The following is a 56548-nucleotide window of genomic DNA, read 5'->3' on the forward strand; positions in this document are numbered from 1 at the left end:
TGTAGGGGGCGTATCCACATACTGAATTCTGTGGCAGGTAGTTCATCCTGCAAACGGGCAAGACATTGCTGCCAAAGCGAAAGTGACACGGCGGACTCCACTCGAACAAGTATCAAAAAAGAAAAGGATCAGGATATTTTTTAAATCATGATTTTTGGCACACGTCCCGCCTGCCTGTATAAGGGGAAGGGGGAAATTTCTCTCACCACCCTGTCAGTGGCGTAAAGTCACGTGCGAACCGCTTTTTGCGGTTTTGGTCGACAGCGCCCCAGACGGGATCGCGATCGGAATGGCGGATCATAACGCAATCCGACACAGAGATCCTCCCCTTCCTGACAGTTTAGATCCTTTTTATCCACAGGCAGCGATCGGCAAGTGGGTAAGCTTAGCCGATCCTTTTAAAATTAGGCGATGTAATCATCACTCTGGTGAAAAAATAGGAGTCCGCTGAGCTAAATATCGTCAGACTGAGAGAAAGATCTCAGCCCTGTGGATAAGGATCACACGAGGATCCTTGCGATTTACGGCAGAGTCCGTATAATCCTCAGCCCTACGTGTGAAGCCTGTGCTCCTGATGGTCATAACCAGATGGATATTGCGGTGTGACCACGGGCAATTCTGGTAAACACTTGAACCATTTCTGGCAATGTAAATTGACTCAGGACTGTACAGTTATTACAATCCCGCTTCTTTATATGTTGCGACAAAGGCACCGGTCGTTTTTTCGCCGAAATGTCTTCGCGTTTACTGATCAGTAATAATTTAAGTTTAGGTAGAAATCGCCATGAAACGCACTTTCCAACCGTCCGTATTGAAGCGCAACCGTAGCCACGGCTTCCGTGCTCGTATGGCCACCAAAAATGGTCGTCAGGTTCTGGCTCGCCGTCGTGCGAAAGGCCGTACCCGTCTGTCAGCTTCTAAGTAATAAAAGCTAACCTATTTAGTGGTTAAGCTCGCTTTTCCCAGGGAGTTACGTTTGTTAACTCCCCGTCATTTCACTTTCGTCTTCCAGCAGCCACAACGGGCTGGCACGCCGCAAATCACTATACTCGGCCGCCTGAACGAGCTGGGGCATCCCCGCATCGGTCTCACCGTCGCAAAAAAACACGTCAAACGCGCACATGAACGCAATCGGATTAAACGCCTAACCCGCGAAAGTTTCCGGTTGAATCAACATACGCTGCCGTCGATGGATTTTGTGGTGGTCGCCAAGAAGGGTGTCGCCGATTTAGATAATCGCGCGCTGACGGAAGCGTTGGAGAAATTATGGCGTCGACATTGCCGACAGGCTCCCGCATCCTGATAAGTCTGATACGTGGTTATCAGTTATTCATCAGTCCGTTGCTCGGGCCACATTGCCGCTTTCGACCAACCTGCTCTCAATACAGTATTGAAGCAATTGGTCGTTTTGGCATGTTAAAAGGCAGTTGGTTGACTTTGAAACGCGTATTAAAATGCCATCCTTTGAACCCAGGTGGTGATGACCCCGTACCGCCGAAAACCGACAATAACAGAGAACTCTAACGATGGATTCGCAACGCAATCTTTTCCTCATCGCTCTGCTGTTCGTGTCTTTCATGATCTGGCAGGCATGGCAAACGGACCACGCTCCGCAACCGGCCAACCAGACCACGCAACAGACTGCGAACACTGCAAACGGTGATGCTGCTAACCAGGCTGTTCCTGGTAGCGGTCAGGGCAAATTAATTACAGTTAACAGTGATGTGCTGTCATTAACAATCAACACCCGTGGCGGCGACATTGAGCAGGCTCTGCTGACTGCTTACCCTACTTCTTTGGGCTCTGACCAGCCTTTCCAGTTACTGGAAACCACACCTAATTTCCTCTATCAGGCACAAAGCGGTCTGACAGGTAAAAACGGTCCAGATAATCCGGCTAACGGCGAACGTCCTCTGTTCCAGACCAGCTCGGATACCTTCACGATGTCTGAAGGCCAGTCTGAACTGCGCATTCCGATGACTTACACGGCGGCAAACGGTGTGATTTACACCAAAACCTTCGTGATCAAACGTGGCTCTTATGCGGTGAGCGTTGAATACAACATCAACAACACCACAGCAGCTCCGCTTGAACTGACCCTGTTCGGTCAACTGAAACAAACCACCGAATTGCCTAAGCACCGTGATACCGGTAGCAATAACTTTGCTCTGCACACGTTCCGCGGCGCGGCATACTCCTCAAGCGATGACAAATATCAGAAATACGCGTTCGATAAGAGCGAAGTGCTGAATGTCACCACTCAGGGCGGTTGGGTTGCGATGCTGCAGCAGTACTTTGCGACTGCGTGGATCCCGTCAGCGAAAGACACCAACAACTTCTTTACCAGTACCAATAACGGCATTTCTTCGATTGGTTTCAAAGGCACGCCGTTTACCGTTGCACCAGGTGCACAACAACAAGTGGCTTCCACCCTGTGGGTCGGCCCTGAGATTCAGGACAAGATGGCAGCCATCGCGCCTCACCTTGACCTGACTGTTGACTACGGTTGGTTATGGTTCATCTCTCAGCCACTGTTCAAACTGTTGAAATTCATTCAAGGGTTTGTCGGTAACTGGGGCTTCTCGATCATCGTTATCACCTTTATTGTCCGCGGTATCATGTACCCACTGACCCGCGCTCAGTACACGTCGATGGCGAAAATGCGTATGTTGCAGCCGAAACTGGCCGCCATGCGTGAACGTATCGGTGATGACAAACAGCGCATGAGTCAGGAAATGATGGCGCTGTATAAGTCTGAGAAAGTGAACCCGCTGGGTGGTTGTCTGCCGCTGGTTATTCAGATGCCAATCTTCCTGGCACTGTATTACATGCTGTCTGGTTCCATTGAATTGCGCCACGCGCCATTCATCCTGTGGATCCATGACCTGTCAGCGCAAGACCCGTACTACATTCTGCCGGTCATCATGGGTCTTACGATGTTCTTCATTCAGAAGATGTCGCCGACGACCGTCACTGACCCGATGCAGCAGAAGATCATGACCTTCATGCCGGTCATCTTCACCGTGTTCTTCCTGTGGTTCCCGTCTGGTCTGGTGGTGTACTACATTGTCAGTAATACAGTAACCATCCTCCAGCAGCAGCTGATTTATCGCGGGCTGGAAAAACGTGGCCTGCATAGCCGCGACAAGAAAAAGTCATAAGTGAATGTCGGGGCGGCTTTCGTCCTGACAGCTAAACTTGATGATTAAAGACAAAGGCGGTCATTTTGACCGCCTTTTGCATATCCGTAAAAAGACCCGAAGAGATCAAACGTTATGAGCACCTCAGATACCATCATTGCCCAGGCAACGCCCCCAGGACGCGGTGGTGTAGGCATTTTGCGCATTTCCGGCCGTGCGGCGCGTGATGTGGCACAGGCTGTCTTAGGTAAACTGCCCAAGCCACGTTATGCCGATTATCTGCCGTTTCAGGATGCAGACGGCAGCACACTGGATCAGGGTATCGCGCTGTGGTTCCCCGGCCCGAACTCCTTTACCGGTGAAGACGTGCTTGAACTGCAAGGCCACGGCGGCCCGGTGATCCTGGATCTGCTGCTAAAACGCATCATCGCGCTGGAAAACGTACGTATTGCGCGTCCGGGCGAATTCTCTGAGCGTGCTTTCCTCAACGATAAGCTCGATCTGGCGCAGGCCGAGGCGATTGCCGATCTTATCGACGCCAGTTCTGAGCAGGCCGCGCGTTCGGCGGTTAACTCATTACAGGGCGCATTCTCGAACCGAATTCATCATCTGGTGGAAGCACTCACTCACCTGCGGATCTTTGTCGAAGCAGCTATCGACTTCCCTGATGAAGAAATCGACTTCCTGTCTGACGGTAAAATCGAGGCAAAACTCAATACGGTGATGGGTGATCTCGATGCCGTACGTGCTGAAGCGCGTCAGGGCAGTCTGCTGCGTGAAGGGATGAAAGTGGTGATTGCCGGCCGTCCGAACGCCGGTAAATCCAGCCTGCTGAATGCTCTCGCCGGCCGCGAAGCCGCGATTGTCACCGACATTGCCGGTACCACGCGTGACGTCTTGCGCGAACATATCCACCTCGACGGGATGCCGTTGCACATCATCGACACAGCCGGTCTACGAGAAGCCAGTGACGAAGTGGAGCGCATTGGTATCGAACGTGCGTGGAATGAGATTGAACAGGCCGACTTAGTGCTGTTTATGGTCGATGGCACGACAACAGCGGCAACGGAACCTGCAGAGATCTGGCCGGAGTTTATGGCCCGTCTGCCAGCGACGTTACCCATTGTCGTTGTGCGAAATAAAGCGGATATCACCGGCGAAGCGCTGGGACAAACCCAAGTGAATGGTCACTCACTTATCCGCCTTTCCGCACGTACCGGTGATGGCGTGGATTTGCTGCGTGATCATCTCAAACAGGTGATGGGCTTTAATCACAATATGGAAGGGGGATTCCTCGCCCGCCGCCGTCATCTGCACGCGCTGGAAGACGCCGCGCAGCATCTGGTTCAGGGTAAAGACCAGCTGCTCGGTGCATGGGCCGGTGAATTACTGGCAGAAGAACTGCGTCTGGCACAGCTGTCACTGAGTGAAATCACCGGCGAATTTACGTCAGATGATTTGCTGGGCCGTATTTTCTCAAGCTTCTGTATCGGCAAATAATTCAGGTTCGATCCGTGATGAATGAGAGTAAGCGAGCAATCACTTACTCTCATTTTTTAGCTACTTATCTGTTACTTACGGATTTTTAGGCTCGGCAGGTTTCGTGAGTTTACGTAGTTCTTTCACCTGCGAGACACTGACCGCAGACGCCTGATTCCCCCATCCATTGCGGATAAAGTTCACCACATCCGCGACCTGCTGATCATCAAGCCGCCATGCAAAGCCTGGCATCGCCAGACCCGTCGGCGCGGCCTGTGTTTTCGGCGCGTGAGAGCCGTTTAACACAATATTGATCACCGAAGAGGGGTCATCACTCAGCACTGCCGGGTTCTGCGCCAGTTGCGGGAAGGCATTTTTCTCTCCCTGTCCGCTGGAGAGATGGCAGCCCGAGCAGTTTTCCAGATAGACCTGTGCACCGGTCTTCGAGACATCCCCTTTCTGCAGAGCCTCAGTGGTACTGTTGTTATTGACCTGCACACCGCCTTTGCCATTCGCTGGCAGGGACTTCAGGTACACCGCAATAGCATGACGATCGCTATCGTTCAGATACTGGGTGCTGTCCTGAATCACATCCACCATCGACCCGAAGGCCGCTGAGCGCTCCGTGTGCCCGCGCCCGAGGAACTGACTGATCTCCTCTTCGTTCCACTGTCCCAGGCCGGTGGTAGCATCACCGCGCAGGTTAGGTGCATGCCAGCCTTCGAGCGTACCTCCGGTAAGATAATCGCTGTCATTCTGGTCGAGCGCCTTCTCCTGATAGCCAATGCCACGCGGGGTGTGGCAACTGCCACAATGGCCTAAGCCCTGAACCAGATAGGCACCCCGGTTCCAGTCAGCGGTCTGCTGCGGATCAGATCGATAGGGCTTTTTCTCCAGGAAGACGCTGTTCCATACTGCTAACGGCCAGCGCATATTCAGCGGGAACGAAATATCACTGTCCCGGTTCTTCTGATCAACCGCCGGAACCTGATGGATGAAATAGAGATACAGGTCATGTACATCGGCGTCGGACATTTTGCTAAATGACGGATAAGGCATCGCCGGATAAAGATGATGGCCATCTTTGGCAATCCCCTCACGCAGGGCTTTGCTGAAATCCTCCTCAGTGTAATTACCGATACCGGTGTTTTTATCCGGTGTGATATTACTCGAGTAGATGGCCCCTACCGGTGTGCTCATTTTCAGGCCACCTGCGAAACTTTTGCCTCCGGGCGTAGTGTGGCAGGCCACACAGTCACCGGCACGGGAAAGGTATTCACCCTGTTTAATCTGCGCACTGATGTCGTTGTTTTCTGCCGCCATAACCTGAGCAGTCAGCGTCATACCGGTCATTCCCAGGCCCAGCCATAATCCGCAGCGCCATAATGAACTCTTGTTTTCTTTGATCATGATATCGTCCTGATTATGCCTGAACCAAAGGTCCCGGATGGGCTAAGTACTGAGTACGAATGGCATTGGCGGCAAAATAGGCCAGCGCCCCCACCACGCCCGTCGGGTTGTAGGCCAGATTCTGCGGAAACGCAGAAGCACCCAGCACAAACAGATTGGGCACATCCCAGCTCTGCAGATATTTGTTCACAACGCTGTTTTTCGGTGAGTCACCCATGATCGCGCCGCCGGTGATATGCGTAGACTGGTAAGGTTTCACGTCAAAATGGTCGCCGGGTTTTAGCTGACTGACCGACATACTTTTTGGATTCATCACTTTGGCGATTTTCTTCATTTCCTGAGTGACGAAATCGGTCATTTTGTATTCGTTATCCTGCCAGTCAAAGGTCATGCGCAGTAAGGGATAGCCATAGCTGTCTTTATAAGTAGGATCGAGATCGAGGTAACACTGCTTATAGGGCATAACCGATCCTTCGGAACCAATGGACATCGAATGCAGATAATTATCTTTAATGCCCTGCTTCCAGCCACTGCCCCAGGTCGGGGTGCCTTTAGGTAACGACATTTGCTGGATCGGACGACCACCGGTGCGGACTGCCGAGATGTATGCACCACCGATGAAACCGAGTTTGGCGTGATCAAAGTTTTCAGCATTGAAGTCATCGATCACCGTGCCGGCGGCTCCGGCGCCGATAAACGGATTGAACGTTTTACTCTCATCATAGAAAAGCGAGATACCACTGTTCATCTGGTAGGCAAAGTTTTTACCCACCACGCCTTCGCCGGTCTTCGGATCATAAGGTGTACCGATTTTCGACATCAGCAGCAGGCGGACGTTATGCAGCTGGAAAGCGCTTAAGATCACCAGATCCGCCGTCTGTTCGACTTTCTCACCATAAGCATCAATGTAAGTCACGCCGGTGGCTTTTTTGCCGGTGGAATCCGTGTTGATACTCACCACTTGTGCGCGCGTTCTGAGTGAGAAGTTCTTCTTCTGATAGAGCGCAGGCAAAATCGTGCTTTGCGGGGAAGCTTTAGAGTAGTTGTAACAACCAAAACGTTCGCAGAAACCGCAGAAGTTACAGGCACCTAACTGCACGCCATAAAAGTTAGTGTAAGATTCTGAAGCGTTAGCCGCCGGGATAGGGAACGGATGGAAGCCGAGTGACTTCGCGGCGTCACCAAACAGTGAGCCCGAATAGAGCTGCGTCAGCGCGGGCGTCGGATATCCCTGCTGGCGCGGTGCTTCAAACGGATTGCCGCCTTCGATGATCTTGCCCTGAATATTCCCCGCCGTACCGGAAGTCCCGCACAACCGCTCGAATTTATCGAAGAAGGGTTCCAGCTCATCATAGGTCACCCCATGATCCTGCACGGTCATATCGGCAGGGATAAATTTCTCGCCGTAGCGATCCACCACGGTTGAACGCATGGTCAGATCCGCAGGCAGCGCACGCCACTGCATACCATTCCAGTGAACCCCGGCACCACCGACGCCGTTCCCTGGCAGGAATGCACCGAACTGGCGATAAGGCACGGCGAAATCTGCCGAGGTATGGCGTACGGTAACCGTCTCTTTCGCTGTTTCCTGGAATAACTTCAGGCGGATACCGTAAGTCAGCTCATCAGCAATACGCGGGTAAGCAAAGTCAGGGTAAGTATCACGCTGCTCGCCACGTTCCAGCGCCAGAACTTCCAGACCTGCCTCCGCCAGTTCCATCGCCATAATGGCGCCCGTCCAGCCCAGTCCTACCACCACCACATCAACATGCTTATTCTTTTGAGTACTCATTACGCATTCCTCTTGCTGGAAATACTGACCGGGCCAAGCGGATACGCCTGGTTATGTTTCCCTGCCCAGTCTTTGTAGTCGGCGCGGGCGCCAGGGAAACCAATCAGCTTCCACGATGCAAGACTCTGGTTGCCACTGTGGATCGGGTCTGACAGATAGCCCTCTTTGGTATTCAGCAGCAGCAGGCTGAAAAATGCATTGCCGGTCAGCTCATCGAATTTGAGATGGTTAGCTTCGAGGGAGGTCAAAAGGTCGTTTTGCTGAGGTACGGTTAAATCGGCGAATTTCTTCTGAAACTGCTGCTGGCAGTGAGCATCCACGGCTTTGATCCCCAGCCGATAGGTGTCACGCGGCGTCAGTTTAGACTGATAACCCAGGGTGGGATCAGCTTCGACGAAGGGGGGATGCATGTACCACAGGCCGCCGTGGCCGTAGGGCAGCTCCATCTGTTTGTCGATATATTCCGGCACGCCCTGACTGACCGCGCCCGGCCCGTTGGCATCGGTTGGGATCAGACGTTCGCAAGCGGCCAGCAGAAAACGCCACTCTTCATTATTGAAAAAAATCGGCACGTAGTGCTGGGAAACACCCTCGGCCGCTTTACTGTTTTTTGGGGAAAGCGCCAGCGCGCCGGTTGAGGCTGTCGCCACCAAAGGGACTAAGGCGAGTGTCTTTTTGAGAAATCCACGTCTCGAGGACGGGATATTATTTTTTTCCGACATAGGTGATCCTCACACTAATCATTAACAATCAATAAACAATTTCGCTTAAAATAATAGGGTTTTGTATATAGATTGTTAACCAGGGTTAGGTTGCAAATGATTACAAAATGCCCGGTCTTTATTTGCCGAAAAAATATTCTACTGCCATACAAGAATAACCACAGGCCAAGGAGGGTTTAAAAAGCAAGCGGCAGAATAAAAGGAAAGGGAGAGGCGAAAAAAGAGGGAATCAGACTTGCGGATAAATTGTGCTATTTTTTCAAAAGGCAGCAAAAAAACCCTATTTATTAAGAAAATGCCCGAAGTGTTGTGCTTCGGGCATTAGGTTTCAGTACGCTATAACCACTTCTCAGAGCTTAAAGCCAGCGACCACAGTTTCCAGCTGCACGGTCTGATCCTGCATCGCCTGCGCGGCGGCAGAAACCTGTTCGACCAGCGCGGCGTTCTGCTGCGTGGCGTTATCGAGCTGCGTAATGGCGACGTTAACCTGCTCGATGCCCAGACTTTGCTCCTGACTGGAAGACATAATTTCGTTCATCAGCGTCGCCACGTTATTCACGCCGCCCATGACTTCATCCATGGTCGTCCCCGCCGTCGCCACCAGATTGCTGCCGGTGGAAATATCCGCCACCGAATCTTCAATCAGCTTTTTGATTTCACGCGCAGAGGTCGCCGAACGTTGCGCCAGACTGCGCACCTCGGAAGCTACCACCGCAAAGCCGCGCCCCTGTTCACCGGCACGTGCTGCTTCAACCGCCGCATTCAGCGCCAGAATGTTGGTCTGGAAGGCGATGCCATCGATCACACTGATGATATCGACGATTTTGTGTGAGGAACGGGTGATCGACCCCATCGTCTCGACCACCTGTTTCACCACTTCGGAGCCTCTTTCCGCTACTGCCGATGCATCACGCGCCAGCTGATTAGCGCCCTCCGCATTGGCGGCGTTCTGTTTCACGGTGCTGGTCAGCTGTTCCATTGAGGCTGCCGTTTCAACAATCGAGCTGGCCTGTTCTTCAGTTCGCGCGGATAAGTCGAGATTACCGCTGGCAATCTGGCGCGACGCCGAGGTGATCGCCAGACTGCTGTCACCGACCTGACGCAGAATCGATTGCAGGAAAGACAGGAAGCTGTTGAAACTCTGGTTGATCTGATTGAACTCCGGGCTGCGGCTTTCCGGTAAACGCTGGGTTAAATCTGCACCACCCGCAGAAAGCTGAGCGATATTTTTGTTCAGCGCGCCGAGCTGGCGCATAAACACTTTAATCGCCGCAATCAGCACAATCAGCAGCAGTAAGACCATCGGGATTTGCACCAGGCCAAGGCTTGCCAGAATACTGTGGCTGCGCGCCAGCAGCTGACGAGTTGGCATGTCGGTGGCGATATACCACGGCCCCTGAATGTTACTCATGAACATCGTATGCGAGGTGCCGTCGCTGTCGTAATCAGCGACCAGGCTTGACTGGTCGTTGATCTGATCCAGACTTTTGCGGATTTGCATCGCCAGCGGTGAGCCTTCGCCCAGAGACGCCAGCTTCGGCAATTTTTCATCCGTGGAATGGCTGGTACCCACGATGGTGCCGTCTTTCTCGACGATATAAATCGTCGCGTGAACCTTTTTCTCCATTTCCGTCACCAGCTGGTTAAAGAAACCTAGCGTCACGTCGATGGTGGCCACACCCCACTGTTTGTCGCCTTTATAAATCGGCATGGCGCAGTTGGTGCGCGGTTGGGTGCTGGCGTCATCGAAATAGGCAGGAGCCCAGACGCACTGACCTTTTTCACCTTTGGAAGCTGCGAGATACCAGGACTGATCGAAATAGTTTGGCGAGTCTGCGCTGTTCCAGAAAGTATTCACCGTCAGCTGATTATTACTATTACGGGCAAAGAAGGTGCTGAATTTGATTTTTGCCGGGTCGCGCTGGTTTGGCAGCGGCCAGATGCCACCACCAAACACGGCGGCGTCCCCGTACTGATCGACCAGCGCAGGCAGCAACCGGTCGATACTGTCACTGTCCATTTGTGCGACAGTCTGGGTGATTGTGCGTACCTGAGACTCAACTTTGTTCAGACGATCGTTAATAGCGACCGCCACATCATCTACCTGATTAGCCACCAGATTACTTTCTGTTTGTTTCAGCTGAGGAGCAATAAAGACCTGGATCACGATGAGCGTAACGATGACCAGCACAATAAAAAACAAGCTGATCAATGCGATAAAGCGGGATTGCGTTGTTTTTAACATTTTAGGGTACTCACAGGCAAAGCAGCGAGATCGCTGCTTAACTAGTAACGGCATTATCTGACGTTTCTTTATGTTGCTATAGTAGATATATCTGGTGTCAGGATCGTATGGGTGAAAATCCAGAACATCATTCCAGCGCGTTCTCCTCTCAATAAGCGTTTAAATACGTGATTAATTTCACTTTTCGGTGATGGAAAACTGTCTGAAAAGAGAAGGAAGTGTGCGCCAATGCGGGTTTTAAGCGGTTTTTAATGATTTCTCTTAATGTTATTCTTTACGAGAACAGAGAAAATACGGTCGAACCATTAATCATGGAGTGAACAATGGCGTGCCATTTTGCAAGATGGGCAATGACGGATGCAGAACCGGATACACACCGGTTGCCCAGAGAGATCGTATTATCCGCAAGACACCTTTCCGAAAAACAGCGCAGGCGTTTCCTGAATGGCCGCGTTCTGCTGGCAGAAATGATTTTCTACCTGTACGGAATTGCTGAACTTCCTCACATCATCACACTGGCCAGCGGTCGCCCGAGTTTTGAATCCTCCGATCTCCCTGATTTCAGCCTGGCGTATGCCGGGAGCACCGTCGGCGTGTTAATCAGCAGCGAAGGAAAAGTCGGTCTCGACCTCGAAATTATTCATGCCCGCAGTGCGCTGGTGAATCCGCAACAGCAGTTACAACTTTCCGCAGTGGAAAAAACCTGGATTGCCATGCAATCGGATCCGGTGGAATCCTCGCTGCAACTGTGGTGTATCCGCCAGAGCATGCTGAAGATGTCCGGCCTTAACGATCAGAGCCCGCTGACGCTCAGCCTGAATCCGGCTTCTGGCCGTTTGCGATCTACCGTGACTCCGGAGGCGCAGGTGATGAGTGACATTGAAGGGTCGATTACCTGGTCCTGCGCGCAATCGCCCTCGATCATCCGGTTGCAGTGCTGGCGCTATGAACCCGAAAACGGCTTTACCCGCACGCAAACCCTCTCCACAGACCAGCAATCCGAATCACCGCACTTTATGAAATTCATCAGCCTGCCGCCCGCTAAATAAAACTTCACGTTTGTTTTCCTCCGCCGTGTCGATTTTCGTTTATGGTTACAGGCAGCCCTTTCGGAAAATCATCCATAACAGGAGTTAGCCATGTCAGTTACACCACTGAAGTTTGTCACACTGTTAGGTAGTCTTCGTAAAGCGTCTTACAACGCCATGGTGGCGCGTACCTTGCCGAATGTCGCCCCTGAAGGCATCACGATTGAAGCGTTGCCGTCCATGGGTACTGTCCCGCTCTATGATGCGGATATTCAGCAAGAAGAGGGCTTTCCGGCGGATATAGAAGCCATTGCGGAACAAATTCGTCAGGCTGATGGCGTCATTATCGTCACGCCGGAATATAACTATTCCGTGCCGGGTGGCCTGAAAAATGCCATCGACTGGATTTCCCGCCTGCCAAACCAACCGCTGGCCGGTAAGCCTGTGCTCATCCAGACCAGTTCAATGGGACCGGTCGGTGGCGCACGGTGCCAGTATCACCTGCGCCAGATTCTGGTTTTCCTCGATGCTATGGTCATGAACAAACCTGAATTCATGGGTGGCGTCATTCAGAGCAAAGTAGATGAGCAGACGGGCGAAGTGGTGGATCAGGGCACGCTGGACTTCCTGCGCGGCCAACTGACCGCGTTTGCCGACTATACCCGTCGCGTCAGCAAATAATTCCGGTCATCAGAAATGCAAACAGCCCGCAAATACGGGCTGTCTTTTTATCGGCGTTAAGCAGACGTCAGCGTATTAATGCCCGTCTACAAACGCGATTTTCAGCACGAACAGCAGCGCGACTACCACCACGCACGGGCTGATTTCTCTCCAGCGGCCGGTGCCCAGTTTCATCACCACGTAAGAGATGAAGCCCAGCGCGATACCTTCAGTGATCGAGAAGCTGAACGGCATCATCACCGCGGTCACGAACGCCGGAACTGCTTCGGTCAGATCATCCCATGAAACGCGTGCCAAACTGGAAGTCATCAGTACGCCGACATAAATCAGCGCACCGGCTGCTGCGTATTCCGGCACCATGCCCGCCAGCGGGGAAATGAAGATAACCAGCAGGAACAGTAAACCGGTAACGACTGCTGTCAGACCGGTACGGCCACCAACGGAAACGCCGGAGGTGCTTTCAATATAAGCGCCGACGGAAGAGGTTCCGATAAATGCGCCCGCGACAGATGAAATACTGTCTACGTACAGCGCCTGTTTCATCTGCGGGAATTTACCTTTTTCATCCGCCAGACCCGCTTTGTCGGTCACGCCGATCAACGTACCGGAGGAGTCAAACAGGTTTACCAGCATGAAGGAGAAAATGACTCCCGCCAGACTAATATTCAGCGCGCCTTTCAGATCCACCTGACCGACAACCGTGGTGATGCTCGGCGGCATCGACCAGAAGCCGGTGTAATGCACGTCACCAATCATCATGCCAATCCCGGTGGTGACAACAATCGACACCAGCACTGAGGCATGGAAGTTACGCGACGCCAGAACGGCGATAATGAAGAAACCGAGCACGCCCAGCAGCACGTTGTGCGAGGTCAGATTGCCGATGGTCACGATAGTGTCCGGGTTCGGCACGATGATGCCGGCGTTTTTCAGCCCCATCATGCCAATAAACAGCCCGATACCGGCGGTGATCCCCACGCGCAGGCTGACCGGAATGTTGGCAATCATCCAGTAACGGATGCGGAAAATGGTCAGCAGCAGCAAACCGACTGCGCCCCAGAAAATCGCGCCCATCCCGACCTGCCAGGAAACGCCCATCGCGCCCACGACGACAAAAGCAAAGAACGCATTCAGACCCATCGCCGGTGCCAGAGCGACCGGAAGGTTGGCGATAACGCCCATCAGGATGCTGCCGAACGCGGCAATCAGACAGGTGGTCACAAAGACGGCCTGTTTATCCATGCCCGCGACACCCAGAATTTGCGGGTTCACGAAAACGATGTAGACCATGGTCAGGAAGGTGGTTAAACCGGCGATAGTTTCGGTGCGTACGGTGGTGCCGTGCTGAGTCAGTTTAAACAGACGTTCAGCCAGACCTTTACCCGCAGTCGCATTGCTCTGTGGTGTGCTCATTGGTGAGTTCCAAAATGGGGGGAAAACAATCGGGGGGTATCCTAAGGATTTTAGCTCAAAAGCGCCAGCACTGGATGTATGGGATTAAATCTATCGTTCGGGTACAGTGCCATAATGCACGTCAATAGATGAAACACTCACAGGGAGAAAGTATGTCACAAGTTAAATGTGTCTTTTTTGATTGCGACGGTACGCTGGTGGACAGTGAATTGTTGTGCTGCGAAGCCTATGTCGAGATGTTTGCGCATTTTGGTGTGACGGTTTCTTTCGACGAAATGTACAAGAAATATAAAGGCGTGAAGCTTTATGAAATCGTCGCGATCGTCAATAAAGAGCACGGTATCGACGTGCCGAAAGAAGAAATGGAAGTGGTATTCCGCCAGCACGTCGCGCGTCTTTTCGACAGTAAACTTGAGCCGATTGACGGTGCACGCGAGCTGCTGGAGCAAATCACCGTGCCGATGTGCGTCGTCTCCAACGGCCCGGTCACCAAAATGCAGCACTCTCTCGGCCTGACCGGTTTACTGTCTTTCATGGGTGACAAATTATTCAGCGGCTATGATTTACAGCGCTGGAAGCCCGATCCGGCTGTCCTGTATAAAGCCGCCGATGTCATGAACGTGCCGGTAGAAAATTGCATTCTGGTGGAAGATTCGGTCGCTGGCGCGCAGGCCGGGATCACCGCCGGGATCCCTGTATTTTATTACTGCGCAGACCCGCATAACCCGCCGCTCGATCATCCGCTGGTCACGACGTTCCACGACATGCGTGAGCTGCCGGAGATCTGGCGCCAGATGGGGTATCAGATTACTCGCTGAGAGATTTTTCGTAAGCCTGCATCCGCTTCTCGAGTTCGCTTAAGGATCGCAGGCCATCCGCCAGCGGCAGGGTTTTATCATTGAAGATTTCCAGCGACCACGGGCCGGTAAAGCCTTTTCGGTTCAGCGTACTGACGAAATCCACCAGCGGTAAATCACCCTGCCCCGGATAACAGCGGTAACTGCGGCTCCATTGCTGCACGTTCATGTCTTTGTACGGCGCATCAGCCAGTTGCAGGAAGCTGATTTTATCCAGCGGCACTTCGTCCAGCCGGTCAAGATTGTCGCCCGTGGCGAGAATATGGAAACTGTCGAGCACAATGCCCAGCGCCGGATGATTGACTTCGCGTACGCGATCCCACGCGTGCCGGTAACGGTTGATGTGTTTACCCCACGCCAGCGCTTCAAAGCCGATGCGGACATCATACGGCTCCGCCATTTCGGCCAGCGCCGCGAGATCTGCAATCTGCACATCACGTTCAGACGAGCTTTCGGGGTCAGTGTTGCTGCATACCAGTAAATGATTGCAGCCCAGTTCACGCATCAGGTCAAACTGACGGCGCGCGCTGGCCAGTTTTTCGATGCGTTTTTCTGCCGGAACGCCTTCGAAATCACGGAAAGGTTGCAGCAGGAAAATACGCAGGCCAAGGGAATCGGCAAGGTTACGGATAGCCGCTGGTTTGATCGGGCTTTTAAGCAAATCGTCTTCGAATATTTCCACGCCATCAAATCCCGCAGCAGCAATCGCCGTGAGTTTTTCAGGCAAGGTTCCCGGGACTGAAACTGTCGCAATCGAACGTAAACGGGGGGTTGCAGGCAAAATAGCGTCCTTTTAGTCAGGCTTCGATACTTACAGTAGTGGACCCTCACGCCACGTTCGTCAAGTGCAGCGAAGTAGTATGAACGCACAGATTGTAACTGAGCGAAGCAATGGTTAATCTCTGTGGCGAGAATGGGGTTAATGATGAGGATAAGACGCTGAGCAGCCAAAGTTCCCCGGCGCCGGGACGTAAAAATGATCCGATAGGACTGAAGCAGCGCATTTTCGACAGCGCTCTGGCTGAATTCGCAGAATCCGGTCTGATGGGCGCGCGCATGGAAAATATCGCTTCCAACGCTAACACCACGAAACGTATGGTGGTCTATCACTACAAGACCAAAGAAGCCTTGTACATGCTGGTGCTGGAGCACGTTTACCGTGGCATCCGTCAGCACGAGCTGGATCTGGATCTCTCGTCATTTCCGCCCGCTGAGGCTATCGTCAAACTGGTCGAAGCCAGCTTTGATTTCCACGTTTCACATCCGGAATTCATTCGTATTGTTTCAACGGAAAACATGCTGCGTGGCCGGTTTATTCGTCAGTCCACCAGCATCCGTGAAATCAACAAAACAGCATTAACGCTGCTGGAAGATATTCTCGCGCGCGGCAAGCAAAGCCATCTTTTCAAAGAAGATGCCCAGGCCCGCGACGTTCACCGTCTGATCAGCAGCCTGTGCGTGCATCAGGTCGCTAACCAGTACACGTTCGGTGCGTTGTTTGAAAATCCCGATGAAGTGGATTTGCAGACCGCCCATTATCGCCAGCTGGCGGTGATGGTTGCCCTGCGTTATGTGATGAAGTAATTGCGCTGATCGGACGCTGATATACAGCGGACAGCAAAAAGGCCTCGTAAGAGGCCTTTTTTGTGGGGCAAAATCGATGAACCGTTATTCTTTCGGTGCGTCTTTGCCGTCTGTCAGTAACTTGTCCAGCGCATCGCCGCCGACGTGACGGAAATCCTGACCTTTCACGAAGTAGAAGATGAATTCGCAGATGTTCTGGCAGCGGTCACCGATACGTTCGATAGAACGGGCACAGAACAATGCCGTCAGCACGCTTGGAATAGTACGCGGATCTTCCATCATGTAAGTCATCAGCTGGCGCACAATGCCTTCATATTCCTGATCCACTTTCTTGTCTTCACGGTAAATTCGCACCGCTTCATCAAGATCCATACGCGCAAAGGCATCCAGCACGTCATGCAGCATTTCTACCGTATGGCGGCCCAGAGATTCCAGGCTGACCAGCAACGGCTGATGCAGGTGCGAGAACTTCTCCAGCGCCGTACGACAGATTTTATCTGCCACGTCACCGATACGTTCGAGTTCGGAAATGGTTTTGATGATCGCCATTACCAGACGCAAGTCGCTGGCGGTTGGCTGGCGCTTGGCAATAATGCGCACGCAGGCTTCGTCGATCGCCACTTCCATCAGGTTAACTTTGTCATCACCTTTGATGACGCGCTGCGCAAGCTCAGCGTCCTGATTGTGCATCGCCGTAATAGCGTCGGTCAGTTGCTGCTCTACCAGCCCGCCCATTGCCAGAACCTGAGTACGGATGTGTTCAAGCTCAGCGTTGAACTGGCCGGAAATGTGTTTGTTTAAGTTCAGGTTGTCCATTGTTCTTACCTCAACCGTAGCGGCCAGTAATGTAATCTTCAGTCTGTTTGCGTGCTGGTGACGTGAACAGCGAGTCGGTATCGCTGTATTCGATCAGTTCGCCCAGATACATAAACGCAGTGCGATCTGAACAACGCGCAGCCTGCTGCATGTTGTGGGTCACGATCACCACGGTGTAATCAGATTTTAGCTCGGTGATCAGTTCTTCGATACGGCCGGTAGAAATCGGATCCAGCGCAGAACAAGGTTCGTCGAGCAGCAGAACGTCAGGGCGGATCGCAATACCGCGCGCGATACACAGACGCTGTTGCTGACCACCGGACAGGCTGTAACCGCTCTGGTGCAGCTTGTCTTTGGATTCATTCCACAGTGCGGCTTTGGTCAGCGCCCACTGCACACGCTCGTCCATATCGGTACGGGACAGCTTTTCAAACAGACGTACACCAAACGCGATGTTGTCGTAAATCGACATCGGGAACGGCGTCGGTTTCTGGAAGACCATGCCGACTTTGGCGCGCAGCAGCGCGATATCCTGCTTATCAACCAGAATATTTTCGCCGTCGAGCAGGATTTCACCCTCTGCGTGCTGTTCCGGATACAACTGATACATTTTGTTGAAAGTACGCAGCAGCGTGGATTTACCACAGCCTGACGGACCGATGAATGCCGTGACTTCGTTCTTAGCGATATCCAGGGAAATATTTTTCAGCGCGTGGAATTTGCCGTAATAAAAGTTCAGATCGCGAACCTGAATCTTGCTGTTGGATGCGTCAGTCATTCTCAGACATCTCTCTTATTCGCGCGCCGCGTGGCGACGCCGGGTAAACAGTGAGGACAGCCGTTATCGTCTGCCCTCAGTAATGAATTACGTTATTGCTTTTTCGGCGCAAAAATCACACGCGCCAGAATGTTCAGCAGCAGTACGCACAAGGTAATCAGCAGCACGCCCGCCCAGGCCAGTTGTTGCCACTCGCCAAACGGACTCATCGCAAACTTAAAGATGGTCACCGGCAGGTTGGCAATCGGCTGCATCATGTCGGTGCTCCAGAACTGGTTGGAGAGTGACGTGAACAGCAGCGGCGCGGTTTCACCGGCAATACGGGCAATCGCCAGCAAGATCCCGGTGATGATGCCGGAAACAGAAGCTTTCAGGGTGATGGCCGAAATCATTTTCCACTTCGGCGTACCCAGCGCATAAGCCGCTTCACGCAGGCTGTCCGGTACCAGTTTCAGCATGTTTTCCGTGGTACGGATAACAATCGGAATTTGTAACAACGCCAGCGCCAGTACGCCTGCCCATCCGGAGAAGTGCCCCATTTTTGCCACCATGATGGTGTACACAAACAGGCCCACAACGATGGACGGTGCAGAAAGCAAAATGTCGTTAATGAAGCGAATGAATTCCGCGAGCCAGGATTTGCGACCATATTCGGCCAGATAAATCCCCGCCATCACGCCCAGTGGCGTACCGATGACCGTTGCCCATAAAATCAGTAATCCGCTGCCCGCAATGGCGTTCGCCAGACCGCCGCCCGCGGTATTCGGTGGCGGAGTGTTTTGCGTGAACAGCGCCAGCGACATCCCGTCCACACCTTTGACGATGGTGGTAAACAGGATCCACACCAGCCAGAACAGGCCAAACGCCATGGTCATCATCGAGACCATCAGCGCCAGACGGTTTTTCTGACGGCGCCATGCCTGACGTTTACGGCGAGATTCCAGTAATGCGGCGTTACTTTGCATGTCGAGTGTCGTCATCTTAACGGCCCTCTTTCTTAGCCAGACGCAGGATCATCACTTTCGACAGCGCCAGAACAATAAAGGTGATAACAAACAGAATCAGGCCCAGTTCCATCAATGCGGAAGTGTGCAGACCGGCTTCCGCTTCTGCGAATTCGTTCGCCAGCGCGGAGGTAATACTGTTGCCCGGCGCATAAAGTGATGCGCTGTCGAGCTGGTAGGTGTTACCGATAATAAAGGTCACCGCCATGGTTTCGCCCAGCGCGCGGCCAAGGCCTAACATCACGCCGCCAATCACACCGTTTTTGGTGAACGGCAGCACGATGCGCCAGATAACTTCCCACGTGGTGCAGCCGATACCGTAAGCGGATTCTTTCATCATGACCGGCGTTTGCTCGAACACGTCACGCATGACGGAAGCAATGTACGGGATGATCATGATGGCGAGAATGACGCCCGCGGCCAGAATGCCGATACCAAAACCCGGACCGGCGAACAGTGCGCCAACAATCGGGATACCGGAAAGCACGTCACCCACTGGCGTCTGGAAGTACTGCGCAAACAGCGGGGCGAAAACGAACAGGCCCCACATGCCATAAACAATGCTGGGGATCGCCGCCAGCAGTTCGATAGCTATACCGAGCGGACGTTTCATCCAGTTCGGCGCCAGCTCAGTGAGGAATAATGCGATACCAAAGCTGACAGGAACCGCAATCAGCAAGGCAATAATCGAAGTCACGACCGTGCCGTAAATAGGCACCAGTGCGCCGAATTGTTCGTTCGGGGCATCCCATGTTTTATTCCACAGGAAGGATAATCCGAACTTTTCAATGCTCGGCAGGGAAGCAATAAACAGCGAGACGATAATCCCGCCCAGCATTAATAGCACAATCAGCGCAGCCAGTTTGACCAGAGCGCCGAAGATGATGTCACCGTTTTTGCTAGGTGCCTTGATAGCCGGCTTGTATTCAGCCATACCACTCTCTTTTAATTCAGATTTAATTCCCTCCCCGGCCGGAGAGGGAATGAAGCAGAGTTACTATACCCAAAATAATTGGAGTTGCACCAAGGCAGCAAGCAAGTGAATCCCGATGAGCTTACTCACGTCAGTGATTCAGTAGAACGAGCGCAGCTAACACCGGTGCAGCTTCAGGTATGACGGGTATTTATTGCTAGTAAAGTGCTTTGCCGCTGCTGTCTTTAACGTTGGTTTTCCAGGCTGCGCGGATTTGTTCTACAACAGAATCTGGCAGGGCTGCGTAATCCAAATCAGTGGTCAGTTTGTTGCCGTTTTTATAAGCCCAGTCGAAGAACTTCAGCACTTCAGTGCCTTTCGCTGCGTCTTGCTGATCTTTGTAAACCAGAATGAAGGTGGTGGAGCTGATTGGCCACGCGTTGTCACCTTTCTGATTGGTCAGGTCCTGAGCGAAGGTTTTGCTCCAGTCAGCGCCTTTAGCCGCTGCACTGAAGGATTCTTCCGTCGGGCTGATCGCTTTGCCGTCAGCATCAACCAGCTTGGTGTAAGCCAGGTTGTTTTGCTTGGCGTAAGCATATTCTACGTAACCGATTGAGCCTGGCAGACGCTGTACGAAGGCTGCAACGCCGTCGTTACCTTTGCCGCCGAGACCGGTTGGCCAGTTAACGGTAGAACCTGCACCGATTTTGTCTTTCCACTCGCTGTTCACTTTCGCCAGGTAGCTGGTGAAGACATAAGAGGTACCGGAACCGTCAGCACGGCGCACAACCGCGATGTTGGTATCTGGCAGTTTCACGCCCGGGTTCAGCTTGGTGATCGCCGCGTCGTTCCACTTTTTGATTTTGCCGAGGTAAATATCACCCAGCGTGGCGCCATCCAGTGTCAGCTGACCGGATTTGATACCCGGGATGTTAACCGCCAGTACCACGCCACCGATCACAGTAGGGAACTGGAACAGGCCGTTTTTAGCCAGATTTTCGTCTTTCATCGGGGCATCAGAGGCGCCGAAATCTACGGTCTTGGCGATGATTTGTTTCACGCCGCCGGAAGAACCAATGCCCTGGTAGTTAACCTGAGTCCCGGTTGCTTTCTGGTATGCATCAGCCCACTTAGCGTAGACAGGGGCTGGGAAGGTACCGCCAGCGCCAGTCAGGTTAGTGGCAGCGAAAGCAGACATTGCTGTGAGGGAGAAAGTCGCTGCTACAAGACCGGCGACGGTGTTACGCATCAATTTCATGTTCCACTCCTGGTGGTTTTAAACTTCCCGACTGATGTCGACGTTAATTAAAGTGTTTGGCACAGGAGGAAAATAGGACAGTTTAGTGACAGTAAAATGTACGTTATGTGACAGTTTTATGACACTGGTCACAATTCAAACCATACGGGCAAAATGCGGGGACTCATTCATTGGCCCACACTCTTTTTAGGGATTCTACAGCCAGTAAAATATCTGGCACTTTAACGCTGGCAAAGCCCAGCACAAGGCCATAACGGCCTGAATTCGCATCAGAACTGCCGGGAAGCCATGAAGCACTCAGCGGGGTTATTTCAATTCCGGCCATACTGGCAAGTGCAATCAGCCGCTGTTCTTTTTCATAAGACCCTAAACGAATTGTGACATGCAGGCCGGAAGAAACCCTGGTCATATGACCGATATGTTGCAGATGCTGACCCCAGGCTTCTAATAATGCATCACGACGGGCCAGCGCGGCACGGCGCATACGCCGGCTATGTTGCTGAAAATGCCCTTCGCTGAGAAACAGCGTCATGGCCATCTGATCATTCATCGGCGGCTGACGACTTGCCATGGTGCGCACCAGCAGAAATTGTTCCACCAGCTGTTTAGGTGCCACGAGATATCCCAGTCGTAAACCCGGGTACATCACCTTGGAAAACGAACCTATGTACAACACACGATTGCTCTGGTCGATTGCGGCAAGCGGAGTGAGCGGAGTTCCGCTGTAACGGTATTCACCGTCGTAGTCATCTTCGATAATCCAGGACTTTCTCTCCTGCGCCCATTGTAATAATTCCAGCCGGCGCGCCATCGAAAGCGTTACGCCGGTCGGATACTGGCAGGAAGGGCTCACGTAGGCCAGTCGGGCGTGGGGGAAATGGCGGAGCTGCGAGGTTTGCAATCCTTCCTCATCCACATCGATGCCATTTACTTTTGCGCCAAGACAGGAGAACGCCCCTGCCGCCGCCCAATAGCAGGGGTTTTCTAAGATAACCTCATCTTCCGCTCGCAATAAGAGTGCAGAACAAATCATGATCGCCTGTTGTGCGCCGAGGGTAATCACGATTTGGGAAGGTTCACATTTTAGCCCGCGGGCATGTCGCAAATAATGTGCAATCAGTTCCCGCAACTGGGGTTCACCGGCAGGATGCCCGTATCCCATGTGCTCCACCGGCTCACGCCGCCAGAAGCGAGTTTGCAAGCGAGACCAGGTTTCAAAAGGGAACAGATCGATTGCCGGCATACCTATGCGAAAGGCTTTGGGTGCACCCTCGTGGATTCGATGCTGATTGAAGAGTGAAGCTGCTGGCAAGCGATAGCCAGTATGCATTTGCGGTTCAATGTTAAGCAGCCCGGGCAGCGGAGTCATATTGGAGGGTGAATGCAACCGGGCGACATAAGTGCCATCTCCTACCCGTGTTTCAATAAACCCTTCCGCAAAAAGGCGCTCGTAAACGTTCATTACGGTATTGCGTGAAATATCCAGCATCTCAGCCAGTTCCCTGCTGGCCGGAAGTTTCATCCCGCTGCTAAGAGGGTTTCCTATAATCAATTCACGTAAGGCGTCATACAACTGGGCGGAGAGTTTACGCCCCGGTATAAGCGTAAGTCCGGTAAGTTCAAAAGGCAGCGGAGTGGACATATTGGCACCTTTATATAGGGGTGTTTTGGCTCTTTTATACATCCAATGCCAGGAATAGGATACGTCCAATTTAGCGATATCCGATGGGCTCGCCTTTTGCGATGCCCGGCTTACTCAATTTCTGCGAGGATTATTTATGTCTACTTCAAATACTGTGATTTATTCTGCCAGGAAAATCATCACCATGTGCCCTTCTCAGCCAGAAGCCAGCCATGTGGCAGTCAGGGACGGACGCATCCTCGGTACAGGTACCTTAGAAGAACTTCAGGGGTGGGGAGAATATGAGCTCGACGACCGGTTCGCCGACAAAGTCATCATCCCTGGCCTGATTGAAGCGCACTCTCACGCCACCGGCGGCGGTATGTGGCAGTTCCCGTATGTCGGTTTTTATGACCGCCCGGACTATACCGGTAAAGTATGGAAAGGCTGCCGCTCATTCGAAGAAGTGGTTGAAGCATTGCAGAAAGTCGAAAAAACCATGACAGATCCGCATGCGCCACTGATTGCCTGGGGCGTCGACCCGATTTATTTCGGCAGTGAAAAACTGGGTCGTGAACATCTGGATCGCGTGTCGACTACCCGTCCGGTAGCGGTGATTCATATGAGCATCCACCTGATGGGCGCGAATACGGCCGCGCTTAACGATTGCGGCATCTTTGCTGACAGCCAGATTGAAGGCATCGTTAAGAATGAAGATGGTTCGCTGCATGGTGAACTGGTGGAATTCGCCGCGATGGGACCGGTATTGCAAAAATACGGCTTCTGGGATGCGTTAACGACCGAGCAGGCAATCCGCAATTTTGGTCAGGAAGCTTTCCGCGCAGGATGTACCTCCGCTGCCGATATGGGGCTGACCGATTTTGATAATCCGGAGCTGGCTGCCAACTATATCCGCATGACCCGCGCCGAAGAGTTCCCGATTCGCCTGCTGGTAGCCTATGGCCCTCCGTTTGTGAAAAAGCCTTTTATTGAAGCCGTAGAATTTGCCGCAGATGTGATGAAGCACGGTCACGACAAAATGATGTTTGGCCCAATGAAAATCTTCCTGGACGGTTCGATTCAGGGCGGTTCCGGCAGAATGCTGGCGCCGGGTTATTTCAAAACAGGCCATAACGGTGCCTGGAATGCTACACCGGCAGAAATTGATATGCAGGTGTATGAAATCATGAAGCGCGGTTATCAGGTCCATTGCCACTGCAACGGCGATGAAGCTTCAGAGGCCTTTATTCAGGCGGTAGAGAAAACGCTCAACCGTATTCCGGCAGTGAATCATCGTGCCGGTATGCAGCATGCACAGATGTTGCGCGAAGATCAGTTCAAGCGCATTAAAACGCTCGGGATGTGCGTTAACTTCTTCAGTAATCACATTTACTACTGGGGAGACCAGCATTACAGCAAAACCATGGGACCGGAACGCGCCAACCGTATGAATGCCTGTGGCAGCGCCGTTCGTCACGAAATTCCTTTCGCTTTCCACAGCGATTGCGGCATAACGCCAATTAACCCGCTGTTTACCGGGTGGTGTGCGGTGAACCGCGTGACAGCTTCAGGGCGTGTACTGGGTGAGCGTGAAAAGATCAGCGTAGCAGAAGCTCTGCACGCCATGACCGTCGGCGCGGCGTACACCATGAAACTCGATCATCTGATTGGCAGCATTGAGTGCGGCAAACTGGCCGATTTTACCATCCTGGAAGAAAACCCGCTGAACGTCGAACCGATGCACCTGAAAGACATTAAGGTCTGGGGCACTGTACTGGGCGGTAAAGTACAACCTATTTCACGATAGTCTGAGTCTCCGTCCCTGATCGGCCGATCAGGGATACCCCCTTTAGACAAGAAACCTGTCCGCTGGCAACAGCCGGACGGCTTCCTGCTGCTCATTTTGAACAAAATTTTTTTGCAAACTTTCACGAGGTAATTTTTATGGCTACACATGCCACTGAGCCACGGGCTATTCCCTCCTCCACCTCGTCGGTGTCGGGATGGGCCAAATGGCTTCCTTTACTGGTGCTTTGTCTGGCACAGCTGTCCACTTCAGGTGATAACGCCACGCTGAGTATCGCCACCGGCGCGCTGGTCAAAGATCTGCACGCATCGATGGATTTAATCAGCATCGCCAATGCTATGTATTCACTGGCGGCGGGCTCCCTGATGGTGGCGGCCGGGATGGTCGGGTTGATCATTGGCTGGAAGAAGACGTTCCGCATCGGTTGTGCGTTACTTTTTTGCGCCGAACTGACCGCTTTCTTCTCACCGAACATGCAAATTTTCACCTACGGCGCTCGTCTGCTTTCCGGCATCGGCGGCAGTTTTATGATCCCTTCGGTACTGGGCTTAATTGCCAGTAACTTCAAAGGCCGCGATCAGGCAGTAGCGTTCGGTGCCATTGGCGCAGCCAGCGGGGTATCTTTCGCCGCCGGTCCGCTGATCTGCGGAACACTGGTCGATCAGTTTGGCTGGCGTTATGCCTTCGCGGCGATTGCCTGCCTTTGCATAGTGATTTTCGTCGGTTCTTTCATCATCCCGACACCGGCAAAACCAGAACGTAAGGTGAAATTCGATCTGCCTGGCGTGGTACTGACCGTGATCGGACTGTTCAGCGTCATTCTTGGCTTCCTGAAAGTATCCAGCTGGGGTTTACTCACACCGTTCGCTGCGCCATTTACCGTGTTTGGTTTAAGCCCGGCGCCGTTCCTGGTGCTGTTTGGCATAGTCGTTCTGGCACTGATGCTGAAATGGGAACGTCATCGTGAAGCCTCTGTCGGCAGTGCTCTGATCCCGATGTCATTCCTCTCAACACCACAGGTACGCAACGGCCTGTATCTGACAGCCTTTATCTTCCTGGCCTATGGCTCCGGCATTTTTGTGACCGTCAGTTTTGTGCAGGTTGTCGCTGGCCTGAACGGCATTCAGACCGGGCTGATGATTTTACCCTTCGCATTAGGCGTGGTGATTTTTTCTCTGGGCCTGCCCGTTGTCTGGAAAAACGCGAATCCAAAACGCATGTGTCAGTCAGCATTGCTGATCGGCACTCTCGGTTCCGTACTCTGTATTTTCGGATTCGGGCCTTCCAGCTTCTCCGCCATTGTCCCGGTTGGCATGTGTCTGATTGGCGTGAGTATGGGGATCGTTTCAGCCTATTCAAGCTATATTGTAACCAGTGGCTTACCGCCACGGGATGCTCAACAATCAGGTGGCGTACAGGCTACTTCACGTAACGTCGGCCAGGCTATCGGCGTCGCCGTGTGCGGCATGGTCATGCTGACCGCAGTTACCATGGGTGTACAAGGGGCGGCGCGTGGTAATGCGGCACTCAGCATGGACACCCAAACCAAGGTGTCACAAATTACCGTGATCCCTTACCTGAGTGACCAAGGTTTCTCGTCGCTGATGCTTGAAAAAGGGATCACTCAGAAAGATGTCCCTGTTCTGACACAGGTCTATCAGACCTCACGACTTAATGCGACGCGTGCCGGTATGATTGCCACCGCGCTGATGACGGTTCTGTTCTTGTTCGGTACCCGCAATTTGCCGACAAAAACCAAGGGTTCTCAGCCAGACGAGTTCACTGCAAACCGCAAAAAGAGAAACTAACAGGACGTCGCGGACAATAACCCCGTTACGGCAAACCTGAGTATGTTTACGCACAACCTGATATCAGGTTGTGCGTTTTTGCATAATTGAAATCAACAAGGAAACACTATGGCAGAAAGCAAAATCCCTAACCGGCAGGCTATTGGTTTGCCATTACTGATTCTCTGCCTCGCTCAATTTCTGGCGTCCGCAGATAATGTGACATTGAGTATCGCCACCAGCGCGTTGATCCGCGATTTTGGGGCGTCCATGTCACAAATAAGTACCGCAAATACTTTGTATCCACTGGTGGCAGGCACTTTTATGATTGCCGGAGGAATGCTGGGTTTGATTATCGGCTGGCGAAGAACCTTCCGCGCGGGATGTCTCATCTATTTTATCGCTGAAGTGACGGCTGTTTTTTCTCCCTCAATGACCGTATTCACTTATCTGGCAAGAATACTGGCCGGGATGGGCGGAAGCCTGATGATCCCTGCAGTATTTGGCATTATTACCAGTAGTTTTCAGGGCCGGCAGCAGGCCATTGCCTTTGGCGCTTTGGGCGCAGCGAGCGGTTTTTCTTTTGCAATGGGACCGGTAATTTGCGGATTGTTGCTCGATTACCTCGGCTGGCGCTGGGCATTCGGTACAATGGGCGCGCTGGCGATAATCATACTGTTTTGTTCAGTTTTTATTCCTATGCCCGGGAAACCCGATTGTCGGGTCCGTTTTGACCTGCCCGGTTTTGTTCTATCAACTCTGGGGCTGTTCTTTGTGGTATTTGGCATCCTGCAAATATCTACATGGGGATTACTTACCCCCTTCAATCCCCCGTTTACACTTTTCGGCCAGAGCCCGGCGCTTGCGCTGGTGGGGACTGGATTAATTATCCTTGGGCTGATGCTGCGCTGGGAAAAACACCGGGAAATAACCTCAGGCAGTGCCCTGATCCCACAATCGTTTTTACGAACCGTGCAGGTGCGTGCAGGTTTATATCTGACGATGTACATTTTCTTCGCATACAGTTCAGGGATTTTTGTGGTGGTCAGTTTTGTTCAGGTCGTGGGGGGACTGAATGCCGTTCACACGGGTCTGCTTATTATCCCTTTCGCCGCATGCCTGGCGGCTTCGTCGATAGGATTACCGTTAATTTTCCAGCAACGAAATCCCCGGCGCCAGTGCCGGATAGGATTACTGTTGGGCATAGCAGGTTCGGCGCTGGCAGCAACCGGCATTTCAGATATGCATTTTAATATTACGATTGTCACGCTGGGCTTGTGCCTTATTGGTGCCAGCATGGGTACGGTTGCCGCAAATGCCCCGTTTCTCATTACTCATGCTTTACCGGAGCGGGACGCACAACAATCGGGCGGGATCCAGGCGGCAGCCAGAGATATCGGACAGGCTTTGGGGATCGCACTGGTCAGTATGGTCATGCTGACGGCAATCACTTTTAGCATGAAAAAATTTACGGCAGAAATCTCGACTGTGAGTCCGCAAACCTATCTGACCGTGAAAAACCTGAGAGTCATCCCTTATCTTAACGACCGCGCATTTGAATTGATGATTGTAAAATCGGGCGCCAGCCCGCAAGACCTTCCCCAGCTTATGCCGGTTTACCAACATGTACGCGCGCGCGTGACGCGTGCAGGACTATTTTCCATGACCATCATGACCGCTATTTTTTTGCTCGGTACCGGAGGAATACCTGCTTCTTTACTCCAGGCGAAAAAAAAAGCCTGAATAGACAGGCTTTTCGCAGACGCATGGAAGGACGACATTAACGCCCTTTCTTCTTACGTCCTGGCTGCGCAAAGCGCTTACGCGACGCGGCGTTACCTTCCGGTTTATCGGAGTTTTTCGTTTTGGTGACAGCCGGTTTAGCCGCCGGTTTTTTAGCCTGAGCCGGTTTTGACTGCGTTTTTTTCGTCGGTTTATCTTCCGAGGACGAGTTTTCAATCAGCTTAAATAACTCGATCAGCTCATCATCGGTCAGGTCGCGCCATTCGCCCAGCGGCAATCCTTTCAGATTGATGTTCATGATGCGCACACGTTCAAGCTTAGTGACTTCAAAACCAAAGTGCTTAGTCATACGGCGGATCTGACGGTTAAGCCCCTGCACCAGCGTAATGCGAAACACCATCGGCGCTTCTTTTTTCACTTTGCACTTTTTGGTCACGGTACCGAGCATCGGCACACCTGCGCCCATACCGGCAATAAACTCGTCAGTGATCGGCTTGTTGACGGTCACGATGTATTCTTTTTCGTGGTCGTTACCGGCGCGCAGGATTTTATTGACCAGATCACCGTGGTTGGTCAGTAAAATCAGGCCCTGTGAATCTTTGTCCAGGCGGCCAATCGGGAAGACGCGTTTGCTGTGGTTAACGAAATCGCGGATGTTGTCCCGCTCACCTTCTTCCATCGTGGTGATGATGCCGACAGGCTTGTTCAGCGCGATAAGCACCAGATCTTCTTCATCACGCGGCTCGATAATCTGACCATTCACTTTCACCACATCGCCGGAAAATACCTGAGCCCCTACCGCGGCACGCCTGCCGTTAATAAAAACATTTCCCTGTTCGATGTAACGATCGGCATCGCGGCGCGAGCAGATCCCGCTCTCGCTAATGTATTTGTTAAGACGAATGGAGGAGTCGGTCAGCATTGAGCAAAGCACCTTCAGAAAAACGCGAACTATACCTTATCCGGCGCGGGTTACGAAGTCTGAGAGAAGAAAATCGTGACCGGTTACCGGGAAAGAGAAAAACCGGAAACAGTAAAAAAGCGCCCCGGAAGGCGCTTATACAATGTCTACAATCTGTCGCAGAACCGGGCGGACTTATTCCACGGTCACAGATTTCGCCAGGTTACGTGGCTGGTCGACGTCAGTCCCTTTAATCAGGGCAACGTAGTAGGACAGCAACTGTAACGGCACGGTGTAGAAAATCGGTGCGACAATTTCTTCAACGTGTGGCAGCTGGATAATCTTCATCCCTTCGCTGTCGGTGAAACCGGCATCCTGATCGGCGAAGACATACAGCAGACCGCCACGGGCGCGCACTTCTTCGATATTCGATTTCAGTTTTTCCAGCAATTCGTTATTAGGTGCAACGACAATCACCGGCATATCCGCGTCAATCAGCGCCAGCGGGCCATGTTTCAGCTCGCCCGCCGCATAAGCTTCTGCGTGAATATACGAAATTTCTTTGAGCTTCAGCGCACCTTCCATCGCGATCGGATACTGATCACCGCGACCGAGGAACAGCGCGTGATGCTTATCAGAGAAGCCTTCAGCCAGAGATTCGATGGTTTTATCCAGCGACAGCATTTGTTCGATACGTGCAGGCAATGCCTGAAGCGCGTGAACGATATCGTGCTCGACTTGCGGACTCATCCCTTTCAGGCGGCCCATGCGTGCCACCAGCATCAGCAGAACGGTCAGTTGCGTCGTGAACGCTTTGGTGGAGGCCACGCCAATTTCTGTGCCCGCCTTGGTCATCAGCGCCAGATCGGACTCACGAACCAGAGAAGAACCCGCCACGTTACACACCGCCAGGGAACCGAGATAACCCAGCTCCTTGGACAGACGCAGCGCTGCCAGCGTATCGGCGGTTTCACCCGACTGAGACAACGTGATGATCAGGCTGTTCGGACGAACTGCGGATTTGCGATAGCGGAATTCAGAGGCGATTTCGACGTCGCATGGCATACCGGCCAGCGATTCGAACCAGTAACGCGCCACCATGCCGGAGTTATAAGAAGTCCCGCAGGCGATAATCTGCACGTGCTGAACACGCGATAAGATTTCGTCAGCTTTTTCGCCCAGCTCGCTCAGATTCACTTCGCCGTGACTGAAGCGCCCTTCAAGGGTGTTTTTAATGGCCAGCGGTTGTTCGTAAATCTCTTTTTGCATGTAGTGACGGTAAGCGCCTTTATCACCGGCGTCGTACTGCACTTTAGATTCGATTTCGGTACGTTCTACAGCATGACCATTTTTGTCATAAACACTGACAGAACGGCGCTTAACCTCAGCAACATCCCCTTCTTCCAGGAACAGGAAGCGGCGGGTCACGGGTAACAGCGCCAGCTGGTCGGAAGCGATAAAGTTTTCACCCACGCCACGACCAATCACCAGCGGACTGCCGGAACGGGCGGCGACAAGAATGGACGGGTCACGCCGGTCCATCACGACGGTGCCGTATGCGCCGCGCAGTTGCGGAATTACGCGCTGAACGACTTCCAGCAGCGTGCCGCCCTGAAGTTGTTCCCAATGCACCAGATGCGCGATGACTTCGGTATCCGTTTCAGAATCAAAACGGTAGCCGCGTTCAGTCAGTAATTCACGCAAAGGTTCGTGGTTTTCGATAATACCGTTATGCACCACCGCAATGTAATCAGACACATGCGGGTGAGCATTGGCTTCAGAAGGCTCGCCGTGGGTTGCCCAGCGCGTGTGGGCAATACCGGTGCCACCGTGTAAAGGATGTTCATCCAGTGCATCGGCCAGCATCTGGACTTTGCCCAGACGACGCAGACGTCCCATTTTTCCGTCGGCATCAATCACAGCCAGACCGGCTGAGTCATAACCGCGGTATTCGAGACGGCGTAAACCTTCCAACAAAATTTCAGCAATATCGCGTTGCGCTACAGCGCCTACAATTCCACACATCAGTTTTATTCCTATAGAAGGTCTTTCGGGACCTTTTTTGATGCCTGACCTGATTTATCCACAAGCCCCGTTTTCCGGTGTACTTGCGGTTCCCCGAGCCTTGTAGAGAGTTGGGGATTATTATGTTTTGGTCTGCATTTCGACGAAAAAACGCAGACCAAAACACAACGAGATAAACACACATCAGGCGCAGAAAACTGCGCCTGAATGCTTAAATCTCAGAATAGCTTATTTTTTATTCACCGGTTTCTGCCAGTCAGGTTTATGCACCTGCGGCACACGGCTCAACAGAAGGCCATTGTCCGGCACATCGCGCGTAACGGTGGTACCCGCTGCGATAGTCACGTTGTTACCCACGGTGACGGGCGCGACTAGCTGCGTGTCAGAACCGACGAAGACATCATTCCCGATGACCGTTTTGTATTTGTTCACGCCGTCGTAGTTACAGGTGATAGTGCCCGCGCCGATATTCACGTTGTCGCCAATCTCGGCATCGCCAAGATAAGAGAGGTGACCGGCTTTAGAACCTTTACCCAGACGCGCTTTTTTAATTTCGACGAAATTACCGACATGCGCGCCTTCAGCCAGTTCAGCGCCAGGGCGCAGGCGGGCGAACGGTCCGACGGTACAACCGCTTTCCAGAACGGCATCTTCGAAGACACTGTACGGGCTGACTTCACAGTCATCGCCAATCACACAGTTCTTCAGCACGCAGCCTGAACCGATTTTGACGCGATCGCCCAGTTTTACCAGGCCTTCGATAATCACGTTCGTGTCGATCACCACATCAATGCCGTGTGCCAGTTCGCCGCGCAGATCAAACCGCGCCGGATCCATCAGCATTACGCCTTCCAGCAACAGACGCTCAGCCTGTTCGCTCTGATATACGCGCTCGAGACGGGAAAGTTGCAGACGATTATTCACGCCGTCCACTTCGCTGTTTCGTGCCGGATGAACGGTGGCGATCAGATGCCCTTCCGCGTGCGCCATCGCAATAATATCGGTGATGTAGTATTCACCCTGCGCATTATTGTTATTCAGCTGACCGAGCCAGCGTTTGAACGACGCCCCGTTTGCCACCAAGATACCTGTGTTAATTTCCTGAATTTTCAGCTGTTCTTCACTGGCATCTTTTTGCTCAATGATGCCGGTGACAATGCCGTTCTCACGAACGATACGTCCATAACCGGTCGGGTCATCCAGCACAACGGTCAGTAAACCAATGCCACCTTCAGGTTTGGCTTTGAGTAACTTGTTCAGAGTGTCGACAGAAATCAGCGGAACGTCGCCGTACAGCATCAGCACATCTTCATCATCGGCAAAGAACGGCGCTGCCTGCTGCATCGCATGGCCGGTGCCCAGTTGCTCAGCCTGCAATACCCAGTTCAGATCACTGCCTGCCAGATTTTTCTTCAGTAAATCGCCGCCGTGGCCATAGACCAGATGCACGTTCCGTGCACCCACTTGCGTGGCCGCATCAATGACGTGCTGAACCATTGGCTTGCCAGCCAATGGATGAAGAACTTTCGGAAGGTTGGAGTACATGCGTGTCCCCTTGCCCGCGGCAAGGATCACCACACTCAGTGCGCTGTTCGACATAGGTAACCTGACAAATCCAATTTGAGTGACAAAAGTAACCCGTTCATTGCACGGATTACTACATATTTCGCTTCAAAAACCGCCCGCAGACCGCAGCCTGCAAGGGTTGTACGCTACATAGACTACACCAAAAAAACTGAGGGTAAAGTGTCGATTAATCACGCAAGTATTCCACTAAAAGCGAGAATTTGCGTTGGGAAAAATACTGAAAGTGCACTTTATTAAAAGCAAAAAAAAAGCGACCCGAAGGTCGCTTTTCTAACTGATGTCGTTACATCGCTTTTCTGGTCAGTTCGATAACGCGAAGTTTCGCGATCGCCTTAGCCAGTTCCGCTGACGCCTGAGCGTAATCAACGTCGCCGTGAGAACCACTAATGTGTTCTTCCGCTTTGCGCTTAGCTTCAAGCGCGCGCGCTTCGTCGAGGTCTTGCCCACGGATTGCAGTATCAGCCAACACGGTCGTTGCATTCGGCTGCACCTCAAGGATGCCACCGGAAAGATAGATATACTCTTCTTCACCGTGTTCTTTAACAATGCGCACCATGCCAGGCTTGATGGCGGTGAGCAGCGGAGCATGCCCCGGAAAAATACCCAGTTCGCCTTCGCTACCCGTCACCTGGATTTTTTGTACCATGCCGGCAAACATACGTTTTTCAGCACTTACAACATCCAGATGGTAAGCTTTTTCAGCCATGTCATCCTCTCTCACAACAAGCTAGCGTTACAGTTTCTTGGCTTTTTCCACTGCTTCATCAATGGTGCCAACCATGTAGAACGCTTGTTCCGGCAGGTGATCGTAGTCGCCGTCCATAATACCTTTGAAACCACGAATGGTGTCTTTCAGCGATACGAACTTGCCCGGAGAACCGGTGAAGACTTCGGCCACGAAGAATGGCTGGGAAAGGAAACGTTCGATCTTACGCGCACGGGATACAGCCAGTTTGTCATCTTCTGACAACTCATCCATACCCAAAATCGCGATGATGTCTTTCAGTTCCTTGTAACGTTGCAGAATAGACTGCACGCCACGAGCCACATCATAGTGTTCCTGACCAACAACCAGTGGATCCAGCTGACGGCTGGTAGAATCCAGTGGGTCAACCGCCGGGTAGATACCCAGTGACGCGATCTGACGGCTCAGTACCACGGTCGCATCTAAGTGAGCGAAGGTGGTGGCTGGGGATGGGTCAGTCAAGTCATCCGCAGGAACGTAAACGGCCTGTACGGAAGTGATTGAACCACTTTTGGTCGAGGTGATACGTTCTTGCAGAGCGCCCATCTCTTCCGCCAGTGTTGGCTGATAACCTACCGCAGAAGGCATACGGCCCAGAAGTGCGGACACTTCGGTACCGGCCAGGGTATAACGGTAAATGTTATCAACGAACAACAGTACGTCACGACCTTCATCACGGAATTTCTCCGCCATGGTCAGGCCGGTCAGTGCAACGCGCAGACGGTTACCTGGTGGCTCATTCATCTGACCATAGACCAGGGAAACTTTGTCGATAACGTTCGATTCGGTCATTTCGTGGTAGAAGTCGTTACCCTCACGAGTACGTTCACCCACGCCTGCAAACACAGAATAACCGGAGTGCTCGATCGCGATGTTACGGATCAGCTCCATCATGTTTACAGTTTTACCTACACCCGCACCACCGAACAGACCGACTTTACCGCCCTTAGCGAACGGACACATCAGGTCCATAACTTTGATACCGGTTTCCAGCAGTTCCTGGGAGTTTGCCAGCTCTTCATAAGAAGGCGCAGCACGGTGAATCGCACGACGTTCTTCTTCGCCGATTGCACCTTTCATGTCGATTGGTTCACCCAATACGTTCATGATACGACCCAGAGTTGCCACACCCACCGGGACTTCAATTGGGTGTTCCAGGTTGTTCACTTTCAGACCGCGACGCAGGCCGTCTGAGGTACCCATTGCGATACAACGAACAACGCCGCCGCCTAACTGTTGCTGTACTTCCAGCACCAGTTTGGAGGTACCGTTTTCTACCTCAAGAGCATTGTACACGTTCGGTACTGCATCCTGAGGGAACTCGACGTCCACCACGGCGCCGATTACCTGGATAATCTTTCCAGTAGCCATCTTGAATCCTCTACGTAATTCGTAAACCTAGCTTAAACCGCGGAGGCTCCCCCGACGATCTCGGTGAGTTCCTGAGTGATGCTGGCCTGACGAGCTTTGTTGTATACCAACTGCAGCTCTTTGATCAGGCTGCCGCCGTTATCGGTTGCGGCTTTCATCGCTACCATTCGCGCGGCCTGTTCGCTGGCCAGGTTTTCTACGACGCCCTGATAAACCTGGGATTCCACGTAGCGACGCAGGAGGGTGTCCAGCAGTGCTTTAGGGTCCGGCTCATACAGGTAATCCCAGGATTTCTTCGCCAGTTCGCCGTCTTCTGCCGGTGGCAGTGGCAACAGCTGAACGATGCGGGGTTCCTGAGACATGGTATTGATAAATTTATTGCTGACAACGCATAACTTGTCTAAGCGACCTTCGTCGAAAGCCTGCAACATCACTTTCACCGGTCCGATCAGTTCTGACAGAGAAGGGTTATCCCCCATGCCAGTCACCTGAGCAACAACGTTGCCCCCCACGGAGCCGAAGAAAGAGGCTGCTTTGGAACCGATCAGTGCGAGATCAACTTCAACACCTTTTTCGGACCAGCCTTTCATCTCTGACAGCAGCTTTTTGAACAGGTTAATGTTCAGACCACCACAAAGACCACGGTCGGTAGACACCACCAGATACCCGACGCGCTTAATTTCACGCTCATCCAGGTACGGGTGCTTGTATTCCAGATTACCAAGTGCGAGGTGACCAATCACTTCACGAATGGTTTCTGCATAAGGACGGCTGGCCGCCATGCGATCCTGCGTTTTACGCATTTTGGAGGCGGCGACCATTTCCATCGCTTTAGTGATCTTTTGCGTGTTTTGCACGCTGCTGATCTTACTACGTATCTCTTTTCCGCCGGCCATCTCTGCTTCTCCTCAAGACCAAACGGCCTGCCGGCTTTTAATACCAGCAGGACCGTCTAGTGTTACCAGGACTGGGTTGCTTTGAAGGTATCGAGGATATTTTTGAATTTACCCTCGATCTCATCGTTATACGCACCAGTTTGGTTGATTTGCTGCAGAAGCTCGCCGTGCTCACGGTCGGCGTAAGCCAACAGTGCCGCTTCGAAGCTACCGACTTTAGACAATTCAACGTCTTCCAGATAACCACGTTCTGCTGCAAAGATAATCAGAGACTGCGCAACGATTGACATCGGAGCGTATTGTTTCTGCTTCAGCAGTTCGGTCACTTTCTGACCATGGTTCAGCTGTTTACGCGTTGCTTCGTCCAGATCTGATGCGAACTGCGAGAACGCAGCCAGCTCACGATACTGTGCCAGAGCGGTACGAATACCACCGGACAGTTTCTTCATGATCTTAGTCTGAGCAGCACCACCAACACGGGATACCGAAATACCCGGGTTAACCGCAGGACGAATACCGGCGTTGAACAGGTTGGATTCCAGGAAGATCTGACCATCAGTAATCGAGATTACGTTGGTCGGAACGAACGCGGAAACGTCACCCGCTTGCGTTTCGATAATTGGAAGCGCAGTCAGGGAACCGGTTTTGCCTTTCACTTCACCCTTAGTGAATGCTTCAACATACTCAGCGTTAACACGCGCAGCACGTTCCAACAGACGGGAGTGGAGATAGAAAACGTCGCCTGGGTAAGCTTCACGACCTGGTGGACGACGAAGCAGCAGGGAAATCTGACGGTAAGCAACAGCCTGTTTAGACAGGTCATCATAAACGATCAGTGCGTCTTCGCCGCGGTCACGGAAGTATTCACCCATTGCGCAACCGGAGTACGGTGCCAGGTATTGCAGTGCAGCAGATTCTGATGCAGTTGCAACAACAACGATGGTGTTTGCCAGTGCGCCGTGCTCTTCCAGTTTACGAACCACGTTAGAAATGGTGGACGCTTTCTGGCCGATAGCCACATAGATACATTTGATGCCGGAATCGCGCTGGTTGATGATCGCATCGATCGCCAGAGCTGTTTTACCGGTTTGACGGTCGCCGATGACCAGTTCACGCTGACCACGACCGATTGGGATCATGGCATCAACGGACTTATAACCTGTTTGCACAGGTTCATCTACGGACTGACGTTCGATAACGCCAGGTGCGATCGCTTCAACAGCTGAGAAGCCGTCGTGCTCTACCGGACCTTTACCGTCAATTGGTGCACCCAGGGTGTTAACAACGCGACCTAACAGGCCACGGCCAACTGGAACTTCCAGGATACGACCCGTACATTTTACTTTCATACCTTCGGCGAGGTCAGCGTAAGGGCCCATTACAACGGCACCTACAGAGTCGCGCTCCAGGTTCAGGGCGATAGCGTAGCGGTTACCCGGCAACGCAATCATTTCGCCTTGCATGACATCGGCTAAGCCGTGCACGCGGATGATCCCGTCACTGACGGAAACGATAGTACCTTCATTGTGAGCTTCGCTCACCACATTGAACTGAGCAATGCGCTGCTTGATCAGTTCGCTGATTTCGGTGGAATTCAGTTGCATGCTCCAGTCCCCTTAAGACTGCAAGACGTCTGCCAGGCGTTCCAGACGACTGCGAACGCTGCCATCAATCACCATATCACCTGCACGGATTATGACACCGGCAAGAACAGACTTGTCAATTTTGCAATTCAGCTTAACTTTGCGAGACAGACGTTTTTCCATCGCAGCAGCAATTTTTGCCTGCTGTTCTTCCGAAAGCGGATTTGCTGAGGTCACTTCTACTTCAGCAACAGCCTCCAGAGAGGCGCGCAGTTCGATGAACTGCTCCAGCACTTGCGGAAGAACGCGTAAACGTCCATTTTCAGCCATTACCTTAATCAGGTTTTGGCCTGCGTCGTCGAGTTCGTCACCACATACGGCAATAAACGTTTTAGACAAAGCTTCAGGCGCGCTAGCACCGGAAAGCAGTTCTTCAATTTGTTCATTGCGCGTGACTTCAGCCGTGAACGCTAACATGGACTGCCAGCGGTCTAAGCTTTGGTGCTCAACGGCAAAGTCAAAAGCTGCTTTGGCGTAGGGGCGAGCTACAGTTACAAATTCAGACATCAGCCCCTCCCTCCTTACAGTTCAGCGACCAGTTTATCAACGATGTCGCTGTTAGCAGCTTCATCCACGGAACGTTCGATGATCTTCTCGGCGCCAGCAATAGCCAAAATCCCGACTTGCTTACGCAACTCTTCACGGGCACGTTGGCGTTCGGCGTCGATCTCTGCCTTAGCTTGCGTCACGATCTTGTTACGTTCCTGCTCGGCTTCAGCTTTTGCTTCGTCGACGATTTGGGCTTTACGCTTATTCGCCTGATCGATGATTACCTGAGCTTCAGCTTTGGCTTTCTTCAGTTGGTCGGTCGCATCGGCTTGCGCTAAGTCCAGCTCTTTCTTGGCGCGTTCAGCAGAAGATAAACCTTCAGAAATTTCTTTCTGACGTTTTTCGATGGCAGCCATAATTGGCGGCCATACGTACTTCATGCAGAACACGACAAACAGGACGAACGCGATAGCCTGGCCGAGGATTGTTGCGTTAAGATTCACAGCACAATGCCTCTTTCAAAGTGAATTATTTGATGTAGTTCGATTAACGCTGAGCGAACTCAGTGTTAGGCGACAGCAAACATCACATACAGACCCAGACCAACCGCAATCATTGGGATTGCATCGACCAGACCCATAACGATAAAGAACTGTGTACGCAACAGAGGGATCAGGTCAGGCTGACGTGCAGCACCTTCCAAGAATTTACCACCCAAGATGCCGATACCGATCGCAGCACCGATTGCCGCCAGGCCCATCATCACAGCGGCAGCCATGTACAGCAGATCCATACTCAGGTTTTCCATGACAGTCTCCAGTTTGTTTCAGTTAAAACGCAGTAGTGTTGAAAGAAAATCAGTGTTTTTCAGATGCCATCGAGAGATAGACAATCGTCAGAACCATGAAAATAAAGGCTTGTAGCGTAATAATCAGGATGTGGAAAATGGCCCAAGGCACATTCAGGATCCACTGTGACCACCACGGCAACAGGCCAGCAATAAGGATGAAGATCAACTCACCCGCATACATATTGCCAAACAGTCGCAGACCCAGTGAAACTGGTTTGGACAGCAGGCTGACACCTTCAAGAATCAGGTTTACCGGAATGAAAACCGGATGATTGAATGGCTGCATTGTCAGTTCTTTAATGAAACCGCCAAAGCCTTTCATCTTAATGCTATAGAAAAGAATCAGAATGAATACGCCAAGTGCCATGGACAACGTGATGTTCACGTCAGCCGTAGGAACCACACGCAACGCTGGCAGACCAAGCCATTTCTCACCGATAGTCGGCAGCAAATCGATTGGCAGCAAATCCATCAGGTTCATCATAAACACCCAGACGAAGACGGTCAGCGCGAGAGGTGCAATCACTTTGCTTTTGCCGTGATACATGTCACGCACGCTGCTGTCGACGAAACCAACGACCAGTTCAACTGCGGTTTGCAGTTTACCCGGGACACCGCTGGTAGCGTTTTTGGCTACGCGATGGAAAATAACCAGAAAGAGTACTCCGAGGAACACGGAGAAAAACATCGAATCGATGTTAATCGACCAGAATCCCGTCCCGATCTGAAGCTGAGTCAGATGGTGACCGATATACTCTTGTGGAGTAGAGATTTCTCCTGATGCAGACATGATGCCTCTTACCCTTTAGTAGTTAAGTTCGGTAACTGTTAATGACGGCCGGTGCCACAATCTGTGTCATCAACACCGATAAATAGGCCAACCCCAACGGAGTAAATGCCGCCTTAAACAGGCCAAGTGCGATAACCATTAAGATCACGGTAACCAGCACCTTCAGCGCTTCTCCGATAGCAAAGGACCAGGCAACCCGTCCAGAGACCGTTGTTTGCGCCTGGTGGCGCCATGCAAACAGCATAAACAGTACATTTGGCACCCAGGCAGCCAAACCACCCATAAGAGCCGATGTGGTCCATTCCAGGCTTTTAAAACCAAATACTGCACTGAGCAGAACAAAGGTCAATAACTGCAGTATCAACAGCTTTCTGGCAACCTTCACACTATTTGTACTGTGTAAAATACCGGATACAGACATGACGTTTGTTCTCTCCGTATCAAGTACCTAGCTGGAGGTAGACTGAATGCCGTATATCACTGCCTTTACTGTTTTGAGTCAAGCAGCAAAAACCGAGCAAATTATACGGTGCACAGGGACGAATTCAATGGATAAGTAGCGAAAAGGTGAACAATTATTTAAATTTTTCCCTTCACGACTATTTTGACAACCAAACTATAGCTGAATTTGCCCTTTTTGGTTTGATACGGTTATTTCATCACCCGATAAAGAAGCGTGCACTGGATCACATAATTAACTCAGACCACTTTATATACCCTGCACAGTTTCAATGTCTTTAGCTAATCAGGCCTTTCAAAACCTTTATAAATCAATTTGTTAATAAAACACCGTTCGTTAAACAAACTTATTTAAAAATAACTACGATTTATTGACACAACAACCCAACAAATAACAACATTTTCATTACAAATTGAATATCAGAGGATTGATGACCGTTCAGTTTCAAAAGTGACTATTACAGTCCTGATTAAAAAAAACATCCCTGAAATGCTATCAGTCTGTAAAAAAGTGGTGATCAAGACTTCTTCACCCCTATATAATTAGCCTGCTCATTTTAACTGTGTTAACACAGGCATTTTTTAAATATTATTTGATAAAACGCAACTTTAGTTTGAGCGAAGAATGACGAGATGACGTTCACCGTCAAGTTCTGGTACCTGCAGTTTTATGACGGATTCCAGAGTAATACCTTCCGGTAAGACAGCCAGCTCATCATCAGGACTGACCCCTTTCAGAGCATAAAAACGCCCCTGCCCTTTTTGCGGCAGATGATGGCACCAGGAAAGCATGTCCTGCAGCGAGGCAAAAGCACGGCTGATCACCCCATCAAACGGCGGCTCTGGCTCAAACTCTTCCACACGGCTTTGTACCGGGTCAATATTCTTCAGTCCCAGCTCATGCTGAACCTGACGCAGGAAGCGTACGCGCTTACCGAGGCTGTCCAGCAATGTGAAGTGTGAGTCCGGGCGGACAATGGCGAGAGGAACACCTGGCAAACCGGGACCTGTACCGACGTCAATGAATCGGCTGCCTTGCAGGTGTTCATTCACAACAATGCTGTCCATGATATGACGAACCAGCATCTGCATCGGGTCACGAACTGACGTCAGGTTGTAGGCTTTGTTCCACTTATGCAGCAGTTCAACATAGCCAATCAGTTGCTGTTTTTGCTGATCGGGTAACGCTATTCCTGCCGCAGCAAGCAGCGAGTCCAGTTTCTTTTGCACAGTGAATCCTCAGACAGAGTCGATATTCCGGGAACAGCCCGGTTGAGAAATGATAAAACACTCAGAAAGATGGAAAAAGTAAGAACTGACCGCCGATTTGATTCAAAGGGCGGTCATAAGAGATGTGATTTATGCGCTGCGGCGCAGTAAGCCTTGTTTTTTAAGCCAGATCAGTAAGATCGAGATAGCAGCCGGTGTAATACCCGAGATCCTCGTTGCCTGACCAATCGAGGTCGGCTTGTGATCATTAAGTTTGGCAATCACTTCATTTGAAAGACCATTCACCTGGCGGTAATCAAGATCAAGCGGCAGCAGGGTATTTTCGTTACGCTGCTGTTTCTCGATCTCTTCCTGCTGACGGGCAATATAGCCTTCATATTTGATCTGAATTTCAACCTGTTCTGCCGCCTGCATATCCGGAACAGAAGGTGCGAACGGGGAAAGGCTTGTGATCAACCCATAGGTCATTTCAGGACGACGCAGTAACTCTTCCGCACTGGCTTCCTTAGAAAGTGGAGCAGACAGATGCGCGTTAATTTCTTCAACCTGTGCATGGTGCGGGTTCACCCAGATACCACGCAGGCGCTGACGTTCCTGCTCGATCATTTCCAGTTTTTCATTGAAGCGCGCCCAGCGTGCATCATCAACCAGACCCAACTCGCGACCCTTTTCTGTCAGGCGTAAATCGGCATTGTCTTCGCGCAGCATCAGACGGTACTCGGCACGGGAAGTAAACATGCGGTACGGTTCTTTAGTGCCCAGGGTACACAGGTCATCAACCAGTACACCGAGATACGCCTGGTCACGGCGCGGTGCCCAGCCTTCCAGCTCGGTAGCACAACGGGCAGCGTTCATACCGGCCAGTAAGCCCTGCGCTGCAGCTTCTTCGTAACCGGTGGTGCCGTTGATCTGTCCTGCAAAGAACAGGCCGGCGATAAATTTGCTTTCCAGCGTGGGTTTCAAGTCACGCGGATCGAAGAAATCGTATTCAATCGCATAACCCGGACGAACGATGACGGCATTTTCCATCCCCTGCATAGACCGGACGATCTGCATCTGCACATCGAATGGCAGGCTGGTGGAAATTCCGTTTGGATAAACTTCATTGCTGGTCAGGCCTTCCGGTTCAAGGAAGATCTGATGAGAATTGCGATCGGCAAAACGCATGACCTTATCTTCGATCGACGGGCAGTAACGCGGGCCGATCCCTTCGATGATCCCGGCATACATCGGGCTGCGATCCAGGTTATTGCGGATCACGTCATGGGTTTTTTCGTTGGTATAGGTCATGTAACACGGGATCTGGCGCGGATGTTGCGACACGTTGCCCATGAATGAGAATACCGGAGCCGGATTATCTCCGTGTTGTTGTGCCAGCACGCTGAAATCAATGGTGCGGGCATCGATACGCGGAGGTGTACCGGTTTTAAGACGGTTAACGCGTAAAGGCAATTCACGCAGGCGCTGAGACAAGGAGATCGCAGGAGGATCCCCTGCACGGCCGCCACTGTAGTTCTCCAGACCGATGTGGATCTTCCCATCCAGGAAGGTACCGACGGTCAGTACTACGGATTTAGCGCGGAATTTCAGACCCATTTTGGTCACAGCACCCACGACACGATCGTTTTCGACGATCAGGTCTTCAACAGGTTGCTGGAAGAGAGTCAGGTTTGGCTGGTTCTCCAGTGCAGTACGTACTGCCTGACGATACAGAACGCGGTCAGCCTGGGCTCGTGTTGCCCTGACAGCGGGGCCTTTACTCGCGTTTAGTATCCTAAACTGAATGCCCGCATGATCGATAGCCGTAGCCATCAGTCCGCCCAGTGCGTCCACTTCTTTTACCAGATGTCCTTTCCCGATCCCGCCAATTGCCGGGTTACACGACATCTGTCCCAGCGTGTCGATATTGTGGGTTAATAATAAGGTCTGACGTCCCATACGGGCAGAAGCCATGGCGGCTTCAGTACCTGCATGACCACCACCTATGATGATGACGTCAAATTGATCCGGATAAAACATGCGACTGCACCTCAGCGTTCAAGCGAACTTTCTTTGTATGGCGTTGGGAGGAGGGATTCTACTCAAGTTTTGAGCTTCCACAAGTCCCCGGGGATCTTCACTAATTAAAAGAAGATCTTTTTTATTTAAAGATCTCTTATTAATACTTCTATTAAGATCGCGATCCTCTGTGCATAAGTCTTTTTTGTTTATGAAGATCAGTATGCTAAGAAGGATCGAATGCTGTGAATGATCGGTGATCCTGGACAGTATAAGCTGGGATCAGAATTGAGAGTTATGCACAGCATGAAAAGCGTACAGGAGTTGTTAGAGGGATAACTACGGGTTTTACCCTGCTTTTAAGCATAGTTATCCACATCTGAATGCCTGAAATTTACACTTATTTGATCAAATTAATCCAGTTGATCACCCAAACCTCAGCCGGATCCTCAGGGATTTCGTGTTGAGTCACGTCGATCTCAAGACGATCACCGATCCGTTTTGCCCCTAATGACGTCAGTTTTTGATCCAGAGAACTGATCGCGCCACAGAAGGTGTCATATTCACTGCTGCCCAGACCTAATGCACCAAAGCGCACTTTTGACAGATCAGGCTGCCCGTCTTCCAGCTGCTCCATAAAAGGTTGCAGGTTATCAGGCAACTCGCCAGCACCGTGTGTCGAGCACACAACCAGCCAGATCCCTTCCTGCGGAACTTCATATAGCTCCGGGCCATGGAACGTCTGGGTTGTAAAACCGGCTTCTTCCAGTTTCTCAGCCACGTGTTCTGCTACATATTCGGCACTGCCAAGCGTACTGCCACTGATCAGGGTAATGTCAGGCATGATGCTCTCACCCGGGAAAAGGAGGCTATTGTACGCTGTGAATGAGCTGGGATCTACCTGTGGATAATAGGGGTATAGAAATCAGTACTCAGGGCTGGATGGTGCGTGTGATGGGGTTCTGCAGGGAGATCAGGGTCTCGGTTGACTGGATCTCATCAATTGTCTGGATCTTGTTGATAAGTACGTGCTGAAGGGAATCAATCGAGCGGCACATGATCTTAATGAAAATACTGTAATGCCCGGTGGTGTAATAGGCTTCGACCACTTCTTCTATACTCTCGAGCTTTTTCAAAGCCGAAGGATAATCCTTGGCGCTTTTTAAAATGATGCCGATAAAGCAGCACACGTCATAGCCCAGCTGCTTGGGATTAACGGTGATGTGCGCGCCGGTAATGATGCCGGCCTGCTTCATTTTCTCGACGCGGACGTGGATGGTTCCCGGGCTGACCGTGAATACTTTTGCCAGTTCTGCATAAGGGGTACGGGCGTTATCCATCAACGCATTCAGGATCCCGCGATCCAGCTCATCGAGCGGATAGATTTCAGTCATGGTTATCTTTCTCTGTAGGCTTAATTTCGCTGCCAGCGACGTTGTACGCGGCTTTTAACACCGGTATCAAAGCGCCAGATATGATCGAAGATGCGCAGAATTCCTGGCTTGCCGTAATGTGACATTGCCAGAGCATGAAAGCGATGCTGCTTTTCTTTTTGCAGCGCTCTGACTTTTCTTTGCACCTCATCAGGCAGACGCTGGGCGATAAAATCGGAAATGACGACGGCATCGGCATCGTGCCATTGTGGCGAAGCCAGTTTATCCAGAGTGGCATTCAGGCAGGCTGCCAGATCGGTTCCGCCGCGAAAATGCTGGCCCAGAAAACGCAATGCCTGATCCAGGCCGCCGTTGGACGTCAGTTCATAATGGATCACTTCGCTGGCAAACAGCATGATGTAACAGCGTCGGTTATCCGCCAGGGCGATTTTCAGCAATGCCAGGCAGAACGCTTTGGCGCATTGCTCGTTAAAGCCGCCCATAGAACCCGAGGTGTCGACGCAGACCACAAAAGGCCCGCGCGGTTGCGGTTCCTGCTGCTGATAGACTACCGGGCGTTTGACCACTTTCTCGCGCCAGACATCGCCTTGCAGGCGATAGGTCATCAGACGCTTTTCCAGCAGGCGTCGGTAAAATTCGTATTCGAGTTCGGGCAGCCCCAGCATCACCAGCTCAGTCGGCATCAGACGCAAAATATCATCGCTCTGATGAATACCGTTCACTTCTTCCGGTACCGTTGCTGGCTCACGCACCATCAGCCGGTGCGTTTCCATTTTCGCATCTTCATGCGGGCTGGTTTTGACGGTCTGGCTGCGCCCCAGTTGCTCGGCCAGATGCATCAGTTCAGGCTGCTGCTGGAGAAATGCCCCGAAACGCGCCAGCGACTGAATATCGCCCCGCATGCGCTTTCCTTTACTCATATCCCATAAACGACCGGCTGCCGTATCGTTCTCTGCTAATAAAGGAGAGAACTCGCTGCTGAGCTCCAGGCGTTGCAACAATTCTTCCTGCAACTGCTCCTGTTCCTGCTCGAGCAATTGCTGATGAACGTTCACCGTCTGGAAGGTCAGATTCAGGCGCCAGCGTTGCAGGAACAGGGTCTGAAAGCTGCTGCCTGTATTGGCTGTGCGGGAGGCTTCGTGGTTTTCCTGTAACGTGCGGGCTTCAGTGAGAAAGGGAGAATTCAGCCGCCCGAGTTCGGCCAGAAGTGACGGCAGTTCAGTCTGGAATGTCACGGCATTCGTCTGCTGGGCATGCTGATAAAGATAGAACTCTTTCGCCAGCTCTTCCGGCACAGGGGTTTCGTGGATCCTCTGGCGAAAGCGCATCTTCCATTCGGGGAGATCTTGGGTCAGCGCCCGCTTGAGACGCGGGAACTTCTTGAAGAAAACCGCCATTGCGGGTGCAGCCAGCAGGCCGATGATCGATTCTTCAATCAGTTCAGCCTCGCTGATGGCCAGCAGTAGATCCAGAGATTCCAGGCTGAACATGATCAGTGACCACTGAACGTCTGTTGTTGAAGGCGCAACTGTTCGGAGACCTGCAACAGACTGGCTTCTATTTTTGCCATCCATGCTGGCGGTACAAACAGACAGTTTTGCTGCTGGCCGAATTCATGCCTTTGCTGAGCCAGTTTTGCGCTGAGATCGCTGAGCGTATTTTTCATCTCATCGGGAACGGCGATATGTTCATTGCCCGGCAGGGTCAGCGGCGTGTTCTGGCGACTGACGTCCAGCACCAGCAATTGCTGTTTATCGTCGATTTCTAGATCAATGGTTTGGGCAAAGCCTATGCCATTCATTTTGGCTTTCAGGACGCCGCCTTTATTGAGCCACTCTTCCAGAACAATACGTTCAAATAAAAGATGTGTGACTTTAATGTCATGCAGATGCAAAGGCGTTTGCAGCAATAATGTCAGGCTGGAGGTGGTCATGGTATCGGGCAAAGAATATTGCGGTTTGCGGCTGAATATTCCGGCTTTCTTGCCGAGCTTGACGGACTGACGGGAACTTTGTTGCTGCTGATGTTGCATCCACTGCTGATTCAGTTGCTGGATTTTCATCAGCAAGGTTTGCTGCTGGAAAGCCTGCTCAGTGATCAGCTGTTCGATTTGTGTTTGCAGCAGGTTATAGGTGTTCAGGTCATGCCATAAACAGTCTTTGAGCAGGACAAGATCCACCGGTGTGATCGCATTCCGGCCACTGAAGAAGGCGCAGGCCTGTAACAGGCGCAGGGCCTTTTTCCAGCGACGGTCAGAGACATAAGGCGCGGTATCGAGGGCATCAAGACGCTGGCGCAACTGGAAAATCAGTTCAAAGCAGCTGTCTGAAAGCGTAACTTTGTCGATTTCGGGCTGCCATTGTTGATACTCTTCATCGCTGATACTCAGGGACTCTGCTACCGGATTGCTGCTTTCATTATTACGGCTGGTAAGCAGCGAGCGGAAATTTTGCTTATCCTGTACTTTATCCAGCCACAGACGGATCAGCATACGGTCATACAAAGCTTCCAGACCGCCGTCGGCTTCGGGTAATTCGTTGGAAGCACTGACCAGCAGACGCATCGGAATAGGGTCTTCGCGTTCGCCATTACGGAAACGACGTTCGTTGATGGCCGTCAGGAGCGTATTCAGGATGGCTGGCCCGGCTTTCCAGATTTCATCAAGGAAAACAATTTCGGCTTCCGGCAGATAACCTTCGGTCAGACGCAGATAGCGGCCTTCATCTTTCAGGGCCTGAATCGACAGCGGACCAAAGACTTCTTCCGGTGTGGAAAAGCGCGTCATAAGATATTCGAAGGCGCGGGCGTGGCGAAAGGCAAATTTCAGACGGCGGGCAATCAGACTCTTTGCAATACCCGGCGGGCCTAGCAGGAAAACGCTTTCACCGCACAGGGCGGCCAGCAGGCAAAGTCGTATGGCATCCTGCCGCTCGTACAGGCCATGTTCAAGTGCATTAGCAAGACGGGCGATCCGTTCTGCCAGAAGGGGAGATTGCGCCATACTGTCTCTTCCGGTTTCCATTTAGATGTTGAATAGTGTACTGGGTTCTTATGAGAAGCGACGATTATTTTTATCGTTATAGCTTGTTGATTACTAAAAATTTTCTATTATCAAAAATGTGACCTCGTTCATCAGAACGTCGGTTTAGCCTCACATTTAAGGGTAGGCAATCTGATTTATTCGTGCATACTGTGCGCCTTTTAGTGGGCATCATAAGACTGAGCGCACGCATCGCTTACAGATGTTCGAGCAAAAAAGAAAAGAAACGAAATATGAGCACTGAACATAAACGGTCACTCCCAGCAGTAACCCTGGCCGCCATTGGTGTGGTCTATGGCGACATTGGTACCAGTCCTCTCTATACCTTAAGAGAGTGTTTTTCCGGTCATTATGGTTTCAACGTTGAACCCAGCGTCGTTTTTGGTTTTCTTTCTCTGATTTTCTGGATGTTAATCCTCATTGTTTCGCTCAAGTACCTCACTTACGTGATGCGGGCGGACAACGCAGGCGAGGGCGGTATTCTGACGCTGATGTCTCTGGCTGGAAGAAACACCTCGGCACGTACCACCGCCGTTCTGGTCATTCTTGGCCTCATCGGGGGCAGCTTCTTCTATGGTGAAGTGGTGATCACCCCGGCTATTTCTGTTCTTTCCGCGATGGAAGGTCTGGAGATCGCAGCACCTTCACTTGATCCCTATATAGTTCCTCTTTCTATTACTGTCCTGACGCTGCTTTTCATTATTCAAAAGCACGGTACTGGCATCGTGGGCAAATTGTTTGCGCCAGTGATGTTGCTGTGGTTCCTGACGCTGGCGGTGCTTGGCGTCAACAGCATCATGCAGAACCCTGAAGTGCTTCGCGCCATGAACCCGATGTGGGCGGTTAACTTCTTTATTGAGCATAAGTCGTTTTCTTTCCTGGCGCTCGGTGCGGTAGTTCTGTCGATTACCGGCGTGGAAGCGCTGTATGCGGATATGGGCCACTTCGGGAAATTCCCGATCCGTCTGGCCTGGTTCACCGTGGTGCTGCCTTCTCTGGTGCTGAACTATTTCGGTCAGGGCGCATTGCTGCTGAAAAACCCCGAGTCGATTAAGAACCCGTTCTTCCTGCTGGCGCCTGACTGGGCATTAATTCCTTTACTGGTGCTGGCAACGCTGGCGACCATTATCGCGTCTCAGGCTGTTATCTCCGGCGTGTTCTCCCTGACCCGTCAGGCTGTGCGTCTGGGCTATCTGCCGCCAATGCGCATTATTCACACCTCAGAAATGGAAGCGGGCCAGATCTATATCCCTGCCATTAACTGGCTGCTGTATTTTGCGGTGGTTATTGTTATCGCCAGCTTCGAGCATTCCAGCAATCTGGCGGCGGCTTACGGTATCGCCGTGACCGGCACAATGGTGCTGACCAGCATTCTTTCCTGCACGGTGGCACTTAAAAACTGGCACTGGAAACCGTTCCTGGTCGGACTTTTGCTGATCGGTCTGCTGTTTATCGATATCCCGCTTTTCGCGGCGAATGCCACGAAACTGTTCTCCGGTGGCTGGTTGCCGCTGACGCTGGGTCTGTGCATGTTTATCGTCATGACTACCTGGAAAAGCGAGCGCTTCCGCCTTATGCGCCGCATGAACGAGCACGGCAATTCTCTTGAAGCAATGATCGCCTCCCTGGAGAAATCCCCGCCGGTTCGTGTTCCGGGTACAGCGGTCTATATGTCGCGCGCTATTAACGTCATTCCCTTTGCGTTACTGCATAACCTCAAGCACAACAAAGTGTTGCATGAGCGCGTGGTTTTGCTGACGTTACGTACTGAAGATGCGCCTTATGTGCATAACGTCCGGCGCGTCACCATCGAACAGCTTTCGCCGACGTTCTGGCGTGTGGTGGCGAGTTACGGATTTAAAGAGACACCAAATGTGGAAGAAGTCTTCCACCGTTGTGGTCTGGAAGGATTGCCATGCCGGATGATGGAAACGTCGTTCTTTATGTCGCATGAATCGCTGATCCTGACCAAGCGACCGTGGTATCTCTACTTCCGCGGTAAACTCTTTATGGCGCTCAGTCGTAACGCCTTGCGCGCACCGGATCAGTTTGAAATTCCGCCGAATCGCGTGATCGAACTCGGTACGCAGGTAGAGATTTAACGTTTGTTTCTGCCAGCCACAGGGCACCTTCGGGTGCCCTGTTTTATTTCATCCTCCCCTCATTAAATCGCTAAACCCAAATTTTCCGGCTGTTTGCTAATCATTCAGCGAAACGTTTCGACGCTGATCACAATTCCATCACAACTCCGTTGCCATGTCCGGTTAACTTTATAAACTCATCAGTGAGCGAAACGTTTCGCTGTAGGAGTTCACAATGAAGAAGTCACCGCTGTTAAATGCCGAAATCTCAAATGTTATTGCCCGGTTAGGTCACACCGATCAGCTGGTTATTGGCGATGCCGGACTTCCGGTGCCAGCAGCTTGCCAACGCATCGATCTGGCGCTAACCCAGGGAGTCCCCACCTTTTTACAAGTCTTAGAGGTAGTGACACATGAGATGCAGGTTGAGCGGGCTATCCTCGCCGAGGAAATCCTCACCAAAAATCCTCAACTCCATGAAGCGTTACTCGTCCAATTGACACAACTCGAACAACACCAGGGAAACACCATTGCTTTGGATTACGTCAGTCATGAGGCATTCAAAGCGCAAAGCGAAAAAAGTCGGGCTGTGATCCGCAGCGGGGAATGTTCGCCATACGCGAACGTTATTCTGTGTGCCGGCGTAACCTTCTGAGGCCTTTATGCAACCTTTGCTGCAACTGACAGGCATTGATAAAGCCTTTCCCGGCGTAAAAGCACTTTCCGGCGCGGCGCTCAGCGTCTATCCGGGACGTGTGATGGCGCTGGTGGGAGAAAACGGCGCGGGTAAGTCCACCATGATGAAAGTGTTGACCGGCATCTATCAAAAAGATGCCGGTTCAGTCCATTTTCTGGGTAAGGAAGCGGCGTTCAATGGTCCTAAGGCTTCTCAGGAAGCCGGTATTGGCATCATCCATCAGGAACTGAACCTGATCCCCCAACTGACCATCGCTGAAAACATCTTCCTGGGCCGTGAGTTTGTGAACGGTTTTGGCCGCATCAACTGGAAAAAGATGTATGCCGAAGCCGATAAACTGCTGGCACGCCTCAATCTGCGTTACAAAAGTGATCGTCTGGTCGGTGAGTTATCGATTGGCGACCAGCAGATGGTCGAAATTGCCAAGGTGCTGAGCTTTGAGTCCAAGGTCATCATCATGGATGAACCGACGGATGCCCTGACTGACACCGAAACCGCTTCTTTATTTAGCGTGATCCGCGAGCTGAAAGCCGCAGGCTGCGGCGTGGTCTATATCTCCCACCGCATGAAAGAAATCTTTGAAATCTGCGATGACGTAACGGTATTTCGTGACGGGCAGTTTATCGCGGAGCGTCCGGTCAGTTCGCTGGAAGAAGACACGCTGATTGAAATGATGGTCGGCCGTCGCCTTGAAGAACAATATCCGCGTATTAATCATCAGCGTGGTGCGCTGCGTCTGCAGGTGCGTGACGTCAGCGGGCCTGGCGTGGATAACGTCAGCTTTGATTTGCACAGCGGTGAAATTCTGGGGATTTCCGGTTTGATGGGCGCTGGCCGTTCCGAACTGATGAAAATTCTCTACGGTGCGTTGCCGCGTAAAAGTGGCTATGTGGCGCTCGATGGCCGTGAAGTCGTGACGCGCTCGCCTCAGGACGGACTGGCAAACGGCATCGTTTACATCTCTGAAGACCGTAAGCGCGATGGTTTGGTACTCGGCATGTCCGTGAAAGAGAACATGTCGCTGACCGCGCTGCGGTATTTCAGTCACGGTGGCGGACGTCTCAAGCATGCGGAAGAACAGCAGGCCGTTGGCGACTTTATCCGCCTCTTCAATATTAAAACGCCGTCGATGATGCAGACCATTGGGCTGCTTTCCGGTGGTAATCAGCAAAAAGTGGCGATTGCCCGCGGATTAATGACGCGGCCAAAAGTCCTGATCCTCGACGAACCGACGCGTGGTGTTGACGTCGGTGCCAAAAAAGAGATTTACCAGCTTATAAACCAGTTCAAGCGCGAAGGGCTGAGCATCATTTTGGTTTCCTCAGAAATGCCGGAAGTGATCGGCATGAGTGACCGGATTTTGGTGATGCACGAAGGTCATTTAAGCGGTGAATTCCCGATAGAACAGGCTACGCAAGAAGTGTTGATGGCAGCCGCTGTCGGCAAGCAATACGGCGTGACGCAGGAGTAATCAGATATGAGTTCTCAGACATTGCCAGCCAAGAAGCGCTGGATCAGTAAAGAGTGGTTGTTGGAGCAAAAGTCTCTGATTGCGCTGCTGGTGTTGATTGCCGTGGTTTCTTCGATGAGCCCGAATTTCTTTACGGTCAACAACCTGTTTAACATCCTTCAGCAGACGTCGGTCAACGCCATTATGGCCGTGGGCATGACGCTGGTGATCCTCACGTCGGGCATTGATTTATCCGTCGGCTCCCTGCTGGCGCTGACCGGCGCGGTAGCCGCCTCGATTGTCGGGCTGGAAGTCAATGCATTAGTCGCAGTTGCAGGCGCGCTGGCGCTCGGTGCCGCTGTCGGCGCGGTGACCGGGATGATAGTCGCCAAAGGTAAAGTCCAGGCGTTCATCGCCACGCTGGTCATGATGTTGCTGCTGCGCGGTATCACCATGGTGTACACCAACGGCAGCCCGATCAGCACCGGTTTTAATGATGTCGCTGATGTCTTTGGCTGGTTTGGTATCGGCCGCCCGCTGGGCATCCCGACGCCGGTCTGGCTGATGGCTGTGGTGTTTATTGCGGCGTGGTACATGCTGCATCACACCCGCTTAGGACGTTATATCTATGCGCTGGGCGGTAACGAATCCGCGACGCGTCTGTCAGGTATCAGCGTCGATAAAGTCAAAATTATCGTCTACTCCCTGTGTGGTTTGTTAGCGGCTCTGGCCAGTATCATCGAAGTGGCGCGCTTGTCTTCTGCGCAGCCTAATGCAGGTACAGGTTATGAGCTGGATGCGATTGCCGCGGTGGTATTAGGGGGAACCAGCCTGTCCGGGGGTAAAGGACGCATTGTCGGAACGCTGATCGGGGCACTGATCCTTGGCTTCCTGAATAACGGTTTGAACTTATTAGGTGTTTCTTCCTACTACCAGATGATCGTAAAAGCAGTTGTCATCCTGCTGGCGGTTCTGGTGGATAACAAAAGCAACAAATAACCTCTCCTACAGGACTTATGACCATGAATATGAAAAAACTGGCTGTCTGGGTTTCCGCCGCAGCGATCACCGCTTCTTTCAGTGCAAACGTTCTGGCGAAAGACACCATTGCGCTGGTCGTTTCTACGCTCAATAACCCGTTCTTCGTTTCTATGAAAGACGGCGCGCAAAAAGAAGCGGACAAACTGGGCTATAACCTGGTGGTTCTTGATTCTCAGAACAACCCGGCGAAAGAGCTGGCTAACGTGCAGGATCTCACCGTTCGCGGCACCAAGCTGATGTTGATTAACCCGACGGATTCTGACGCGGTAGGCAACGCAGTGGCGATGGCCAACCAGGCGAAAATCCCGGTGATCACCCTTGACCGTCAGGCGACCAAAGGCGTTGTCGCCAGCCACGTGGCTTCTGATAACGCCTTCGGCGGTAAAATGGCTGGTGATTACATCGCCAAGAAACTGGGCGAAAACGCTAAAGTTATCGAACTGGAAGGTATTGCCGGGACATCCGTTGCCCGTGAACGTGGTAAAGGTTTCGCTGAAGCTGCTCAAAAGCATCATTTCCAGATCCTCGCCAGCCAGCCTGCTGATTTTGACCGTACTAAAGGTCTGAACGTCATGCAGAACCTGCTGACCGCGCATCAGGATGTGCAGGCTGTTTTCGCTCAGAACGATGAAATGGCGCTGGGTGCATTGCGTGCCCTGCAGACTGCCGGTAAAACAGATGTGCTGGTGGTCGGTTTCGACGGCACCGAAGACGGTATCAAAGCGGTTAACAGCGGTAAAATGGGCGCGACCGTGGCACAACGTCCTGAACAAATCGGCGTGATTGGTGTGCAGACCGCTGACAAGATACTGAAAGGCGAGAAAGTGCCGGCTGTTATCCCTGTTGATTTGAAACTTGTTGCTCAGCCGTAATACCCTCTTTATCTACGCTGTCACAGCGCCTCCCTGCGGGGGCGCTATTTAACTCAGGGATCTCCAAATGAAGACAGGCAAACTGGTGGTACTCGGCAGCATCAACGCTGACCACATTCTGAATATCAACCACTTCCCGCAACCGGGCGAAACGGTTATCGGTAAGCAATACACCGTTGCCTTTGGCGGTAAAGGGGCGAATCAGGCTGTTGCAGCCGGTCGAAGTGGCGCTGATATTTCTTTTATTGCCTGTGTGGGAGATGACGATATTGGCGAGCGTGTTCGCAAACAGCTGGCCAGTGACCATATTGATACGCAACCCATTGAAGCTATCAAAGACACAACCACCGGCGTAGCGCTGATTTTCGTGAATGCGGAAGGTGAGAACGTTATTGGTATCGATGCGGGGGCGAATAAAGCCGTCACGCCGGAATATCTTGATCGCTATAAACAGCAGGTCACCGGCGCTTGTGCTTTATTAATGCAGCTGGAATCGCCGCTTGAGACGGTGATTGCGGCGGCGAAGATTGCCAAAGACCACGACACGCAGGTTATCCTCAATCCGGCTCCGGCCTGTGAATTGCCTGATGAATTGCTGGCGCGGGTGGATATGATCACCCCGAACGAAACCGAAGCTGAAAAGCTGACAGGAATTAAAGTCGACAGCAATGAAGATGCCGCACGCGCTGCGAAAGCGCTGCATGATAAAGGCATCACGACTGTCATCATTACCTTAGGCAGTAAAGGTGTCTGGTTAAGCCAGAACGGTGAAGGCAAATTAGTCCCAGGTTTTCGCGTGAAAGCCGTCGATACCATTGCGGCCGGCGATACCTTTAACGGCGCGCTGGTGACGGCGTTGCTGGAAGGTAAACCAATGGACAGTGCGGTGCGTTTTGCTCATGCCGCTGCGGCCATTGCCGTGACGCGTCCTGGTGCTCAACCTTCCGTACCGTGGCGTAAAGAAATCGACGATTTTCTTGCTCAACAGGAGGCCTGATTGGCCACCATGAAAGATGTCGCCCGCCTTGCGGGCGTTTCAACCTCGACTGTCTCCCATGTGATCAACAAGAATCGTTTTGTTAGTGAATCCATCGCTGACAAAGTGAATGCCGCCGTGGAACAACTCAACTACGCACCCTCCGCGTTAGCCCGCAGTCTTAAACTGAACCAGACACGCACCCTCGGCATGTTGCTGACCGCCAGCAGTAACCCTTTCTATTCAGAAGTGGTGCGTGGCGTCGAGCGCAGTTGCTATGAGCGTGGTTATAGTCTGATTTTGTGTAATACCGATAATGATGCGGAGCGTATGAACCGTAGTCTGGAAACGTTGCTGCAAAAGCGGGTCGACGGGCTGCTTATCATGTGTACGGAAAACCACCGGCCTTCGAAGGAGGCTATCAGTCGCTATCCGTCATTGCCGATTGTGATGATGGACTGGTCACCTTTCGATGGCGCCATCGACATCATTCAGGATAACGCGCTGCTGGGCGGGGAAATGGCGACGGAATATTTAATCCGTCAGGGCTATCAACGTATTGCCTGCATTACCGGCCCCTTAGATAAAACTACCGCGCAGGAGCGTCTGAGTGGTTATCGTCAGGCCATGAATAAAGCCAGTCTGGATATTTTGCCCGGTTATGAAGTGAGTGGTGATTTTGAATTCGAAGGCGGACTGGCCGCGATGCAGGAATTGCTGGCGCTGCCGGAACCTCCGCATGCTGTTTTTGCCGGTAACGACGCGATGGCTGTGGGTGTATATCAGGCGCTCTATCAGCGTGGATTACGTGTACCTGATGATGTCGCCGTGATGGGCTACGATGACATCCAGCTGGCGCAATATATGATGCCACCGCTGACCACCATTCATCAGCCCAAAGACTCGCTGGGTGAACTTGCCATCGATGCTTTATTACATCGGTTGCAGAACCCGGATTCCGAGCCACAGGTTTTAGTGCTCACACCGGAACTGGTCGTGCGTCAGTCCGTCGGATTATTCATCGGCAAGTAACAGACTTTGGCATTCCAGAAGAGCGGCATTGGCATCACCCGCCAGAATGGCATCTGTCAGCCGCTGGTGATGTCCCAGCTTAATCACTTCATTACCGGTAATCGCCCGGAAATAGCTCTGATACACCGAACTGAACAAATTAGAAAAAGACGTCAGGAAAGGATTCTTCCCCGCCTCATAGATAAGCTGATGAAACTGGGTATCGACCGTTATCCAGCGTTCCCGATCAAAGCTGTTATGCAGCTGGTGCATTTCATACATATATAGAGAGAGCTGATGCTTTTGTTCCTGACTGGCACTGAGAGCTGCCAGGGCACAAGCCTGAGGTTCAAGTGCTCTGCGCAAAACAATGAAATGTGCCATCACCTGATCAAAGTTCTCACGTGTCATCCACCAGGTCAGTAATTCCTGATCGAGAAAATTCCAGCTCGATTGTGGCATCACCCGGGTACCAATCCGCGGACGGGGTAAAAGCATTCCTTTAGCTGCCAGCGTTTTTACGGCTTCACGTACGGCTGTGCGGCTGACGCCAAAAATCTCCCCTAACTCATTCTCTCCAGGAAGTATCGCGCCTTCCGGATACTCGCCAGACAAAACGCGTTGTGCAATTTTCTCTGCCAGCAGATAAGAAAGGTTACGCTGAGCCGCTTGTTGGTGGGCATTAAGTAGCATGTAAGGCATTCCTGAATGTTTTTCTCTTATTATAAAGGAGAGTTTACTCCAGCCTTTGGCTTTAAACTGGCGTGTTTTTCGCTGAAATAGGTCGTTATTTCCCCATTTCGGGCAGGATTGTCTAATTAATGAACGGTCAGTAAATTATTTGAAATTAGGGGTTGCGGCCTTCTGAGAACTCCCTATAATGCGCCTCCACTGACCGGGAACAACGACTGACAAGTCGCTCGG

Annotated in this window: 50 protein-coding genes and 1 pseudogene (1 of these 51 running past the window's edge); 19 read left to right on the forward strand and 32 right to left on the reverse strand. The window is 51.9% G+C overall.

The window, feature by feature from the left end:
- Positions 1-89, reverse strand: partial view of a chromosomal replication initiator protein DnaA gene (gene dnaA, locus D6C13_RS16355; RefSeq protein WP_120133775.1) — the 5' end (the start) only. It extends 1303 nt beyond the left edge of the window; 89 of the gene's 1392 nt are visible here — the first part of the coding sequence; it begins with the start codon at positions 87-89; its stop codon lies off the left edge, out of view.
- A 695-nt stretch (positions 90-784) separates the two neighbouring features.
- Here dnaA and rpmH point away from each other — a divergent pair.
- From rpmH to mnmE, 5 genes are all read left to right on the forward strand, one after another.
- The gene (rpmH, locus tag D6C13_RS16370) at positions 785-925 is read left to right on the forward strand and encodes a 50S ribosomal protein L34 (protein WP_009637487.1); all 141 of its coding nucleotides are present in this window, start codon (positions 785-787) and stop codon (positions 923-925) included.
- An 18-nt stretch (positions 926-943) separates the two neighbouring features.
- Positions 944-1303 carry a ribonuclease P protein component gene (rnpA, locus tag D6C13_RS16375; RefSeq protein ID WP_071823635.1) on the forward strand — a complete coding sequence of 120 codons (360 nt, stop codon included), beginning with the start codon at positions 944-946 and terminating at the stop codon, positions 1301-1303.
- The gene (gene yidD, locus D6C13_RS16380; RefSeq protein WP_120133777.1) at positions 1267-1524 is read left to right on the forward strand and encodes a membrane protein insertion efficiency factor YidD; all 258 of its coding nucleotides are present in this window, start codon (positions 1267-1269) and stop codon (positions 1522-1524) included. Before rnpA ends, yidD begins: the two co-directional genes overlap by 37 nt.
- A gap of 2 nt (positions 1525-1526) precedes the next feature.
- A complete protein-coding gene (gene yidC / locus D6C13_RS16385) occupies positions 1527-3161 on the forward strand; it encodes a membrane protein insertase YidC (RefSeq protein WP_120133778.1) in 1635 nt (544 codons plus the stop codon).
- 114 nt (positions 3162-3275) lie between these two features.
- Positions 3276-4640 carry a tRNA uridine-5-carboxymethylaminomethyl(34) synthesis GTPase MnmE gene (gene mnmE, locus D6C13_RS16390; RefSeq protein ID WP_120133779.1) on the forward strand — a complete coding sequence of 455 codons (1365 nt, stop codon included), beginning with the start codon at positions 3276-3278 and terminating at the stop codon, positions 4638-4640.
- 75 nt (positions 4641-4715) lie between these two features.
- On the opposite strand, the gene D6C13_RS16395 is transcribed toward mnmE, so the two are convergent.
- The 4 genes from D6C13_RS16395 to D6C13_RS16410 all read right to left on the reverse strand — a co-directional run bounded on the left by D6C13_RS16395 (position 4716) and on the right by D6C13_RS16410 (position 10788).
- Complete coding sequence (locus D6C13_RS16395) at positions 4716-5972, reverse strand: c-type cytochrome (protein ID WP_120133818.1); 1257 nt, start codon at positions 5970-5972, stop codon at positions 4716-4718.
- 70 nt (positions 5973-6042) lie between these two features.
- Positions 6043-7821, reverse strand: coding sequence for a GMC family oxidoreductase (locus D6C13_RS16400; protein ID WP_120133780.1), 1779 nt, complete (start codon positions 7819-7821; stop codon positions 6043-6045).
- Positions 7821-8543: a gluconate 2-dehydrogenase subunit 3 family protein gene (locus D6C13_RS16405; RefSeq protein ID WP_120133781.1), complete on the reverse strand. Its 723-nt coding sequence runs from the start codon at positions 8541-8543 to the stop codon at positions 7821-7823. Before D6C13_RS16405 ends, D6C13_RS16400 begins: the two co-directional genes overlap by 1 nt.
- A gap of 349 nt (positions 8544-8892) precedes the next feature.
- Positions 8893-10788 (reverse strand): methyl-accepting chemotaxis protein, encoded by a 1896-nt coding sequence (locus D6C13_RS16410; protein WP_120133782.1) that lies wholly within the window; start codon positions 10786-10788, stop codon positions 8893-8895.
- A 323-nt stretch (positions 10789-11111) separates the two neighbouring features.
- Between D6C13_RS16410 and D6C13_RS16415 the strand changes: the two genes are divergently transcribed.
- Both D6C13_RS16415 and D6C13_RS16420 read left to right on the forward strand, forming a co-directional pair.
- On the forward strand, positions 11112-11837 hold the full coding sequence (locus D6C13_RS16415) for a 4'-phosphopantetheinyl transferase family protein (protein ID WP_120133783.1): 726 nt from the start codon (positions 11112-11114) through the stop codon (positions 11835-11837).
- A 90-nt stretch (positions 11838-11927) separates the two neighbouring features.
- Positions 11928-12497 carry an NADPH-dependent FMN reductase gene (locus tag D6C13_RS16420; protein WP_120133784.1) on the forward strand — a complete coding sequence of 190 codons (570 nt, stop codon included), beginning with the start codon at positions 11928-11930 and terminating at the stop codon, positions 12495-12497.
- A gap of 75 nt (positions 12498-12572) precedes the next feature.
- Here the strand turns inward: D6C13_RS16420 and D6C13_RS16425 are convergent, their stop codons facing one another.
- Positions 12573-13910, reverse strand: a complete 1338-nt coding sequence (locus D6C13_RS16425; protein ID WP_120133785.1) for an NCS2 family permease — start codon at positions 13908-13910, stop codon at positions 12573-12575.
- A 152-nt stretch (positions 13911-14062) separates the two neighbouring features.
- Between D6C13_RS16425 and yieH the strand changes: the two genes are divergently transcribed.
- Positions 14063-14728, forward strand: a complete 666-nt coding sequence (gene yieH / locus D6C13_RS16430; RefSeq protein WP_120133786.1) for a 6-phosphogluconate phosphatase — start codon at positions 14063-14065, stop codon at positions 14726-14728.
- A 22-nt stretch (positions 14729-14750) separates the two neighbouring features.
- Here the strand turns inward: yieH and D6C13_RS16435 are convergent.
- Positions 14751-15548 (reverse strand): annotated as a pseudogene (locus D6C13_RS16435) (sugar phosphate isomerase/epimerase family protein); the annotation flags it as partial.
- A 110-nt stretch (positions 15549-15658) separates the two neighbouring features.
- On the opposite strand from D6C13_RS16435, the gene D6C13_RS16440 reads away from it, so the two are divergent.
- A complete protein-coding gene (locus tag D6C13_RS16440; RefSeq protein WP_120133788.1) occupies positions 15659-16351 on the forward strand; it encodes a TetR/AcrR family transcriptional regulator in 693 nt (230 codons plus the stop codon).
- A gap of 84 nt (positions 16352-16435) precedes the next feature.
- On the opposite strand, the gene phoU is transcribed toward D6C13_RS16440, so the two are convergent.
- From phoU to pdxR, 6 genes are all read right to left on the reverse strand, one after another.
- On the reverse strand, positions 16436-17167 hold the full coding sequence (gene phoU / locus D6C13_RS16445; protein WP_112290873.1) for a phosphate signaling complex protein PhoU: 732 nt from the start codon (positions 17165-17167) through the stop codon (positions 16436-16438).
- Between the two features lie 10 nt (positions 17168-17177).
- The gene (gene pstB, locus D6C13_RS16450) at positions 17178-17945 is read right to left on the reverse strand and encodes a phosphate ABC transporter ATP-binding protein PstB (RefSeq protein ID WP_013577692.1); all 768 of its coding nucleotides are present in this window, start codon (positions 17943-17945) and stop codon (positions 17178-17180) included.
- Between the two features lie 92 nt (positions 17946-18037).
- On the reverse strand, positions 18038-18925 hold the full coding sequence (pstA, locus tag D6C13_RS16455; RefSeq protein ID WP_120133789.1) for a phosphate ABC transporter permease PstA: 888 nt from the start codon (positions 18923-18925) through the stop codon (positions 18038-18040).
- Between the two features lies 1 nt (position 18926).
- Entirely contained in the window at positions 18927-19883 is a 957-nt protein-coding gene (gene pstC, locus D6C13_RS16460) for a phosphate ABC transporter permease PstC (protein WP_120133790.1), read from the reverse strand.
- Between the two features lie 196 nt (positions 19884-20079).
- Positions 20080-21120 carry a phosphate ABC transporter substrate-binding protein PstS gene (pstS, locus tag D6C13_RS16465; RefSeq protein WP_120133791.1) on the reverse strand — a complete coding sequence of 347 codons (1041 nt, stop codon included), beginning with the start codon at positions 21118-21120 and terminating at the stop codon, positions 20080-20082.
- 163 nt (positions 21121-21283) lie between these two features.
- Entirely contained in the window at positions 21284-22762 is a 1479-nt protein-coding gene (gene pdxR / locus D6C13_RS16470; RefSeq protein WP_120133792.1) for a MocR-like pyridoxine biosynthesis transcription factor PdxR, read from the reverse strand.
- A 136-nt stretch (positions 22763-22898) separates the two neighbouring features.
- Here pdxR and D6C13_RS16475 point away from each other — a divergent pair, with 136 nt between their 5' ends.
- The 3 genes from D6C13_RS16475 (at position 22899) to D6C13_RS16485 (ending at position 28078) form a co-directional block, all read left to right on the forward strand.
- Positions 22899-24548, forward strand: a complete 1650-nt coding sequence (locus D6C13_RS16475) for an amidohydrolase (RefSeq protein ID WP_120133793.1) — start codon at positions 22899-22901, stop codon at positions 24546-24548.
- Positions 24549-24685: 137 nt separating this feature from the next.
- The gene (locus D6C13_RS16480; RefSeq protein WP_120133794.1) at positions 24686-26356 is read left to right on the forward strand and encodes an MFS transporter; all 1671 of its coding nucleotides are present in this window, start codon (positions 24686-24688) and stop codon (positions 26354-26356) included.
- A 108-nt stretch (positions 26357-26464) separates the two neighbouring features.
- Entirely contained in the window at positions 26465-28078 is a 1614-nt protein-coding gene (locus D6C13_RS16485) for an MFS transporter (RefSeq protein WP_120133795.1), read from the forward strand.
- A 37-nt stretch (positions 28079-28115) separates the two neighbouring features.
- On the opposite strand, the gene rluF is transcribed toward D6C13_RS16485, so the two are convergent.
- The 18 genes from rluF to ravA all read right to left on the reverse strand — a co-directional run bounded on the left by rluF (position 28116) and on the right by ravA (position 47457).
- The gene (rluF, locus tag D6C13_RS16490; protein WP_120133796.1) at positions 28116-29000 is read right to left on the reverse strand and encodes a 23S rRNA pseudouridine(2604) synthase RluF; all 885 of its coding nucleotides are present in this window, start codon (positions 28998-29000) and stop codon (positions 28116-28118) included.
- 174 nt (positions 29001-29174) lie between these two features.
- Positions 29175-31004 (reverse strand): glutamine--fructose-6-phosphate transaminase (isomerizing), encoded by a 1830-nt coding sequence (glmS, locus tag D6C13_RS16495; RefSeq protein WP_120133797.1) that lies wholly within the window; start codon positions 31002-31004, stop codon positions 29175-29177.
- 228 nt (positions 31005-31232) lie between these two features.
- The gene (gene glmU, locus D6C13_RS16500) at positions 31233-32603 is read right to left on the reverse strand and encodes a bifunctional UDP-N-acetylglucosamine diphosphorylase/glucosamine-1-phosphate N-acetyltransferase GlmU (RefSeq protein WP_120133798.1); all 1371 of its coding nucleotides are present in this window, start codon (positions 32601-32603) and stop codon (positions 31233-31235) included.
- Positions 32604-32874: 271 nt separating this feature from the next.
- Complete coding sequence (locus D6C13_RS16505; RefSeq protein ID WP_101077831.1) at positions 32875-33297, reverse strand: F0F1 ATP synthase subunit epsilon; 423 nt, start codon at positions 33295-33297, stop codon at positions 32875-32877.
- Positions 33298-33324: 27 nt separating this feature from the next.
- Positions 33325-34707 (reverse strand): F0F1 ATP synthase subunit beta, encoded by a 1383-nt coding sequence (gene atpD, locus D6C13_RS16510; RefSeq protein ID WP_095924049.1) that lies wholly within the window; start codon positions 34705-34707, stop codon positions 33325-33327.
- Between the two features lie 32 nt (positions 34708-34739).
- Positions 34740-35603 carry a F0F1 ATP synthase subunit gamma gene (atpG, locus tag D6C13_RS16515; protein WP_112290861.1) on the reverse strand — a complete coding sequence of 288 codons (864 nt, stop codon included), beginning with the start codon at positions 35601-35603 and terminating at the stop codon, positions 34740-34742.
- Between the two features lie 62 nt (positions 35604-35665).
- Positions 35666-37207, reverse strand: a complete 1542-nt coding sequence (gene atpA / locus D6C13_RS16520) for a F0F1 ATP synthase subunit alpha (RefSeq protein ID WP_013577682.1) — start codon at positions 37205-37207, stop codon at positions 35666-35668.
- A gap of 12 nt (positions 37208-37219) precedes the next feature.
- A complete protein-coding gene (atpH, locus tag D6C13_RS16525; protein WP_120133799.1) occupies positions 37220-37753 on the reverse strand; it encodes a F0F1 ATP synthase subunit delta in 534 nt (177 codons plus the stop codon).
- A 14-nt stretch (positions 37754-37767) separates the two neighbouring features.
- Positions 37768-38238, reverse strand: coding sequence for a F0F1 ATP synthase subunit B (gene atpF, locus D6C13_RS16530; protein ID WP_120133800.1), 471 nt, complete (start codon positions 38236-38238; stop codon positions 37768-37770).
- A gap of 65 nt (positions 38239-38303) precedes the next feature.
- Entirely contained in the window at positions 38304-38543 is a 240-nt protein-coding gene (gene atpE / locus D6C13_RS16535; RefSeq protein ID WP_004093904.1) for a F0F1 ATP synthase subunit C, read from the reverse strand.
- Between the two features lie 49 nt (positions 38544-38592).
- Complete coding sequence (gene atpB, locus D6C13_RS16540; RefSeq protein ID WP_120133801.1) at positions 38593-39375, reverse strand: F0F1 ATP synthase subunit A; 783 nt, start codon at positions 39373-39375, stop codon at positions 38593-38595.
- Positions 39376-39397: 22 nt separating this feature from the next.
- Positions 39398-39796: a F0F1 ATP synthase subunit I gene (gene atpI, locus D6C13_RS16545; RefSeq protein ID WP_120133802.1), complete on the reverse strand. Its 399-nt coding sequence runs from the start codon at positions 39794-39796 to the stop codon at positions 39398-39400.
- Between the two features lie 647 nt (positions 39797-40443).
- A complete protein-coding gene (gene rsmG, locus D6C13_RS16550) occupies positions 40444-41064 on the reverse strand; it encodes a 16S rRNA (guanine(527)-N(7))-methyltransferase RsmG (RefSeq protein ID WP_120133803.1) in 621 nt (206 codons plus the stop codon).
- 129 nt (positions 41065-41193) lie between these two features.
- Positions 41194-43083: a tRNA uridine-5-carboxymethylaminomethyl(34) synthesis enzyme MnmG gene (gene mnmG / locus D6C13_RS16555; protein ID WP_120133804.1), complete on the reverse strand. Its 1890-nt coding sequence runs from the start codon at positions 43081-43083 to the stop codon at positions 41194-41196.
- A gap of 379 nt (positions 43084-43462) precedes the next feature.
- Positions 43463-43906 carry an FMN-binding protein MioC gene (mioC, locus tag D6C13_RS16565; protein WP_120133805.1) on the reverse strand — a complete coding sequence of 148 codons (444 nt, stop codon included), beginning with the start codon at positions 43904-43906 and terminating at the stop codon, positions 43463-43465.
- Between the two features lie 88 nt (positions 43907-43994).
- Complete coding sequence (gene asnC / locus D6C13_RS16570) at positions 43995-44456, reverse strand: transcriptional regulator AsnC (RefSeq protein WP_120133806.1); 462 nt, start codon at positions 44454-44456, stop codon at positions 43995-43997.
- 20 nt (positions 44457-44476) lie between these two features.
- The gene (gene viaA, locus D6C13_RS16575) at positions 44477-45946 is read right to left on the reverse strand and encodes an ATPase RavA stimulator ViaA (RefSeq protein WP_120133807.1); all 1470 of its coding nucleotides are present in this window, start codon (positions 45944-45946) and stop codon (positions 44477-44479) included.
- 2 nt (positions 45947-45948) lie between these two features.
- Positions 45949-47457, reverse strand: a complete 1509-nt coding sequence (gene ravA / locus D6C13_RS16580; protein ID WP_120133808.1) for an ATPase RavA — start codon at positions 47455-47457, stop codon at positions 45949-45951.
- A gap of 272 nt (positions 47458-47729) precedes the next feature.
- Between ravA and kup the strand changes: the two genes are divergently transcribed.
- The 7 genes from kup (at position 47730) to rbsR (ending at position 55645) form a co-directional block, all read left to right on the forward strand.
- Positions 47730-49598, forward strand: a complete 1869-nt coding sequence (gene kup, locus D6C13_RS16585) for a low affinity potassium transporter Kup (protein WP_120133809.1) — start codon at positions 47730-47732, stop codon at positions 49596-49598.
- Between the two features lie 214 nt (positions 49599-49812).
- Positions 49813-50232 (forward strand): D-ribose pyranase, encoded by a 420-nt coding sequence (rbsD, locus tag D6C13_RS16590; RefSeq protein ID WP_120133810.1) that lies wholly within the window; start codon positions 49813-49815, stop codon positions 50230-50232.
- 7 nt (positions 50233-50239) lie between these two features.
- The gene (gene rbsA, locus D6C13_RS16595) at positions 50240-51745 is read left to right on the forward strand and encodes a ribose ABC transporter ATP-binding protein RbsA (protein WP_120133811.1); all 1506 of its coding nucleotides are present in this window, start codon (positions 50240-50242) and stop codon (positions 51743-51745) included.
- Positions 51746-51751: 6 nt separating this feature from the next.
- The gene (rbsC, locus tag D6C13_RS16600; RefSeq protein WP_101077846.1) at positions 51752-52723 is read left to right on the forward strand and encodes a ribose ABC transporter permease; all 972 of its coding nucleotides are present in this window, start codon (positions 51752-51754) and stop codon (positions 52721-52723) included.
- Positions 52724-52746: 23 nt separating this feature from the next.
- The gene (gene rbsB, locus D6C13_RS16605) at positions 52747-53637 is read left to right on the forward strand and encodes a ribose ABC transporter substrate-binding protein RbsB (protein WP_120133812.1); all 891 of its coding nucleotides are present in this window, start codon (positions 52747-52749) and stop codon (positions 53635-53637) included.
- A gap of 67 nt (positions 53638-53704) precedes the next feature.
- A complete protein-coding gene (gene rbsK, locus D6C13_RS16610) occupies positions 53705-54634 on the forward strand; it encodes a ribokinase (protein ID WP_120133813.1) in 930 nt (309 codons plus the stop codon).
- Positions 54635-55645: a ribose operon transcriptional repressor RbsR gene (gene rbsR / locus D6C13_RS16615; RefSeq protein ID WP_120133814.1), complete on the forward strand. Its 1011-nt coding sequence runs from the start codon at positions 54635-54637 to the stop codon at positions 55643-55645.
- Here rbsR and D6C13_RS16620 read toward each other — a convergent pair.
- The gene (locus tag D6C13_RS16620) at positions 55628-56317 is read right to left on the reverse strand and encodes a FadR/GntR family transcriptional regulator (protein ID WP_120133815.1); all 690 of its coding nucleotides are present in this window, start codon (positions 56315-56317) and stop codon (positions 55628-55630) included. The genes rbsR and D6C13_RS16620 overlap by 18 nt on opposite strands.
- Positions 56318-56548: the final 231 nt, after the last annotated feature.

Origin of the sequence: Rahnella woolbedingensis (assembly GCF_003602095.1) — a bacterium.
Classification (GTDB): domain Bacteria; phylum Pseudomonadota; class Gammaproteobacteria; order Enterobacterales; family Enterobacteriaceae; genus Rahnella; species Rahnella woolbedingensis.

Bases quoted from the DNA above. Each gene is read 5' to 3' on its own strand.
- yieH (WP_120133786.1), top strand. From the start codon at position 14,063: ATGTCACAAGTTAAATGTGTCTTTTTTGATTGCGACGGTACGCTGGTG.
- yidD (WP_120133777.1), top strand. From the start codon at position 1,267: ATGGCGTCGACATTGCCGACAGGCTCCCGCATCCTGATAAGTCTGATA.
- atpB (WP_120133801.1), bottom strand. From the start codon at position 39,375: ATGTCTGCATCAGGAGAAATCTCTACTCCACAAGAGTATATCGGTCAC.
- mioC (WP_120133805.1), bottom strand. From the start codon at position 43,906: ATGCCTGACATTACCCTGATCAGTGGCAGTACGCTTGGCAGTGCCGAA.
- pstA (WP_120133789.1), bottom strand. From the start codon at position 18,925: ATGACGACACTCGACATGCAAAGTAACGCCGCATTACTGGAATCTCGC.
- D6C13_RS16480 (WP_120133794.1), top strand. From the start codon at position 24,686: ATGGCTACACATGCCACTGAGCCACGGGCTATTCCCTCCTCCACCTCG.
- D6C13_RS16415 (WP_120133783.1), top strand. From the start codon at position 11,112: ATGGCGTGCCATTTTGCAAGATGGGCAATGACGGATGCAGAACCGGAT.
- viaA (WP_120133807.1), bottom strand. From the start codon at position 45,946: ATGTTCAGCCTGGAATCTCTGGATCTACTGCTGGCCATCAGCGAGGCT.
- D6C13_RS16505 (WP_101077831.1), bottom strand. From the start codon at position 33,297: ATGGCTGAAAAAGCTTACCATCTGGATGTTGTAAGTGCTGAAAAACGT.
- rpmH (WP_009637487.1), top strand. From the start codon at position 785: ATGAAACGCACTTTCCAACCGTCCGTATTGAAGCGCAACCGTAGCCAC.
- asnC (WP_120133806.1), bottom strand. From the start codon at position 44,456: ATGACTGAAATCTATCCGCTCGATGAGCTGGATCGCGGGATCCTGAAT.
- rbsB (WP_120133812.1), top strand. From the start codon at position 52,747: ATGAATATGAAAAAACTGGCTGTCTGGGTTTCCGCCGCAGCGATCACC.
- atpH (WP_120133799.1), bottom strand. From the start codon at position 37,753: ATGTCTGAATTTGTAACTGTAGCTCGCCCCTACGCCAAAGCAGCTTTT.
- D6C13_RS16410 (WP_120133782.1), bottom strand. From the start codon at position 10,788: ATGTTAAAAACAACGCAATCCCGCTTTATCGCATTGATCAGCTTGTTT.
- mnmG (WP_120133804.1), bottom strand. From the start codon at position 43,083: ATGTTTTATCCGGATCAATTTGACGTCATCATCATAGGTGGTGGTCAT.
- rbsD (WP_120133810.1), top strand. From the start codon at position 49,813: ATGAAGAAGTCACCGCTGTTAAATGCCGAAATCTCAAATGTTATTGCC.
- atpG (WP_112290861.1), bottom strand. From the start codon at position 35,603: ATGGCCGGCGGAAAAGAGATACGTAGTAAGATCAGCAGCGTGCAAAAC.
- phoU (WP_112290873.1), bottom strand. From the start codon at position 17,167: ATGGACAACCTGAACTTAAACAAACACATTTCCGGCCAGTTCAACGCT.
- D6C13_RS16420 (WP_120133784.1), top strand. From the start codon at position 11,928: ATGTCAGTTACACCACTGAAGTTTGTCACACTGTTAGGTAGTCTTCGT.
- atpE (WP_004093904.1), bottom strand. From the start codon at position 38,543: ATGGAAAACCTGAGTATGGATCTGCTGTACATGGCTGCCGCTGTGATG.
- glmS (WP_120133797.1), bottom strand. From the start codon at position 31,004: ATGTGTGGAATTGTAGGCGCTGTAGCGCAACGCGATATTGCTGAAATT.
- mnmE (WP_120133779.1), top strand. From the start codon at position 3,276: ATGAGCACCTCAGATACCATCATTGCCCAGGCAACGCCCCCAGGACGC.
- D6C13_RS16620 (WP_120133815.1), bottom strand. From the start codon at position 56,317: ATGCTACTTAATGCCCACCAACAAGCGGCTCAGCGTAACCTTTCTTAT.
- rbsK (WP_120133813.1), top strand. From the start codon at position 53,705: ATGAAGACAGGCAAACTGGTGGTACTCGGCAGCATCAACGCTGACCAC.
- pstS (WP_120133791.1), bottom strand. From the start codon at position 21,120: ATGAAATTGATGCGTAACACCGTCGCCGGTCTTGTAGCAGCGACTTTC.
- D6C13_RS16485 (WP_120133795.1), top strand. From the start codon at position 26,465: ATGGCAGAAAGCAAAATCCCTAACCGGCAGGCTATTGGTTTGCCATTA.
- pstB (WP_013577692.1), bottom strand. From the start codon at position 17,945: ATGACTGACGCATCCAACAGCAAGATTCAGGTTCGCGATCTGAACTTT.
- D6C13_RS16395 (WP_120133818.1), bottom strand. From the start codon at position 5,972: ATGACCGGTATGACGCTGACTGCTCAGGTTATGGCGGCAGAAAACAAC.
- D6C13_RS16475 (WP_120133793.1), top strand. From the start codon at position 22,899: ATGTCTACTTCAAATACTGTGATTTATTCTGCCAGGAAAATCATCACC.
- D6C13_RS16425 (WP_120133785.1), bottom strand. From the start codon at position 13,910: ATGAGCACACCACAGAGCAATGCGACTGCGGGTAAAGGTCTGGCTGAA.
- D6C13_RS16440 (WP_120133788.1), top strand. From the start codon at position 15,659: ATGGTTAATCTCTGTGGCGAGAATGGGGTTAATGATGAGGATAAGACG.
- rluF (WP_120133796.1), bottom strand. From the start codon at position 29,000: ATGCTGACCGACTCCTCCATTCGTCTTAACAAATACATTAGCGAGAGC.
- D6C13_RS16405 (WP_120133781.1), bottom strand. From the start codon at position 8,543: ATGTCGGAAAAAAATAATATCCCGTCCTCGAGACGTGGATTTCTCAAA.
- kup (WP_120133809.1), top strand. From the start codon at position 47,730: ATGAGCACTGAACATAAACGGTCACTCCCAGCAGTAACCCTGGCCGCC.
- D6C13_RS16400 (WP_120133780.1), bottom strand. From the start codon at position 7,821: ATGAGTACTCAAAAGAATAAGCATGTTGATGTGGTGGTGGTAGGACTG.
- glmU (WP_120133798.1), bottom strand. From the start codon at position 32,603: ATGTCGAACAGCGCACTGAGTGTGGTGATCCTTGCCGCGGGCAAGGGG.
- ravA (WP_120133808.1), bottom strand. From the start codon at position 47,457: ATGGCGCAATCTCCCCTTCTGGCAGAACGGATCGCCCGTCTTGCTAAT.
- rbsA (WP_120133811.1), top strand. From the start codon at position 50,240: ATGCAACCTTTGCTGCAACTGACAGGCATTGATAAAGCCTTTCCCGGC.
- atpA (WP_013577682.1), bottom strand. From the start codon at position 37,207: ATGCAACTGAATTCCACCGAAATCAGCGAACTGATCAAGCAGCGCATT.
- atpI (WP_120133802.1), bottom strand. From the start codon at position 39,796: ATGTCTGTATCCGGTATTTTACACAGTACAAATAGTGTGAAGGTTGCC.
- yidC (WP_120133778.1), top strand. From the start codon at position 1,527: ATGGATTCGCAACGCAATCTTTTCCTCATCGCTCTGCTGTTCGTGTCT.
- pstC (WP_120133790.1), bottom strand. From the start codon at position 19,883: ATGGCTGAATACAAGCCGGCTATCAAGGCACCTAGCAAAAACGGTGAC.
- pdxR (WP_120133792.1), bottom strand. From the start codon at position 22,762: ATGTCCACTCCGCTGCCTTTTGAACTTACCGGACTTACGCTTATACCG.
- atpD (WP_095924049.1), bottom strand. From the start codon at position 34,707: ATGGCTACTGGAAAGATTATCCAGGTAATCGGCGCCGTGGTGGACGTC.
- rbsC (WP_101077846.1), top strand. From the start codon at position 51,752: ATGAGTTCTCAGACATTGCCAGCCAAGAAGCGCTGGATCAGTAAAGAG.